Source organism: Micromonospora sp. IBSANI012, from assembly GCF_052814045.1.
The window spans coordinates 6,117,465-6,173,349 of record NZ_CP199933.1; the positions used below are offsets into that span (position 1 = coordinate 6,117,465).

A 55,885-nucleotide genomic window follows, 5' to 3' on the forward strand; every position below is an offset into this window, starting at 1 on the left:
GCGCGGCTCGGTACGCCTGCCGGTGCCGGAGAGTCCCGCCGGGGCGGTCCGGGCGCTGGACGCCGCGCTGGCCGAGCTGCGCCGGGGCGCCACGTCCGGGCTGCCGGTGCTGGTCGCGGTGACCGGGGCGAGCAACGTGACCGGCGAACGCTGGCCGGTGGCCGAGCTGGCCCGGGTGGCCCGCCGGCACGCCGCCCGGATCGTGGTGGACGCCGCCCAGCTCGCCCCGCACGCGCCGGTGGACGTCGCCGCGCTGGACGTGGACTACCTGGCCGTCTCCGGGCACAAGCTGTACGCCCCGTTCGGCGCGGGGATCCTGCTCGGTCGGGCGGACTGGCTGGACGCCGCCCCGCCGTACCTGGCCGGGGGCGGCGCCACCAGCCACGTCGGCGCGGGCACCCACGAGGTGCGCTGGACGACCGGCCCGGCCCGGCACGAGGGCGGTACGCCCAACCTGCTCGGCGCGGTCGCCCTGGCCGCCGTCTGCGCGGCGCTGGCCGGGGCGGACCGGGCGGCGCTGCACGCCCACGAGCAGCGGCTGGTGGACCGCCTACGCGACGGGCTCGCCACGCTGCCGGACGCCGTCGAGCTGCGCACCTTCTCCCCCGACGCGCCCCGGGTGGGCATCGTGTCGTTCGTGCTGGCCGGCCGGGACTCCGCCGAGGTGGCCGCGTACCTGGCCCGGGAGCACGACATCGGGGTGCGCGACGGGCTGTTCTGCGCGCACCCGCTGGCCCGGCGGCTGCTCGCCGAGGCGGCGGCGCGCGCCGGGCGGGACGACCTGCCGCCGACCGCGCTGCGGGCCAGCCTCGGGCTGGGCAGCACCGGGGCGGACGTGGACCGGCTGCTGGCTGCGCTCGCCGCCCTGGGCTGAGCGCGGGTGCGCGGGCGCTGATCCGCCGGCCCTCAGGCGGGTGCCGGTGCGGGCGGGGTTCAGCCGATCGGCGGGGCGGTGGGGGGCTTCGGGGTGCCCTGCCGCTCCGCCGGCTCGCCGGCCGGCTTCTCCTGGTCGCCGAAGGAATTCCGGACCAGCCGGTTCGCCTCCTCCTGGTCGAGGCCGGAGGCGACCAGCAGGTCGCTGGCGGTGGTACGCACCTGGGCGACCACCACGCTGCCGGAGAAGCCGACGCCCGCCGCGTAGGCCCGGCCGGCCTCGCTGACCGCGCGCAACGAACGTTCCCGGGCCTTCTCCGGTTCCTCACCGACGGCGAACTCGTGCCGGAGCAGGCGCACCACCTCGGCGAGATGGGCCACCGCGTCCGGCAGCGGATCCGGCACCGGCTCCTCGTCCTCGATCATCGTGACGGCGCGCCGGATCAGGGTGCCGCTGTTGCGCATGGCCCGGTCGATCGGGTCGGCGGCCTCCGCGTAGTGGGTCAGCTCGCTGCGCCGGTGCCACCGGGCCGGTGAGAGGGTGCTGGTCTCCTTCGCGCCCTCGATCGCCTCGGTGAAGGTGGCCAGTTCCTCCTTGTTCTCGCGGAGCCGTTCCAGAGCCCGCTGGGCACTGCCGCGGTCCCGGTTGCGCAGCGCCTCGGCGGTGACGTCGAGCTGGCCGGCGAGCAGGTCCAGCGCCGGCCGGGCGGCCCTGTTGATCACGCGTAGCGGGTTGAGCGGCAGCAGGATCGCCGTCACCAGCAGCGCGATGCCGCCCCCGATGAACGCGTCGACGAAGCGGGGTATCTCCAGGTCCTGGGTGGAGGGGCTGAGTGTGACGATCAGCACCGCGGTCGCCGCGGCCTGGATGACGATGGCGACGCTGGCGCCGAAGAAGATGGTCAGCAGGATCGCCGAGGTCACCACCAGGCCGAGCTGCCATCCACCGGTACCGAGGAAGTAGATCAGGACGTCGCCGAGGAACACCCCGACCGCGACCCCGATGATCAGCTCCACCGTGCGGCGCAGCCGCTGGCCGACCGAGGCGGCCAGGGTGCCGACCGCCGAGATCGGCGCGAACACCGGCTGCGGGTTGCCCAGGAACTCGTGGGAGACGACCCAGGCCAGCGCGGCGGCGAGCCCCGCCTGGACGGCGAGGACCAGGGCCATCCGGACCCGGTGCAACCGGTCGTGCAGGGTCGCGCGGCTGCGGTGGCGCAGCTCCTCCACCGCGTCCGCGATGCGCACCGAGTCGACGTCGGATTCACCGTCGCGCCGGCCGAGCCGACGCCACAGCGGTAGTCGTCGGTCCCGGGCCACGGCCATGGCCGGGACTACCCGTACCGGCGCGATTCATCCGCGCCCGCTCGGGCAGACTCGGCGGGGTGACGGAGCTGATCGACCGCTGGCGGACGGCCGCGCGGGACGCCGGCGCCCCGGACGGGCCGGCGCTCATCCGGGCCGGGGAGGAGTTGCTGGCCCGGTGGCGGGAGCCGCAGCGGCGCTACCACACCGTGCGGCACCTGACCGCCGTGCTCGACGTGGTCGACGCGTACGCGGAGCTGGCCGACCGGCCGGAGCTGGTCCGGCTGGCCGCCTGGTGCCACGACGCGGTCTACGACCCCCGCGCGGCCGGCGAGGCCAACGAGCGGGACAGCGCCGCGCTGGCCGGCACGCTGCTGACCGCGCTGGGGCTGCCGGCCGCCGCGGTGGCCGAGGTGCGCCGGCTGGTGCTGCTCACCGCCGGGCACGCCACCACCGCCGGCGACCGGGACGGCGCCCTGCTCTGCGACGCCGACCTGGCGATCCTCGCCGCGCCCCGGCAGGAGTACGACGCGTACGCCGCCGCGATCCGCGCGGAGTACGCGCACGTGCCGGAGCCCGACTTCCGGGCCGGCCGGGCCCGCGTGCTGACCGCCCTGCTCGCGCTCCCCGCCCTCTACCGGCTCCCCCCGCTCGCGGCCCGCTGGACCGACCCCGCCCGCGCCAACCTCACCCGCGAACTCGCCACCCTCACCTGACCCCCGGCCCACTCCCCCCGGCACCGAGCCGTCGGGCACCCGCCGGCACGATCCACTCCCCGCCGGGCAGGGGCGATGGGGTCAGCGGGCGGGGCGGGTCAGGTGTTTGGGGCGGCGCAGGCCCGCGTCGCGGAGCAGGCGGACCAGCTCCCGGCTGGGGACCACCCGGGCACCGAGCCAGACCGCCATGGCGAAGCGCTCGGCGGGGATGTCGTAGTGGTCGCGGTCGAAGCCGCGCCGGGGTGCGCCCAGCGCCTCGGCGAAGGCGTGCAACTCCGCAAGGGAGACGTCGCTGATCAGGTGGGACCAGAGCCGTCCTCGTGACGGCCAGGCGGGCCGGTCCAGGTACAGCATGGCGGCCAATCTAGCCGCCCGTTAGCCTCTCCCGCATGGCCGGATCCCCCCTCCTCGACGACCTGCGTGCGGCGCTCGGCGACGACGCCGTCCTCACCGACCCCGATCTGCTCCGGATGCACCAGCGCGACGAGGCGGACCTGTGCCCGGCCGGTACGCCGCTGGTGGTGACCCGCCCGCGCGACACGGGGCAGGTGGCCGCCGTGGTCCGGGCCGCCGCCCGGCACGGCGTACCGGTGGTGCCGCAGGGTGCCCGGACCGGCCTGGCCGGCGCCGCGAACGCGATCGACGGCGCGGTGGTGCTCAGCACGGTGGCGATGGACGCCATCCTGGAGATCGACCCGGTGAGCCGGATCGCCGTGGTGCAGCCCGGCGTGGTCAACGCGCGGCTGGCGGCGGCGGTGGCCGAGCACGGCCTCTACTACCCGCCGGACCCGGGCTCCTGGGAGTCCTCCACCATCGGCGGCAACGTCTCCACCAACGCCGGCGGCATGTGCTGCGTCAAGTACGGGGTGACCACCGAGTACGTCCTCGGCCTGGAGGTGGTGCTCGCCTCCGGCGAGGTGCTGCGCACCGGCCGGCGCACCGCCAAGGGGGTCGCCGGCTACGACCTGACCCGGCTCTTCGTCGGCTCGGAGGGCACCCTCGGGGTGCTCACCGAGATCACCGTGTCGCTGCGCCCGGCGCCCGAGGAGTCGCTGACCATGGTGGCGGTCTTCGGCTCGACCGCCGAGGCGGGCACGGCGGTGGCCCAGATCGCCGCCCGGGGACTCACCCCCAGCCTGCTGGAGCTGCTCGACCGGACGCACCTGCGGGCGATCGAGGCGTACCGGCCGATGGGGTTGCGGACCGACGCGCAGGCGCTGCTGCTGGCCGCTTCGGACACCGGCGCGCGGGCGGCGGACGACCTGGCCCGGCTGGCCGAGGTCTGCGAGGCCGCCGGCGCCGAGGAGGTGTACGCGGCCACCGACGCCGTCGAGGCGGCGGCGCTGCTCCAGGCCCGCCGGCTGGCGCACCCGGCGATGGAGAAGTTCGCCGCGGACGCCTTCCCCGGCGGCAACGGCGGTCTGGTGATCGACGACGTGGCGGTGCCGCGCGGCTCGCTCGCGGCGTTGCTCGACGGGGTGGCCCGGATCGCCGAGAAGTGCGACGTGCCGATCGGCGTCGTCGGGCACGCCGGGGACGGCAACATGCACCCGAACATCGTGGTGGACCGGGCGGACCCGGCCAGCCTGGAGCGGGGCCGGCACGCCTTCGACGAGATCATGCAGCTCGGCCTGGACCTCGGCGGCACCTGCACCGGCGAGCACGGCGTCGGGCTGCTCAAGCGGGACTGGTTGGCCCGGGAGATCGGTCCGGTCGGGGTGCGGGTGCACCAGGCGATCAAGGCGGCGCTCGACCCGGCCGGACTGCTCAACCCGGGCAAGGTGCTCTGAGGCGCGGCCCGGCCGCGGCCCGGGCGCGGGTCAGGCGGCGGGCTCGGCGGGGGTGGCCTGGGTGAGCAGCAGCAGGATCTCGTTGGCCACCGGCGGCCGATCCTCGCCCGGGCAGTCCTGCGAGGTGATCAGGCCGGCCGAGGTGAGCAGGCTGGAGGTCAGCGCGTCGATGCAGCTGACCCGGTAACGGCGGGCCTCGTCGGTCTCCTGACGCAGGCGCGGGTCGGCGAGCAGATCGTGCAGCCGGTTCACCTGCTCGGGGTCGAGGCTGCCCGTCGAGGTCACCCCGTCACCGGCGCAGTCGTCGCACTCCCAGTGGCCGTCTGGCTCGACGTTGAGCGACCGGAGCGGACCGTCCTGACCGAGCTTCTGCACCAGGCTGACCCGGTTGGCCGCTCCGGCGCCGGGGGAGGCCGTCGCCGCCGCGGCCTTGTCCGGTGTGGATTCCGTACCCCGGTCGAACACCGAGCAGGCGGTGAGGGCGATCGTGAGGACGGCACCGGCGCAGACCATGAGCGTGCGTGACCACTGGTTGGGAATCACGCGCCGGAACTTACCCCACCGTAGGTAGCGACCGGTACCGGCCGACCGTACGGGCATCGATGGGTGTAACGGTCGGTCAACGGGACGAGGTGGGCAGCCCGGCGCTGTCCCCGTCGACGCCCCGGTCGGCGGCGAAGCCCCGCACGTCCGGCGCGCCGAGCCGGGCCGCGTCGGCGGTGGCGTCGTCCGGCATCAGCTGAGACTCCCGCTCCGCCTCGACCCGGGCCCGGTAGTGGGTGATCTCGCGCTCGCGGGTGGCCGCGTCCCAGCCGAGCACCGCGCCCATCAGCTCCGCGGTGTGCCCGGCCGACTCCAGGCCACGGTGGGTGGTCTCGAAGGAGATCCGGGTACGCCGGGTCAGCACGTCCTCCAGGTGCAGCGCCCCCTCGGCGCGGGCCGCGTACGTCACCTCGGCGGCCAGGTACTCCGGCGCGCCGGCCAGCGGCGAGGCGAGCAGCGGGTCGGCGTCCACCAGGGCCAGCAGCTCCCGGGTCAGCGTGCCGTACCGCTCCAGCAGGTGCTCGACGACGCCGACCGGCACCCCGTGCCGGCGGGCCAGGTCGGCCCGGTCCCGCCACATGGCCTGGTAGCCGTCGGCGCCGAGCAGCGGCAGGTCGGCGGTCCGCGAGGGGCGACCGCCGCCGAGCCGGCGAACCGCCCGGTCCACCACGTCGGTGGCCATCACCCGGTACGTCGTGTACTTGCCGCCGGCGACCAGGAGCAGCCCCAGCATCGGCTCGAAGACGGCGTGCTCGCGGGAGAGCTTGGAGGTGGAGTCCGCCTCACCGGCGAGCAGCGGACGCAGCCCCGCGTAGACGCCCTCGATGTCCGCCGTGGACAGCGGCCGGTCGAGCACGGTGTTGACCTGGTCGAGCAGGTACTGGATGTCGCGGGCGGAGGCGGACGGGTGGGACCGGTCCAGCCGCCAGTCGGTGTCCGTGGTGCCGATGATCCAGTGCCCGCCCCAGGGGATGACGAAGAGCACGCTGGTGGCCGTGCGCAGGATCAGCCCGGTCTCGCCGGTGATCGCCGAGCGGGGGACGACCAGGTGCACGCCCTTGGAAGCCCGCACCCGGATGCCGGGGCGCAGTCCGACGTCGTTGAGCATCCGCGACATGTCGTCGCTCCACACGCCGGTGGCCCCGATGACGGTGCGCGCGCGTACCTCGAACTCGGCGTCCGGCGAACCGGCCGGCGCCTCCAGGTCGCGGACCCGGACCCCGGTCACCTCGCGGGCCTGCCGGATCAGCCCGACCGCGCGGGCGCTGCTCACCACGGTCGCGCCGAGGCTGGCCGCGGTGCGGGCCAGGGTCACCACCAGCCGGGCGTCGTCGACCTGGCCGTCGTAGTAGCGGATGGCGCCGGCCAGCGAGTCGGCCCGCAGGCTGGGGAAGATCCGGCGGGCGCCCTCGCGGGTCAGGTGCCGGTGCAGCGGCATCCCCCGCCCACCGCCGAAGACCCCGGCGAAGGCGTCGTACGCGGCCACGCCGGCGCCGTAGTAGGAGCGGCGGAACGCCCGGGCCGGCAGGTCCCGCAGGCCACGGCCGGCGGGCAGCGGCACCAGGATCGGCACCGGCCGGACCAGGTGCGGGGCGAGCCGGGTGGCGAGCAGGCCGCGCTCGGTGAGCGCCTCGTGGACCAGGTGGAACTCCAACTGCTCCAGGTAGCGCAGGCCGCCGTGGATCAATTTGCTGGACCGGCTGGAGGTGCCGGCGGCGTAGTCGCGGGCCTCGACCAGGGCCACCTTGAGCCCCCGGGAGGCGGCGTCCAGCGCGGCGCCCGCCCCGGTCACCCCACCACCGATGACCAGCACGTCGTACCGTTCGGACCGGAGGCGGCGCAGGTCCGCGGCGCGGCGCTCCGGGGAGAGCTGGCCGGCGGCGGATCGGGTCACGTTGGGGTCGCGCACGGGTCCACCGTAACCGCCCGGGGCCCCGGGCAGCAGGTCCTGTCCCCCGCCAGGGGCAGGGAGAGGCATTGATCACCCGCCGCAGCGACGGGAATCCCGCGATCCGGGCACGCCGGGACGGCACGGACGTCGGGGGGCGGGTCGGGCGTCGTACTGTTTCCGGATGCGGCCCGAGCCACCTCCCACCGGAAGCGACGGGACCGCCGGGTCCGCCAACCCCTGGGCGGTGGTGGCGGCCGTGCTGGCGGGCGGCTGGACGGTGGCGATAACCGTGCTGCTCCAGGTCGCCGGCTGGTCCGTCGACCAGGTACGGCTCGCCAGCGGGCTGGACCGGTGGCCGTGGCTCTGGCCGGCGGCCTCCCTGGCCGGCGTCCTGCTGGTCGGCCTGCCGGCCCTGCTGCTGGCGCTGCTCCCCCGTTCCCCGGCGCTGCGGGCCACCGGCCGGGCCTGGCTGGCCGGAGCGCTGGCGCTCGGCGCGCTCGGGGCGCTGCGCGCCCTCCCGCCGGTGCACCACGAGCTCTACCTGGCGGCGCTGGTCGCCACCGCCGCCGTGCTGGCCCTGGTCGCCGCCCGGCTGCCGGCCCGACGCCGCACCCTGCACGACGAATTGGGGGGCGAGCCCGAGCCGGCGGCCACACCCGATGCACCGGGGGGCGAGCCCGGGCCTGCGACCACCGCCGACGACGGCGAGCCGAGGCCGGCGATGACCGCCGATGAATCGGACGGCGCGGGTCGCACCGCGCGGCGGGCGAGTACCGCCGGCGCGGCAGGCGGCCGACGGCCCGATCCGGTCACCCTGCTCGCGGTGGCCGCCGGGCTGGCCCTGCTGCTCCCCTGGGCCTGGCTCGGCGCGCTGGGCGGCCTGCTGGAGACCGTGCTCGCCGCGCTGGCCGCGGCGGCGCTCGGCGCGCTGGCCGGGGTGCTGCTCGACGGGCGGTTCTGGTGCCGGCTCGGGGGCGGCGAGCCGCCCCGGCCCGCCCGGCTGGTGTTCCTCGGCGGGCTGGTCGGCGGGGTCACCCTGCTGCTGCTGGCCGCCGGCACCGGGCAGTCCGGGGCCCAACTGCCCGCCCTGCTCGCCGTGCCGCCGGTCGCCTTCACGCTGGCCGCCCTGTACGCGGCCACCCGCCGGGCCGGCGCCCGGTCCGCAGCACCGGTCCGCTGGCTGGTCGGCCTGGCGCTGTTCGGCCCGCTCGCCCTCGCCGACCCGGAGGAGGTCTCGATCCTCCTGGTCACCACCCGCGACGTGCCGTTCTGGGTGGCCGCCGCCGCGGTCGCCGGGCTCGCCGTCGCGGTCCTGCTCGCCGTCGGGTACGGCGTCCTGCTGGCCCGGCCCCGGGCGGTCACGCCCAGCCGGCGGGTGGCCGTGCTGGTCGCCGGCGTGCTGCTGGTCGCGGTCGGGGTGGTGGACGTGGTCCCCGGGCAGCCCGGACTGCACGGCGAGCGGCTGCTGGTGGTGCTGCGCGAGCAGGCCGACCTGTCCGGTATCCCGGCCGGTACGCCGGGCCGGGCCGGTCGGGACGCGCGCGCCGCCGAGGTGTACCGCCGGCTGGTCGCCACCGCCGAGCGGACCCAGGGCGACCTGCGCCGGGAGCTGTCCCGGCTGCGCCTGCGCCCGAGGCCGTACTACCTGGTCAACGCGATCGAGGTCGACGGCGGGCCGGCAGTGCGGGCCTGGCTGTCGGGCCGTCCCGAGGTCTCCCGCGTGCTGGTCAGCCAGCGGGTACGGCCGCTGCCCGCCCCCGCCTCGACGACCTCCGGCGACGCACCGGCGCCGGCCGGTCCGGCCTGGAACATCCGGCTGCTCGGCGCCGACCGGGTCTGGTCGGAGCTGGGGGTGACCGGTTCGGGGGTGGTGGTCGGCAGCTCCGACTCGGGCGTGGACGGCCGCCACCCGGCGCTGGCCGACGGCTTCCGGGGCGGCGACGACTCCTGGTACGACCCGTGGGACCGCACCCGCTCCCCGAACGACGCGGGCGGGCACGGCACCCACACGGTGGGCAGCGCGGTGGGTCGGGACGGCATCGGGGTGGCCCCGGGCGCGCGCTGGGTCGGCTGCGTCAACCTCGATCGCAACCTCGGCAGTCCCGCGCACTACCTGGACTGCCTCCAGTTCATGCTGGCCCCGTTCCCGCCCGGCGGGGACCCGTTCACCGACGGCCGCCCGGCGCGCGCGCCGGACGTGCTGACCAACTCCTGGGGCTGCCCGCCGATCGAGGGCTGCGACCCACGGGCGCTCCGGCCGGCCGCCGACGCGCTGGCCGCCGCCGGCATCCTGGTGGTCGCGGCGGCCGGCAACACCGGCCCGTACTGCGGCTCGATCGCCGACCCACCCGCGCCGTACCCGGACGTGTTGACCGTCGGCGCGGTGGACCGGAACCGTCGGGTGACCCTCTTCTCCAGTCGCGGACCGGCCCCGGGCGGCGCGGCCAAGCCGGACGTGCTCGCCCCGGGCGCGGGCGTGCTCTCCGCGATGCCGGGCGGCGGCTACGCCACCCTGGACGGCACCTCGATGGCGACGCCGCAGGTGGCGGGCGTGGTGGCGCTGATGTGGTCGGCGAACCCGGCGCTCGTCGGCGACCTGGAGCGCACCCGCCGGATCCTGCGGGACACGGCGAAGCCGGCGCAGCCGAGCTACCGCTCCCGCGCACCGCAGGACGCCTGCGGCGGGGACGCGAACATCACCGGCGCGGGCCTCGTCGACGCGTACGCGGCGGTGCGGGCGGCCCGGGCCGGCTGATCGGGCCTTGCGCCCACCCGTGGTGGTTGATCTAGGGTCGGCCACCATGGAGTTCACCCTCGCTGACCTGCCCGCCGACCGGGTCCCTGCCGTCGTCGCGTTCTGCGGACGCGCGCTCGACCTGCCCGAGGACGCCGCCGAGGCGGAGACCGTGGTCACCGCCCTCTGGCCCCGGGCCGCGGCGGACCGGACCGTGCTGGCGCTCGGGGCGTACGCGGGGGACGAACTGGTCGGGGTGCTGATCGGATCGGTCTCGGCGGCGGACCCGCGCCTCGGGCACGTGGACCTGCTGGCCGTCGCGCCGCAGCGGCGGCGTCGGGGGGTCGGCCGGGCGCTGGTGGCCGAGGCGGAACGGCGGCTCGCCGGCCTCGGCGCGGCCGAACTGCTGCTGGCCGGGAACCCGCCGTACTACGCCTGGCCGGGCATCGACGTGCGATACACCCCGGCGGTCTGCCTGGCGCTGGCGCTGGGCTACCGGCAGGACCGTACGGCGTGGAACATGACCGCCGACCTGTCGTACGACGGGTCGCCGGCGCTGCGCACGACGGAGCCGGCGGAGGCGAGGCTGGCCGGCCAGGGCGTGACGGTACGCCGGGCGGAGCCCGCGGACCTGCCGGCGCTGGCCGCATTCGCCCGGTCCACCTTCGGCGGCGCCTGGGACGGCGAGCTGGCCGGCTCGGTCGGCCGCGCCGACGCGGGCTGCCACCTCGCCCAGCGGGACGGCGAGATCCTCGGCTTCGCGGCTTGGGGATCGTCGCGGCCGAGCTGGTTCGGGCCGATGGGCACCGCGCCGGCGGCGGAGGGCTCGGGCATCGGCGGGGTGCTGCTGCGCCGCTGCCTGCGCGACCAGCACGAGGCCGGGATCGGCGCGGCGCAGATCGGCTGGGTGGGCCCGGTGCCGTTCTACTCCGGCAGCGCGGGTGCCCGGATCGAGCGGGTCTTCTTCCTGTACCGCCGCACGCTCTGACGGCTCTGCCGGCCCGCCGGGCGCGGCGCGCGGCTCCGCGAAAGACCGCGACATATCGATAAACGGGCGAATGGGATATAGACCCTGATAATGCCATTCGCCCGCATGGGTGATGGTCGCCCCCTACCGTTTCGGTAGAGGAGGCGACCCATGACCACGGACGACGAACAGACCGACGAGCCGTTGCCCCGCACCTGGGTACCGGTCGGCGACCCGTCCATCGCGGTGCCGTTCGACCGGCGGGACTACGGCGACGCGGAGCAACTCGCCGAGATGACCGGGGTCGACGAGCCGGAGGCCGAGGACCTGGTGGCCGTGGTGGACGAGCCGGTCGCCGTCCGCCCGCCGTACGACCGGGCGCAGAAGCGGCGTAACCAGCGCAGCCTGCCCTGACCGACGGAAAGGGGCGGACCGCTCGCGCGGCCCGCCCCTTTCGGCGTTGGTGGAACTGGACTCAGAAGTCCATCTCCCCGCCACCCGGACCAGCCGGGGCGGCCGGGGTCTTCTCCGGCTTGTCCGCCACGACGGCCTCGGTGGTGAGGAAGAGCGCCGCGATCGACGCGGCGTTCTGCAGCGCCGACCGGGTCACCTTGGCCGGGTCGATGATGCCCGCGGCCAGCAGGTCGACGTACTCGCCGTTGGCGGCGTTCAGGCCGTGACCCGCCTCGATGTTGCGGACGTGCTCGACGACCACGCCACCCTCGAGGCCGGCGTTGACGGCGATCTGCCGCAGCGGGGCGTCCAGCGCGATCTTGACGATCTGCGCGCCGGTCGCCTCGTCGCCGGTCAGGTCCAGCTTGTCGAAGGCGGTCTTGCCGGCCTGCACCAGCGCGACGCCACCACCCGGGACGATGCCCTCCTCGACGGCGGCCTTCGCGTTGCGGACGGCGTCCTCGATGCGGTGCTTGCGCTCCTTGAGCTCGACCTCGGTGGCCGCGCCGACCTTGATCACCGCAACACCGCCGGCCAGCTTGGCCAGGCGCTCCTGCAGCTTCTCCCGGTCGTAGTCGGAGTCGCTCTTCTCGATCTCGGCGCGGATCTGGTTGACCCGACCCTGGATCTGCTCGGCGTCACCGGCACCGTCGACGATGGTGGTCTCGTCCTTGGTCACCACGACCTTGCGGGCGCGGCCCAGCATGTCGAGGCCGACGGCGTCCAGCTTGAGGCCGACCTCCTCGCTGATGACCTGGCCACCGGTGAGGATGGCGATGTCGGCCAGCATGGCCTTGCGACGGTCACCGAAGCCCGGCGCCTTGACGGCGACCGACTTGAAGGTGCCGCGGACCTTGTTGACCACCAGGGTGGCCAGGGCCTCGCCCTCGATGTCCTCGGAGATGATCAGCAGCGGCTTGCCCGACTGCATGACCTTCTCCAGGATCGGGAGCAGGTCCTTCACCGACGAGATCTTGCTGTTGACGATCAGGAGGTACGGGTCGTCGAAGACGGCCTCCATACGCTCCGGGTCGGTCATGAAGTACGCGGAGATGTAGCCCTTGTCGAAGCGCATACCCTCGGTGAGCTCAAGCTCCAGGCCGAAGGTGTTGCTCTCCTCGACGGTGATGACGCCTTCCTTGCCGACCTTGTCCATCGCCTCGGCGATGATCTCGCCGACGGTGCTGTCACCGGCGGAGATGGAGGCGGTGGAGGCGATCTGCTCCTTGGTCTCGACGTCCTTGGCGAGCTTGAGCAGCTCCTCCGAGACGCTGGCCACGGCCGCCTCGATGCCCCGCTTCAGGGCCATCGGGTTGGCGCCGGCGGCCACGTTGCGCAGGCCCTCGCGAACCAGGGCCTGGGCCAGGACGGTCGCCGTCGTCGTGCCGTCACCGGCGACGTCGTCGGTCTTCTTGGCGACCTCCTTGACCAGCTCGGCGCCGATCTTCTCGTAGGGGTCCTCGAGCTCGATCTCCTTGGCGATGCTCACACCATCGTTGGTGATGGTGGGGGCACCCCACTTCTTCTCCAGCACGACGTTGCGGCCCTTGGGGCCGAGCGTCACCTTCACGGCGTCGGCGAGCTGGTTCATGCCCCGCTCGAGGCCGCGGCGCGCCTCTTCGTCGAACGCGATCATCTTGGCCATACGGCGTTGTCCTCCTGGACACTCACGGGCCACCCGAGTGTTTGTGCCCCGGATGGGCCGCCTGGTGTACGCACCTTGGGACGTCGCCACCTGGCGACGACGACGTCCTTCGGCCGGGCCGGATAGCCCGCGACGACCGGCCATGTGCCCCACCGGCGTCTCGAACGCCGCTGCGACCGTGGCCCCACCGCCCCGACCATTGGCACTCAGCGTATGCGAGTGCCAATGACTTGTTTAGCACTCTCCCCTGCCGAGTGCAAGCACGATCGGGCCGGTCAGCCGAGTTCCGCCGCCAGTCGCGCGGCGTTCACCGGCCCCTCGTGGGCCCGCTGCTCGGCGTACGTCACGATCAGCCCGACCAGCTGGACCAGGTAGACCGGGACGACCAGCACCGCGGCCAGCGTGACCACCGCGACGGCGCCCGCCGCGGTGCCCGGCGCCGCGAACGGGTCGGTGCCCAGCGGCGCCGTGCCGACGGCCTCCAGCACCGCGCCGACCACGGTCCCGGCGACGACCGCCGCCACCACCAGCGCGACCCGGGCCGCCACCATGCCGAGCCGGCTGCGGAAGAGGTGGAAGGAACGCCCGATCGGGTTCTGCCGCTCGAAGAGGTAGACCGGACCGGCCAGGGCGAGCGCGAAGGCGAGGTAGACGCCGGGTATCACGCAGAAGCAGAAACCGACCATGACGAGCAGACCGACCAGCAGGGTCCAGCCGAACAGCCCAGGCGCCCGGCGCAGGCCGTAGCGCAGCGCGCCGCCGAGGTCGGCCGGCTCGCCGGCCGCCTGCCGGGTGACCACCCAGGTCCCGGCCGCCCAGCCCACGCTCTGCAGCAGGTAGAGCAGCAGGGCGGCGACCAGCGTCGCGCCCCCGAACGTCAGGAAGTCACCCAGATAGCCCGGGGGCAGCGAGCCGTCGGCCGGCACCTGCGAGGACGGCTCCAGGCCGAGGGAGATGATCGAGACCACCGCGGCGGGGAGCGCCTGGGTGAGCAGCATGATCGGCAGCAGGGTGCGCCATCCCCGGCGCAGCGCGCCGGCACACCGGGTGAACCAGCCGTCGACGCCGGCGTGCGGCGGGTTCACCAGCGGGTCGGCCGGGTCCCAGCCGCCGGCGGCCGGCCAGCCGTACGGGAGGTGGCCGGCGTACGGCGGGTAGCCCGGCGGGAAGCCGGCGTACGGGTCGGCGCCGGGCGGATAGCCGCCGGTGGGCGGGAAGACCCAACCCTGGTACGGGCCGGCGGGCCCGACCGGGCCGCCCGGGGCGGGCGGGTCCACGGGATCGGGTCCGGGTGGACCCGACGGGGACTGGTCGGACATGAGCACTCCTCAGCGACGGCTGGATCGGCCCACGATCTTCCCTGGCGCCCGCTCGCGCCGCTGCCCCGTGGGAGGCCGACCGACGAGCGGGACCGGACGCGACTCAGGCGATGACGCGCACCCGCTCGGCCTGCGGGCCCTTCTGGCCCTGGGCGATGTCGAACTCCACCCGCTGCCCGTCGTCCAGCGCCTTGTAGCCGTCCATCTCGATGGCGGAGAAGTGGACGAAGACGTCCTGGCCGCCGTCGACGGCGATGAAGCCGTAGCCCTTCTCGGCGTTGAACCACTTCACGGTGCCCTGTGCCACGGTGCACTTCCTCACTCTGCGCGGCGTTCCACGACCCCGGGGCCGGCGGACCGGCACCGGAGGACCACCGCTTCGGCGATCGGTGAGGGCCGCTGAATCGGTGACCGAAATCGCACGCTACACGAGGCGTGACGGCGGCGCACGACCACAAATCGGGCATATTCCGGTGCTCCACCGACCGCCCGCCCATTGGCGGTGATCGCTGCGGTATGCATGCGGACATGACACCTGCCCCGGCCCGGCCGGAAGCCCGGAGAGCCACGGTCCGCCGGGTACGCCCCGAGGACGCCGCCCGGATGCGGGCGCTGCGGCTGGAGATGCTCGCGGACGCGCCGCTGGCGTTCCTGGAGACCGTCGCCCAGGCCGCCGCCCGCCCGCACGCCGACTACGCGGCCCGGATCGCGTCGGTCTCCCGGGGTGACCACACCGCGCAGTTCGTCGCCGACCCCGGTGGCCGGCTGGTCGGCCACGCCGGCGGCATCGCCTCCCCCGACGAGCCGGGCCTGACCGTCGTCTACGCCGTCTACGTGACCCCCACCTGGCGGGGCAGCGGCCTGCTCGCCGACCTGATCGACGGGGTTGCCGCCTGGTCCCGCGCGGCCGGCCGCCCGGAACTGCTGCTCGAGGTGGTGGTCGGCAACGACCGCGCCTACCGCGCCTACCAGCGGCTGGGCTTCACCGACACCGGCGTACGCGTGCCGCACCCCACCGTCCCCGCCATGCGCGAACTCCAGATGCGCCGCCCCGCCTGACCCCCACCGAAGACATCACGCAGGACAGCACCCCGACGAGCCACACCCCGCTGGAGGCAGTGCCCCGCCCGCCCCGCCCCAGGGACAGGGAACATCACGCAGGGCAGCACCCCGATGAGCCACCCCCCCGGTCCCGGCACCGACGCCCGAAGCGCACCCCGCACGGGTTTCCGGGGGAGCCCGCCCGCGGAAGGATCAAGCCTGACCGCCTGGAGCGGGCGGGCTCCCCCGGAAACCCCGACCTGGACCAAAGGCGAAAACCTAGACGTGCCGCCGGCTCTGCACGATCCGGAACCGGTTCGCCACGTACGCCCCGTCGGTCAACGCGGCGTTCGCGGCCGGGTTGGCGCCGCTGCCGTGGAAGTCCGAGAACGCGGCCGACTGGTTCACGAAGACCCCGCCGGTCAGGTTGCAGGACAGGTGCACGCCGACGTCGACCGCGGCGGCCTCGGTCGCGTCCAGCACGGCCTCGTCGGTGGAGTAGACGGCGGCGGTCAGGGCGCCCTTCTCCCCCACCGTCGCGCGCATGATCTCCAGGCTGTGCGCGGTGGAGTCGGTGGCGATGACGAAGGAGATCGGCCCGAACCACTCGCGGCCGTAGGTCGCCGTGTCGTCGGCGGCCAGCTTCACGATGGTCGGCGTCCGCACCACCGCGCCGGGCAGCGCCGGGTGCTCGACGGTACGCGACTCCAGCACCGGCTCGCCGACCTTGGTCACCTCGTCGAGCCGCTCCAGCACCCCGTCGTTAACGATGGCGCCGGTCAGCTCGACCCCGCGCGCCGGGTCGGCGGTGAGCTTGCCGACCGTGCCGGCGATGCCGGCGGCCACCTCGTCGAAGCTCTTGTGCCCCTGGTCGGTCTCGATGCCGCCGGCCGGGATGAGGATGTTCTGCGAGGTGGTGCACATCTGGCCGCTGTACAGGGTCAGCGTGAAGCCGAGGTTGCGGCACATCCCGGCGAAGTCGTCGGTGGAGTCGACCACCACCGTGTTCAGGCCGGCCTTCTCGGTGTAGACGGCCGCCTGCCGGGCGTTCGCCTCCAGCCAGTCGCCGTACTCGGTGGAGCCGGTGAAGTCGACGATCTTCACGGCGGGGTGCAGCGCCAGGGTGGAGGCGAGCTTCTCGCCCGGCCCCTCGGAGGCGAGCAGCACCAGGTTGGGGTCAAAGCCGGCCTCGGCCAGCACCTCGCGGGCGTACCGGACGGTGATGGCCAGCGGCAGCACCGCGCGCGGGTGCGGCTTGACGACCACCGGGTTGCCGGTGACCAGCGAGGCGAAGAGCCCCGGGTACGAGTTCCAGGTGGGGAAGGTGTTGCAGCCGATCACCAGCGCCACGCCCCGGGGCACCACGTGGAACGTCTTGGTCATCCGCAGCGGGTCGCCCTTGCCGGCCGCCTTCTCCCAGCCGGCCGTCCCCGGGTGCCGGGTCATCTCGGCGTACCCGTAGGCGAGCGCCTCCAGCGCGCGGTCCAGCGCGTGCGCGCCGCCGGCCTGGAAGGCCATCACGAACGCCTGGCCGCTGGTGAACTGCACCGCGTTGGCGAGCTCGAAGATGTGCTTGTGCAGCCGGTCGAGGATCTCCAGGCAGACGCCCACCCGGGCCTGCGGGCCGGCGTCGCGCCAGGCCGGCAGGGCGGCCGAGGCGGCGGCGACCAGCTCGTCGGCGCCGGCGTGCGGGTAGCGCACGTTCAGCTCCAGCCCGAACGGGCTGGTCTCGGTGGCGACCCGGTCGCCCGAGCCGGGCTGGTCGAGGGGGAAGTCGCCGTTCAGGTACGCCTCGAAGGCGGCCTTGCCGTCGGCGGCGGCGGTCTCGCCGTACACCCGGGGGCTGGGTGACTCGGGATAGGCGGACCAGTATCCCCGCTCCGTGATGGCGGTCAGCGCCCGGTTCAGGGTGTCGGCGTGCCTGTCGTACAGGGGGTGCGGGGTCTCCGTCATGCCCGCCATCATGCAACAGGTTGGTCCCAGATCAGTAGAGCAGTGTCACAAGTCAGATCGTCACCCGCCGCTCGGTCCGGCCGCCCGGCGGCCGGTACCCGTCCGGCGCGGGATTGACCCGGCGGGTGCCGGGTAACCGCGCGGCCGGCGGGCGGAGGGGGCGACGGCGGGTGCGGACGACCGAGATCCGGGTGCACGGGGTCGCCGACACGGGCCCGGAGACGGTGCTGGACCGGCCGGTGATGACCCGGGTGGCGGGCGACCGCGACGCCGCCTTTTACCGGGTCCGCCCCGGCTTCGGGGACCCGGCCGGCCCGAGCGGCGCGACGCTGGAGGCGTACCGGTGGAGCGGCCTGACCGGCGGCACCGCGATCCGGACGTTCTCGCTGGTCCTGCTCCTGCCGTTCGTCCTGGGCAACATCGCGGTCTGGATGCTGCCGCCGCGCCGCGGGGCGGAGGCGGTCGGCAAGGCGCTGTGCCGGCTGCTGGCCGCCACCCTCACCGCGATGTACGTGCTCGCCGCGGTCGGCCTGGCGCTGGACCTGCTGGCATGGCAGTGCGCGGCGTACCCCCGGTGCATGGAGGGCCGTCGGGAGGTCTCCTGGCTGGCGGGTCTGCCGCCGGGCCAACGGTTGGCCGTGCTGTCCGTGCTGCCGATCGCCGCGGTGGCCCTGGTGCGCCGGCTCGGCGCGCGCACCTGGCAGCTGCCGGAGAACACCGTCGCCATCCGGCAGGCCGCGGGGGCCGAGCGGCTCGACTCGCCCGCCTTCTGGGACAACCGGGCGCTGCTGCGGCGGCTGGGCTCGCTGCACGTGGCGGTCGCCCTGGGCACCCTCGACCTGGCCCTGCTCACCGTCCTCGCCCCGCACGACCGGCAGTCGGCTGGATACGCCCTGCTGGCGGCCGCCGTCGCCCTGCTCGTCACGGCCCTGGCGCTGCTCTGCGTGCCGGGAGTCGGCCGGTCGATCACGACGAACGGGCGGCCGTGGCCGACCGGGGTCGCCGGATGGTGCGCGGTGGCGCTGACCGCGCTCACCGTGGGGTACGCCGCCCTGCCCCGCGGGCCGTGGACCGCCGAGGGTGGGCTGCCTGGCTACGACGTCCTGGTCGCCGGGCTCTTCGCCGGTCAGATGGCGCTGCTGCTGGTGCTGGCCGGGTTGATCCTGATCCGCCGCCGGCACGGCACCCCGGCCCTGCTGGGTGGGCTGGGCGCGCCGGTGCTGGTGTTGGTCGCGATCGGGGTGGCGGTCGCCTTCTCGTCCGGGCCGAGCTACGCGCTGGCCGAGTACCTGGACCGGGGCTCCAGTCCGACCCCGGCCCGGCCGCTGCCGCCCGGCGCGCCGCCGCTGTCCCCGCCGGTCGCGTACCGCTGGGCTCTGCTGGGCTTCTCGGTGGCGCTGGTGCTCGCGGTGGTGGTGCTGGTGGTCGGCAGCCGCTACGGGCGCGACCGGCGGCGGCGGATGGCGGAGGAGGTCGTGCGCCGCGACTACCCGGAGGCGGCCCGGGTGCCGCCGGAACGGGTCCGCGCCGTCCGGGACCGGGTCGCCCGGGCCGGGGCCGCCGACCGCTTCGGTCCGCTGCTGCCGGCGGCTTACGCGGTGCTGGCGGTGCTGACCCTCGGCGCGGCCGGGCTGTCGATCCTGCACCAGGGGCCGGGCATGGTGGCGCTGCGGCTCGGCGGGTTGTCCCTGGCCCGGCCGGTGGACTTCGTGACCGACCTGGGCGGCCTGCTGATCACCCTGTTCGCGCTGGCGCTCGCCGCGGCCGGGTTGTTCGCCTACCGGTCCAGCGCGATCCGGCTGGTCGGTGTGCTCTGGGAACTGGCCACGTTCTGGCCCCGCGCGGCCCACCCGTTCTCCGCGCCCTGCTACGCCGAGCGGGCCGTCCCGGACCTGACCCGCCGGATCGCCCACCTGACCGCGGGCGGGGACGGGGTGGTGCTCTCGGGGCAGAGCCACGGCAGCGTGCTGGCCGTGGCCACCGTCCTGAAACTCCCCGCCGCCAGCCGGTCGCGGGTGGCGCTGCTGACCTACGGCTCCCCGCTGGGCCGGCTCTACAGCCGGGCGTTCCCCGCCCACCTCGGACCGGACGTGCTGGGCGAGGTGGGCGAGCGGCTGGACTGGCGCTGGGTCAACCTGTGGCGCCTGACCGATCCGATCGGCGGCTGGGTCTTCACCCCCGGTCCTGTCCGGCCCGAGGACCCCGCGACCCGGGTGGACCGGCGGGTGCGCGACCCGGTGGGCCTGTCCATCCCGCCCGGGGACACCGTCCCGCCGCCGATCGGCGGGCACCGGTTCACCCCCGACGACGACCTGCACCGGGCCGTCAGGGACCTGGTGGAGCGGCTGGGCCGGTGATCCCGGCGGTCAGAGCGTCAGTTGCCACTCCGTCGAGGCGTCGACCGGCCGGAAGCCGAGCTGCTCGTTGATCCGGATCATGTGCTCGTTCTCCGCCGCGTTGAAGGTGTCGATCGCGCGCAGCGCCGGCTCGTACGCCAGGGCGTGCCCCAGATTCTCGATCTTGGCGAGCAGGCCGAGCCGGTGACCGCGGTGGGCCGGGTCCACGATGGTGATCTGCTGCCACGCGTGCCAGTCCGCGCTGGCGCCGAGGCTGAGCATGCTCCAGGCGACCAACCGGCCGGAGCCCTCGTCGACCGCCGCGACGTGGTAGCGGCGGCTGCCCCGGAGGTCGAGCGCCCGCTCGGTGCCCCGGATCCGGTCCGCGTCGACCCGCTCCTGCTCCCACTCCAGGTCGCCCAGGGGCGCGTCGGTCATCAGCCGGCCCTCCAGGTAGGCGACGTCGTCGACGTACTCCTCGGGGGTGGTCTGCTGCCAGCGGACCGTGCGGTAACCGGCGGCCGCGCTCCGGGCGCCGGCCAGCAGGGTGTCCAACCCGGTCCGGTCGAGCGTGGTGGTGTCCAGCCGGCGGCGTACCGCCGCCAGCGCGGGGCGGGCGCCGACCGCCGCGGCGAAGGCCTCCCCGGCGGGGTCGCGCGCCGGGCCGCCGGGCAGGGCCGAGACGACCTCCCCCACCACCCGCTTGCGCCCCGCGTCGCGCAGCAGCCGCACCCCGTGCTCGTGCAGCGCCCGGCCGACGCCCCGCCGCCGGTACGCCGGATGCACCACCAGCTCGGCGACGGCGTTGTCGGTGTTGTCCAGTTGCGGCAGCTCGAGGCGGAGCCAGCCGGCCGGCACCCCGTCGAGCCGGGCCAGCGCCCAGTGCACGACGAGGCCCGGCATCGGGTGCCGGACCAGCGCCTCGAAGCGCCGCCGGCAGTACGGCGGAAGGTCCGGCCCGTCCGCGTCGGTGACCGCCGCCCCGACCCGGTACGCCTCGTCGACGGCGGTCTGGTCGCCCGGCTCCAGCGCCGTGATGGAGATGCCCATGCCGGTGAGCCTGCGGCCCGGAAAGCGAACGGGCCAGCGAATTTCTTCGCTGGCCCGCTCGGACGTTGGTCGGGAGGGACGTCCACACAACGCCTCCGGCGTTGGGTCGTAAGAACTCAAAGTCTCCGGCGGATCGCCCTCCCGCACGGAGCATCTTGCGCCCGTCCGGTTCCTGCCGTCAAGTCCTTGTCGGCGGGTTTTCCACACTCACAGCGAAAAGCCAGTTACCCGGCGGATCGATCCGATCCCCCGTCCGGGCGATCCGCCCATCCCCCGCCCGGCCGACCCCCGCCCCGCTCCGGCTGCGCCGGTGCCGCCCGCCGCCCCCGTTTGCGGCGTTTCGCGGTGTCCCGGCGGCGGGAGGCCGCGACACGCCGCAAACGGGGGTCGCTCAAGCGGGTCGATCAAGCGGACCGACGGGCGGGGGCGTCAGGCGAGGAGGCCGGCGTCGCGGGCGGCGCGCAGCGAGGGCTTGATCCGGTGGGTCGGGCCGACCTGGCCGGCGACCGCGTCGATGGTCTTCAGGCCCTCGCCGGTGTTGAACACGACGGTCTCCGCGGTCGGGTCGAGCCGGCCGGACTCGACCAGCTTGCGCAGCACCGCCACGGTCACCCCGCCGGCCGTCTCGGCGAACACCCCGGTGGTCCGGGCGAGCAGCCGGATGCCGGCCCGGATCTCCTCGTCGTCCACGTACTCCATCCAGCCGCCGGTGCGGCGCACCGCCTCCAGCGCGTAGAGGCCGGCGGCCGGGTCGCCGATGTTGAGCGACTTGGCGATGCCGGTCGGCTTGACCGGGACGATGGTGTCGCTCTCGCCGTGCAGCGCGACCGCGATCGGGTTGCAGCCGGCGGACTGGGCGCCGAAGACCTTCCAGCCACCGGCCGGCGCCTCGACCAGGCCGATCTCGACCAGCTCGGAGAACGCCTTGTCGATCTTGGTGAGCAGCTCGCCGCTGGCCATCGGGATGACCACCTGGGCCGGGATCCGCCAGCCGAGCTGCTCGGCCACCTCGTAGCCGAGGGTCTTGGAACCCTCCGCGTAGTACGGGCGGACGTTGACGTTGACGAACGCGGTGTCCTCGAACTCGTCGGTCTCCACCAGCTCGCCGCAGAGCCGGTTCACGTCGTCGTACGACCCGTCGATGGCGACCAGCTCGCCGCCGTAGACGGCGGTGGTGACCACCTTGCCCTGCTCCAGGTCGCCGGGGATGAAGACCACCGAGGGCACACCGGCCCGGGCCGCGTGGGCGGCCACCGAGTTGGCCAGGTTGCCGGTGGAGGCGCAGGCGAACCGGGTGAAGCCGAGCGCCCGGGCGGCGGTCAGCGCCACCGAGACCACCCGGTCCTTGAACGAGTGGGTCGGGTTGGCGCTGTCGTCCTTGACCCAGAGCGGCGCGGTGATGCCCAGCTCGGCGGCCAGGTGCGGGGCGGCGACCAGCGGGGTCAGCCCCGGGTCGAGCGTCACCCGGGTGGCCGGGTCCTGGCCGGCGGGGAGCAGGGCGGCGTACCGCCAGATGTTCTGCGGGCCGGCCTCGATCCGCTCCCGGGTGACGGCGGCCAGGGCGGCGGTGTCGTAGTCGACCTCCAGCGGCCCGAAACACTCGTAGCAGGCGTGCTGGGCGGCGAGCGGGTAGCGCGCGGAACAGGCACGGCAGACCAGGGCGCGGGCCGGGCTGGCGGTGGTGTCGATGCCGGGGGCGGCGGGAAGCGTCGACGTCATGTCGAGAGTCCTCTCATCTTTCCCCGCATCGCACCCTGCGGCGGGGACGGAATTGGCACCTGCCCGCGTCCGCTCGTCATCGAGCGTGCGGGTGGTTGCCGGGGCGTCGTCGGGCCGTATCCCTCAGCCCCTCTGGATGAGGTATGCAGTTGTGCCACCGAGTCTAGGAGCTCCGCGACCCGAACCCGACCCGGGTTCCCACGCTGTGAGCCACCCACCCGAGAACCGCGCCCCGCCGCCTTGGACGCGGAGGCCGTGATTGGCGGGGGGTCAGTACGGTGCGGGCGATCCCGTCGAGAGAGGAACCCTCCGCCCATGCGCCGGACCCTGCCGAGCTTCGCGGCCGTCACGCTGGTCTGCCTGCTCACCGCGTGCGGAGGTGATACCGGGACGACCGACACCGCGTCCACCACCGTCACCCCGTCCGCGGACGCGTCCACCGCCGCGGCTCCGGCCGCCATCGCGCCCAGCGCCACGCCGATCACGGCGGCACCGGTCGCGCCCGCTGCGGCGGAGACCCTGACGGCGAAGCCGAAGCCGCCCGCCGCCCCCGCACTGACCTGCAAGCAGCTCGCCGGTGCGCACGTCGGCAGCGCCAAGGTGCCCTACAACGGCTACCCGGACTACCTGCCGCTGACCGAGGGCCGGTGGTCCGGCGAGGACGGCGCGACCGTGCTGTTGCAGAAGCCGTGCGGCGTCGGCGACCTCGACGGGGACGGGGCGGCCGACGCGGTCGGCGTGGTCGCGCTGAACGGCGGGGGCAGCGGCACCTTCTTCACGGTGCTCGTCTGGCGCAACAGCGGCGGCAAGCCGGCCTTCCGGGCGCTGGCCGATCTCGGTGACCGCACCCCGGTCCTGTCGGTCAAGGTGGCCGGGCAGCGGGCCACCGTCGTCTGGCTGACCCGCAGCGACGGCAAGAGCATGGCCGAGCTGAACATCAGGCGCACGTCGACGTACAAGCTCTCGGGCACGACGCTGGCCGAGGTGGGCCACACCGACGCGCCGTACACGCCCTGACCGGGTCGCCGCCGGAGCCGTACGGATCGGCTCCGGCGGCGGGTGGGCGGTGGGTCAGGCGGGTACGGAGTTCCGGCCCGCCGGCGCCGGGGTGGCCACGCCGGCGCGGCGTCGACCGATCAGGCGGTCGAGCGCCCAGCTGCCCGGCCCGAGGATGACCACCAGGGCGAACGCCCAGCAGAACAGGGCGGCGAGCTCGCCGCCGTTGCGTATCGGCAACAGCCCGTCCGGCTGATGCACGACGAAGTAGGCGTACGCCATCGAGCCGGAGGCGAGCAGCGCGGCGGGCCGGGTGAGGAGCCCGACCAGTACCAGCGCGCCGCAGACCGCCTGGATCAGCGCCGCCCACCAACCCGGCCACTGCCCCACGGGCAGGGACTCGCCTGTGCCGCGGGCGCCACCGAGCACGCCGAAGAGCGAGGACAGGCCGTGGCAGAGGAACAGCAGGCCGATGACCATACGGAAGAGGGACAGGGCGGGTCCGTTGAGCCGGTCGAGATTCATCTCGCTACCTCCGGGTGAGTGGAACGGTGCACCCAGAATCAGGCAGGAAATATCGGACGTTATGAACGTTCTGTTAAGGAACGCGTCGTCCGTGGGAGTTAACGCTCAGTTCGCCCCGAAGTCAGCTCGTGACGTCCTTTCGGGTGAACCGCCAGAAGGCCAGCCCCCAGAACAGCGTCGCGTAGCTCACCGCCGAGATCGCACCCCGCACCACGTCGTCGGCCTGCACCGGAGTGGAGAGCAGGCCGAGCCAGGCGGTGCTGTAGTGCGTCGGCAGGAAGTCGCGCAGCCCGCCGAGGGCGGTGATCTGGTCCAGGATGCTGGAGAGGATCCAGAGCAGCACCGCACCGCCGACCGCGCCGAGCGCGGCGTCCGTGGTCACCGACAGCAGGAAGGCCAACCCGGCCACCACCAGCAGGACGACCGCCAGGTAGCCGAGCACCGCCAGCAGCCGCAGCAGCCCGTCGGTCGGCGCCAGTTCCGCGGCGACCTGGCTGCGCAGCGGCTCCCAGCCGTACCGCAGCGTGCCGGCGAGCAGGGCGGTGCCGGCCAGCAGCAGCAGGGCCAGCGCCGAGTACGCGAGCGCGACCAGCAGCTTCACCGCGAGCAACCGGGACCGGGGCACCGGCACCGCCAGCAGGTAGCGCAGGCTGCCCCAGCTCGCCTCGCTGGCCACGGTGTCCCCGCAGAACAGGGCCACCACCACGACCAGCAGGAACGACGCCGAGACGAAGATCGAGAAGAGGGTGAAGTTGAGCCCGCCCGAGGTGGCCAGGTCGACCAGGCTGCCGAACTCGTTGCGCCCGTTGTCGTCGTCGCCGCCGGAGTCGAACTGGAAGGCGATCAGGATGATCAGCGGCAGCAGCACCATGAACCCCAGCGCCAGCTGGGTCCGCCGCCGCGACGCCTGCCGGCGGAACTCGGCCGCGAACGGCAGGGTCGCCGACGGCCGGTAGCCGGCGGCCGCCCCGCCCGGGCCGACCCGGCCGGCGTCGGCCGGACCCGCCGTGTCGATGGATGAGCCCGCCATCACCGGTCCCCGCTTCCCCGAGAGTTCTCGCCCACCAGGGCGAGGAACGCGTCCTCCAGGCGGCGCCGCGGCACCACCCGGTCCACCCCGATCCCGGCCCGGACCAGCTCCGCCACCACCTCGCTGCGCGCGGTGCCATTGGTGTCGACCACCAGGCCGCCGTCACCGTCGGGCAGCACCCGGACCCCCTCCAGGCGGTCCAGCACGACCCGCGCGGCGGCCGGGTCGGTCACGTCGAAGAGCACGCTCGGCGAATCGCCGACGATCTCCTCGACCGGCCCGGAGGCGACGATCCGGCCCTTGTTGACCACCACCGCGTGGGTGCAGGTCTGCTCCACCTCGGCGAGCAGGTGGCTGGAGACCAGCACCGCCCGGCCGTCGGTGGCGTACCGCTGGAGCACCCGGCGCATCTCGGCGATCTGCGGCGGGTCGAGCCCGTCGGTCGGCTCGTCCAGCACCAGCAGCTGCGGCAGGCCGAGCATCGCCTGCGCGATGGCCAGCCGCTGCTTCATGCCGTGGCTGTAGTTCCTGATCCGCCGGTGCACCGAGTCGCCCAGGCCGGCGATCTCCAGCGCCTCGTCGAAGTGCGCGTCGGCCGCCGGCCGCCCGGTGGCCCGCCAGTACGCCCTCAGGTTCTCCAGCCCGGACAGGTGCGGCAGGAAGCCGGGCCCCTCGACCAGCGCGCCGATCCGGGACAGCACCGGCGAGCCCGGCACCAGCCGGTGCCCGAAGACGTAGATCTCCCCGGCGGTGGGCTGGGTCAGCCCCATCAGCACCCGCAGGGTGGTGGTCTTGCCCGCGCCGTTCGGCCCGAGCAGGCCGACCACCTGGCCGGGGTGCACCTCGAAGTCCACGTTGGAGACGGCGACGAAGCCATCGGCGTACTCCTTGCGGAGCTGCCGGACGGCGAGCGGGACGCCCGCGTACTCGGGGTGGATCGACTTGTCCTGGCGGCGGTGCCGGCGGCGGGCGACGGCGACGACCACGGCGAGCCCGACCGCGATGGCGGCGAGCAGCCCCACCAGCACCCAGCGCCAGACGGTGGCGGTGGTGGGGATCGGTTCGGCGTCGACCGTCGGCAGGCTGACCGGGGCGTCGCCCGCCGCCACCGTGTAGACGGTCGGCTCGGCGGGCGTGGTGTACGCCTGGTCGGAGGTGGCGACCACGACCCGCAGCCGGTGCCCGGCCTCGATCCGGCGGACGATCGCCGGCAGCGTGACGGTGACCGGCCGCGCGCCGTCGAGGCTCTTGGGCAGGCCGGTCAGCCGCACCGGGGCGACCAGTCCGTCGGGGAGCGTCGCGGCGCCGTTCGGGTCGACGTCGTAGAGCTTGACGAAGAGCACCGCCGCACCGGTCGGCGAGGCCGCCCGGAGCGTGAAGGTGGGTGACCCGGCGACGTCCACCGCGTCGGCCAGCGGGGCCGACTCGAACCGGGCGTGCTGGCCGGGAACGTCGCCGGCCACCCCGCCGAGCAGCGAGCCGAGCGCGCCGGCGAAGGGCACCGAGGAGATCGCCGCCGGGTTGCCGTTCGGCGGGTTGGCGATCGGCTGGGCCGGGCCGGTGACGGCGATCTCGCGCCGGGCGTCCCCGGCGACGCCCGGGTAGTCGGCGGTGCGGTAACCGGTGGCCACCAGCCCCCGGTCGAGGGCGTCGAAGCCGGCGATCCGGGAGAAGGTGAAGCCGTCGCCGGGAGCCGCCCCCTCGCCCTTGACGTAGTGGTCGAGCCACTGCGCGGTCAGGAACTTCACCCGGTCGGAGTCGCTGGTCGGCCCGGTGCCGCCGTCGTGGCCGCCGGTGAACCAGGCCACCCGCACCGGGGTGCCGGCGGCGGCGATGCCGCGCGCGTTGGCGTCCGCCTCGATCAGCGGGAAGAGGGTGTCCGCCTCGCCCTGCACCAGCAGGGTCGGCGCCTTGATCCGGTCGAGGACGCCGGCCGGGGAGGAGCGGCGCAGCAGGTCCACCGCCGCCTGGTCGGCCCGCCCGGTGGTGGCGATCCGCAGGTACGCGGCGCAGACGTCGGCGGCGAACCGGCCGCAGGACGGGTCGGCGGCCGGTGCGGGGCCGGACCGCGGACCGGTGCCCGGTCCCGCACCCGGCGCCGGGCTCGCCGGTCCGGCGGAGGCGGGAGCGCCCTCCGGCTGGGCGGCCGAGGTGCCGGAGAGCCCGGCCGGCCCCGAGCCCGCGTTGCCGCCGCCGCCGAAGAAGATCCCGGCCCAGCCCTTCTTGAACACGCCGTCGGTCGCCGGCCGGCCGGTGCTCTCCGGGAGGAAGGCCCGGGAGAGGTCGTTCCAGGTGATCATCGGGACGATCGCGTCGACCCGCTGGTCCTGGGCGGCCAGCAGCAGGGCCAGGCCGCCGCCGTACGAGCCGCCGACCACGCCCACCCGGGGGTCGCCGGCGGCGTCGGTGCGGATCTCCGGTCGCTCCGCGAGCCGGTCCAGCAGCCGCTGGGCGTCCCGGATCTCGTAGTCGGGGTGGTCCAGGTGGATCTCGCCGCCGCTGCGGCCGAAGCCACGCGCGGTCCAGGTCAGCACGGCGTAGCCGCGGGTGACCAGGTCCTCCGCGTCGGACCGGACCGAGTCCTTCGTACCGCCGAAGCCGTGCGCCAGCAGCACCGCCGGCACCCTCCGGTCGGCCGAGGCGTCGTCGGGCAGCCAGAGCGTGGTGTCCAGTTCGACCGGCTGGTCGCCGGCCGGTCCGGATCGGACGGTGACCAGGGCGGACTCGGTACGGAAGCCGGGCCGGTCCGGTCGGGCCGCCCAGACGGCGGCGGCGACCAGCAGCACGACGACCACCGACGCGACCGCGACCCGGCGACGGCTGGCCAGGACGCGCCGCAGCCACGCGGCCGACAGCGGTGATCTCATGCGGCTCACGGTACGGCCCGGTTCCTGAGCGTTGACTGGGATCCTCCGTACGTCCGTCCGGTTCGTCCGATCGACGAGCGGGGTCCATCGACCGCGCGCCGTCCAGACCATTACCGGCGGGACGACTTCGGATCACGTGAATTCCGATCTTCAATCCGAAATCGACTCGGATCAGACCATGACGGCTTCCCCCGCGGCACTTTCCGTGGCGATTGGTGAACGGCATGTGACATCGCTCGTAGTGACGCAAAAATGACTGAACAACCACGGCATGAGCCAGGGCCGGGTCGGTTAGTTTTCCGGTCCGGTGCACGGGACTCCATCGGCGACCCCCGACACCCGGATCGATCCCCCGCCGTCGCCGGAGGAGACAGACCCATGACCGTCCCCGCGCAGCGGGTCCGTCGACGGCCCTCCGGCCGCGTGCTGCCGCTGCTGCTCGTCGTGGCGATGCTGGCGCCGGTGGCCTTCCTCTTCGCGCAGCACCACCGGCTCACCGGCGACGACCGGGACCTGGCGGTCCGGGAACGGCTCGGCGTCGAGTACCTGCGCGCGCTCGGCCCGGTGACCGAGGCGCTGGTGGACGCCCAGTCCGCCGCGGTGGCCGGCCGTCCCGCCGCCCGCGAGGCGCTGGACCGGGCCGTTCGGGACGCCGCCGGGGTCGACGTGCGCATCGGCGACGAGCTGCGCAGCCACGAGCGGTGGGCCGGCCTGCGCGCCAAGCTGGAGGCGCTGCCGGAGCGGCCGCTCACCGACCCGGAGGCCGCCTTCGTCGCGTACGGGGAGGTCACCGACCTGCTGCTGGCGCTGCACCGCAAGGTGCGGGAGAGCTCCGGTCTGGTCCGCGACCCCCGGCAGGACTCCTTCTTCCTCCAGGACAGCATCGGCCTGGACCTGCCGACCGCGATGGTCGCCGCCGGCCGGCTCGCCGACCTGAGCGCGCTCGGCGCCGCCCGGCCGGCCGCCGAACGCCCCCGCACCCAGGGCGAACTGGCCGAACTGCGGGTCGGCGCGCTCGCCTCCGCCACCGACCTGGTCGCCGACCTGCGCGAGGCGGTGGACAGCTCGGAGAGCACCGACCTCGGCGCCAACGTGCTCACCCCGCTGGACACCTACCAGCGTGCCGTCGAGGCGCTCGCCGCCTTCTCCGGGCCGAGCGCCGGGTCGAAGACCGGGCTCGCCGACCCCGGCCAGGTCGCCGCCGCCCGGCTCAACGCACAGTCTGCCGCCCGGCAGCTCCAGCCGGTCATCCTCGACCAGCTCGACGCGCTGCTGAGGGAGCGGATCGACTCGTACGACCGGGACCGCCGGCTGGCCGCCGGGGCCGCCGCCACGGCGGTGCTGCTCGTGCTGGTCCTCGCCGGCGTGCTGATCGCCGCGTACCGGCGGGCGCGGCGGCACGCCGCCGAGGCCCGGCGCGCGGGCGACAGCGACACCGGCACCGTGCCCGAGCCGCAGCGCTGGGCGCCAGTGGAGCGGGGCATCCGCCCGGAGGACCACCGGCTGCTCCAGCCGGCCGGCTCGGGCCGCGACGGCGGATCCGAACGCTGGGGGCCCTTCGATGCTGCTCGGTAGGCTCCGGATCCGGGGAAAGCTCGCCCTGCTGGTCTTCATCCCGCTGCTCAGCACGGTCGGGCTGGCCGTACCGGTGGTGCTCGACCGGGTCGCCGCCGCCCAGCGGGCCGGCGAGACCGCCGACACCGTACGGCTCGCCAGCCGGATCGGCAGCCTGGTCCAGGACCTCCAGCAGGAACGCGTCATGTCGGTGGGGCTGCTGCTCGGCCGGGTGCAGCGCAGCGAGCTGATCCAGAAGGCGGCCACGGTGGACGACCGGGTCGCCGACCTGCGTGCCGAGTACGCCGACCGGCTCTCCGCCGAGACCACGGCCGCCCTGGACGGGGTGCACGAACTCGCCGAGCTGCGCACCCTGGTGCTCACCCGGGCCGCCACCCCGACCCAGGTCATGGAGGCGTACGGGCCGATCAACATGGCCCTGATCGATTCGTTGAAGCTGCCGTCGAAGGTGGACACCACCATCCCCGCCGGGCGGCAGGTGCTGGCGCTGGACGCGCTGCTGCGGGCCGACGAGGGGCTGGGTGCCTGCGCCACCCTGATCGTGCTGGTCAAGGCGACCAGCAACCCCCGGGTGTCCGCCTCCTACATCGCCTGCATGGCCGCGCTCCAGGTGGACAACCTGCGGTTCCGCAGCCTGATCACCCCGGAGCAGTACCAGCTCGCGCTGCTGGACGACGCGGCGGTGGCCGCCCGGACCAGCCCGACCTTCCTCGTCGACAGCGTCCAGGACCCGATCGCGGCGATCCGGGACGTCCCGCTGGACGCGCTCTTCCCGTCGGTCCGCTCGATGATCACCCTCGGCCAGTTCGTGGAGAAGAAGGTCGTCGCCGACGTCATCGCCCAGACCACCGCCGACAAGCGCTGGGCGCTCACCACGGCCTGGCTGGTGGCCGGGGCGGCCGGCCTGGTCCTGCTGACCGTGGTGCTGCTCAGCGTCGCGGTGGCCCGTACGGTCGCCCGGCCGCTGACCCGACTCACCCGCTCCGCCGACCGGGTGGCCCGGGTCGCCGAGGCCGAGCTGGTGCGGGTCGCCGACGACGAGTCCGACATCGGCCCCCCGGTACGCCTCGACCCGGTCGACGTCCGGGCCCGGGACGAGATCGGCGACCTGGCCCGCGCCTTCGAGCGGGTGCAGAGCACCGCCGCCCGGCTGGTCGAGCGCCAGGTGGCCGGCCGGCGCAACGTGGCGCAGATGTTCGGCCACGTGGGACGGCGTACCCAGAACCTGGTCGGCCGGCAGATCGCGCTGATCGACCGGCTGGAGCGGCAGGAGACCGACCCGGGCCGGCTGGCGCACCTGTACCGGCTGGACCACATCTCCAGCCGGCTGCGCCGCAACGCGGGCAGCCTGGTGGTGCTCTCCGGCGCGACCGGCAGCGACGGGCACGTCGCCCCGGTGCCGCTGGCCGACGTGGTACGGCTGGCGCTGGGCGAGATCGAGGACTACACCCGGGTCGACGTGCAGATGCCGGCCGAGGTCTCCGCCGCGCCCGCTGTCGCCGGCGACCTGGTGCTGGCGCTGGCCGAGCTGATGGAGAACGCCGCCGTCTTTTCCCCGCCGCACACCCGGGTGGTGGTGTCCGGCGAGCTGACCGAGATCGGCGCCCGGATCTGCGTGGTGGACCGGGGCATCGGCATGACCGAGGACCGGCTGGCCGAGGAGAACGCCCGGCTGACCCGCCGGGAGCGGCTGGACCTGGCCCCCACCGAGGTGCTCGGCCTCTTCGTGGTGGGCCGGCTGGCCCGCCGGCACGGCTGGACGGTGCGCCTCGCCCCCACCGCCGGTGGCGGGGTCACCGCCCGGCTGGACGTCCCGCACCCGCTGCTGGTGGTACGGCCGGCCGACCCGGCCGGCGCGACCGTGGCGCGGGCCGCCGTACCGACTCGGGACCGGCGGTCGCCGGTCGCCGCGATCGACCCGGCCCGGCCCGGCCGCGCGCTCACCGCGGCGCCGGCCGACAGCCCGACCGCCACCTTCGATCCCGCCCTGCTGAGCCGGGCCACCCGCAGCATGGCGGCCGGCGAACCCTGGGACGCGTTCGGCGCCGGGGCGGCACCGACCGGGGGCACCGCGTTCCTGGAGATCCGGCAGCCCGACCCGGACGCCGCGGAGGCCCCGGCCACCCCCGGCTGGCTGCCGCGACGGCGCCGGCCAGATGAGGTCGCCGGCCAGCCCGCGCCGACCGGTCCGGACGTGCCGGTCGCCGGCCGGCCGCCGGCCCCCGCGCCGCGGTCGGTGGAGCTGTCGCTCGCGCCGTCGCTCTTCGCGCCGTCGGCCGACCCACCGTGGGCGGAGGCGCCGCCCGCCCCGGCGGCGCCCGCGCCGTCGCTCTTCGCGCCGGCCCGCCCGCCGTCCTGGCCACCGCCCGGTGGGTCCGGGACGCCGACGGTCCGGCAGCGGGTGCCGGGGGCGACCCTGCCACCAGCCGAGCCGGCGGTCGGCCCGGTGGACGCCACCGGCGCGGACCCGGACGCCGCCCGGACGCTGGTCGAACAGTTCCAGTCCGGAGTACGCCAGGCCGAGCAGTCCGGCTGGGCCGACCTCGGCGCCACCCCGGGCCGGCCACGGCTGAGCCGACGGGTGCCCGGGGCCAACCTGGCGCTCACCCCGCCGCAGCAGGCCCCGGTGAGCCAGCCGCCGCAGGACCCGACCGAGGTCCGGGAGCTGATCACGGAGTTCGAGGCGGGCGTCGCCCGTGCTCTGCGTGAAGTCAACACCGACCACCGCCACGACGAAGAGGGATCATCACGGTGACCAGCCCCTTCCTGCACGACAACGTCGACCACCCGACCCACGCCGGGCCCGACCTCAGCCCGGAGGCGCGCACCTTCAACTGGCTGCTGGACTCGTTCACGTCGAGCACGGCCGGGGTCCTGGAAGCGATCGCCGTTTCCTCGGACGGGCTGCTGATGGCCATGTCGGCCATCAAGGACCGGTCCAACGCCGAGCGGCTCGCCGCCGTCGTCTCCGGCATGACGAGCCTGGCCGGCGGCGCGGCGAGCTGGTACGCCCTCGGCGGCCTGAACCGGGTGATCGTGGACATGGCCGACGGCTACCTGCTGATCAGCGCGATCAGCAGCGGCTCGGTGCTCGGCGTCGTCGCCGACCGGTCGGCCAACCTGGGCACCGTGGCGTACGAGATGACCCTCTTCGCCGGGCGGGCCGGCGGCGCCCTCAGCCCGACACTCATCGCCGAGCTGAAGAACGCCGTTCAGCAATGACCCCGCAGGCCGCCGGCGAGGAACCGGAACCGGACCCGATGGTCCGGATCCGTCCCTACCTGCGGACGCCGGCGCCGACCGGCGGGGGCGTACCGGCGACGAGGCCGGCGCCCGGGCCCGATCAGCAGGCCGAGCGGCCGACCGGCCCGCGCCCGTTCGTGCTCACCGCCGGGCGGGTCACCGGCACCGACCCGGCGATCGGTCTGGACACCCAGGTGACCGCGCGACCGGGGGGCGGCCCGTGGACGGCCACGCCGGCGGCCCGGCTCGCCCCGGAATTGCAGGCGATCATCGCGCTCTGCGGTGAACCGATCTCGGTCGCCGAGATCTCCGCCCGGATGCGGCTGCACTTCGGCGTGACCTGCGTCCTGGTCGGCGACCTGCGGACCGCCGGTCACCTCGACGTGCACGTCGGGGACGTCGACGATGCCCTCGACCCCGACATCATCCTGCGAGTGATTGATGGACTCCGTGCGATCTCCTGAATGGCCGGTCGCCCCGCTGGGCGGGGTCTCCTCGAACAGCGCCGCCACCCGCTACGGCAGCCCGGCGGGCGGTGGGCAGGCCGTACCGCCCGCGCCGCCCGCGGCCCCGCCGCCGCCGTACCGCCCGCCGGCCGCCGCGGGCGGGGCGACCCGGACCACGCCGGGTGGCCGGCCGCCGATCCCGGTGAAGATCCTGATCGCCGGGGGCTTCGGCGTCGGCAAGACCACCACGGTCGGCGCCATCTCCGAGATCGCCCCGCTGACCACCGAGGCGTCGATGACCAGCGCGGGCGTCGGCGTGGACGATCCGGGCGTACGGAGCGCGAAGACCACCACCACGGTGGCGATGGACTTCGGCTGCGTCACCATCGACCGCAGCCTCAAGCTCTACCTGTTCGGCACGCCCGGGCAGGCCCGGTTCGGGTTCATGTGGGAGGACCTGGCCCGGGGCGCGCTCGGCGCGCTGGTGGTGGTGGACAGCGCCCGGCTGGACGACTGCTACCCGGCCATCGACTTCTTCGAGCGGGCCGGGCTGCCGTTCGTCGTCGGGGTGAACGCCTTCGACGGACGGCTGGCGCACGACCTGGGGGCGATCCGGTGGGCGCTGGCGATCGGCGACCACGTGCCGCTGGTGCGGTTCGACGCCCGGGACCGGCTCTCGGTGCGGGACGCGCTGCTGGTCGTCCTGGACCGCGCGCTGGACCGGGCCACCCGGGAGAGGGGGACGTGAACCGTTCGCCGGTACAACCCGTTCATCAGGAGAAGGGGGACGTGATGAGAGGTGGTCTGGACGAGACGCTGGCCCGACTGGCCCGCCGGGAGGAGGCGCTGCGGCGCCGGGCGGGCGAGCCGGGCGAGGAGGCCGGGGAGTCGACCGTCGCCTTCGAGGCGACCGGCCAACCCGGGCGGTCGGACGGCCCGGGGTGGGACGGGGCCGGCCGGTCGGCGGTGGCGCGGGCCGGGGTGGGACGGTCGGCCGCCGACGGGCGCGACCCGGTGGAGGAGGTCGCCGAGGCGGTCCGCCGGGTGGTGGCCGAGCACCCCGGGTTGTCGGTCGTCGTGCGGGTGGAGCACGAGGGCCGGACGTACCCGCTGCGGGTCGACTGGGCGGACACGGCGGTGACGGTCGCCGCGGAGAACACGACCACGCCCCCGCCACCCTGGTCGAGGCCGGTCAACACCGGGCCGGTGTGGTCGGCGGGCCGGGACGGGACGGGCGCCGACCCGGCGGCCCGGCTGGCCGAGATGATCCGCCGGGACCCGTCGCTGCTCGCCGACGACCGGTGACCGTGACGGCCGGGCGGGCCGTGTCGGGGGCCGCTACTGTCGGGCGATGGCCGAACCGGACCTGACCCTCACGGCGAGCCTGCGGCCTGCCGCGCTGGACGCCCGACGGGGCATCGTGCGGCTGCACCCGGAGTTGCTGACCGCGCTGGCGCTGCGCCCCGGCGACCCGGTGCGGCTGGTCGGCCGGCGGGTGACCGCCGGCATCGTGGCGCCCGCCGAGCCGACCGCGAGCGCCGCCCTGCTCTACGCCGACGATCTGGTACTGGGCAACCTCGGGCTGCGCGACGGTGGCCGGGTGACGATCGGGCCGGCGCCGGTGGTCCCCGCCCGCCGGGTGACGCTGAGCGGCCCGGTGGCGGTGGTGGCCGCGGTGTCGCCGGAGATGCTGCGGCTCGCGCTGCTGGGCAAGATGGTCACCCCCGGCGACGACGTCTCCCTGCTGCCGCAGGACGTGCTCCCGGACGCGTCGGTGCGCAGCCTGGTCGAGGCCGCGCGGCGCAGCCTCGCCAACACCGTCGGGTACGCCTGGACCAGCACCCTGCTCACCGTCGTGGACGCCGAGCCGGACGCGGGCGCGCTGGTCACCATGGACACCGTGGTCGGCTGGGAGCACGGCCCGGCCACCCACGGCTCGCCGGGACCGGCCCGCCCCACCACCACCCGCCTCGCGCCCGGCTCGGCGCCGGGCGGCCACCCCATCACAAGCGCGGGCCGGAACGGCATCGTCCAGGACCCGACCGGGACGCTCCGGTACCGGAGCGGCGCCGGGCTGGACGGCGCCGGGCTGGACGGCCCCAGCCTCGACGGCGCCGGGCTGGACGGCACCGGGACGGTCGCGGCGGACGAGGCGCCGCACGTGGACGAGCTGCCCGGGCTGCGTACCCAGGCCGAGGAGCTGACCGAGCTGCTCGACCTCGGCTTCCACCACCGCGAGGTGCTGGGCCGGCTCGGCACCACCGTCTCGCTCGGCGTGCTGCTCAGCGGCCCGGCCGGCTCGGGCAAGTCGGCGCTGGTCCGGGCGGTCGCCGCCGCCGTCGGCGCACGGGTGCGCCCGCTCTGGGCGCCCGAGCTGGCCGCGCTGAGCAACGACGCGGCGGCCCGCCGGCTCCGCGAGGCCGCCACCGAGGTACGCGCCGACGGACCGGCCGTCCTCCTGGTCACCGACGTGGAGGCGCTGGCCCCGGCCGAGGAGCCCGGTCCACTGGCCACCGTGTTCCGCCAGGCGATCGCCGAGACCGTCCGCGCCGGGGCGGCGGTGGTCTGCACCACCTCCCGCCCCGAGGCGGTCGACCCGGCGCTGCGCGCCCCGGACCTGCTCTCCCTGCGGATCACCGTGCCGCTGCCCGATCCCGCGCTGCGCCGCGAGCAGCTCACCGTGCTGACCCGGCAGGTGCCACTGGCCGAGGACGTCCGACTGGACGAGGTCGCCGGTCGTACCCCAGGGTTCGTCGCCGCCGACCTGGCCGCGCTGGTCCGCGAGGCCGGCGTGCGCGCGGCCCTGCGGCAGAAGGCCGTCGAGCGGCCGACGGTGGCGATGGCCGATTTCACGGCGGCGCTGGAGGTGGTCCGGCCGACCACGATGGCCGCGTCCACCCTGGAGCTGGCCTCGGTCACCCTGGACGACGTCGGCGACCTGGTCGAGGTGAAGCAGACCCTCACCGAGTCGGTGCTCTGGCCGTTGACCTATCCGGACACCTTCGCCCGGCTGGGCGTACAGCCGCCCCGGGGCGTGCTGCTCTACGGGCCGCCCGGATGCGGCAAGACCTACCTGGTGACCGCGCTGGCCGGGTCGGGCCGGGCGAACGTGCTGTCGGTGAAGGGCGCGGAGCTGCTCTCCAAGTGGGTCGGCGAGAGCGAACGGGCCGTCCGGGAGCTGTTCCGCCGGGCCCGCGAGGCCGCGCCCACGCTGGTCTTCCTCGACGAGGTGGACGCGCTGGCCCCGGTGCGCGGCCAGGCCAGCGACGGGGGTACGACCGACCGGGTGGTCGCCGCGCTGCTCACCGAGCTGGACGGGGTGGAGGCGCTGCGCAACGTGGTGGTGGTCGCCGCGACCAACCGGCCGGACCTGGTCGACCCCGCACTGCTGCGCCCCGGCCGGCTGGAACGGCTGGTCTACGTGCCGCCACCGGACGGTCCCGCCCGGGCGGAGATCCTGCGCGCCGCTTCCCGGACCGTGCCGCTCGCGCCGGACGTCGACCTCGCCGCGCTCGGCGGGGAGCTGGACGGCTTCTCGGCGGCGGACTGCGCCGCGCTGGTCCGGGAGGCCGCGCTGGCCGCGATGCGCGAGTCGCTGGCCGCGTCCACGGTCACCGCCGCGCACGTCGCCACCGCCCGGCGGCGGGTACGCCCCTCACTCGACCCGGCGCAGGTGGCCTGGCTGGCCGCGTACGCGGACAAGCAGGCGGCACGCTGACGGCCGCGCCGGTCATACCGCTGGCGCTGGCCGCGCCCGACGAGCAGTGGCCGCGCGAATCCCTTCTCGGCTGAGCGCACGGCTCGGCTGCGGACCACACTGCTCACGAGCGTGATACCTCAGAGGTATCAAGATGACTCTGAGGTATCACGCTCACAGTGGTGTCCGCCGTCGGGCGCTGCCACGGCGGGTCCTGGTGACCGCCGCGCCCCTCAGTCGGTGGGCAGCAGCGGGCCCAGCGGGCCGAGGTCGAGGTTGAGGTCCTCGGGGGCGAGGCCGAAGTACTCGCGCAGCTCGGTCATCTGCGCCTCCAGCGCCATCAGCGTGGCGCCCACCCGTTCGATCTGCTCCTCGGTGAGGTCGCCGAGGTCCACCCGGCGCAGCGCCTGCCGTTCCATCAGCTGCCGCAGCAGCTCGATCACGGTGAGCACGAGGCTGGCCAGCCCCCGCTCGACGGACTCCCCGTCGACGGCGAGCCGCCGGTCCAGCGGCGTTACCCGGGGTGCCTGCCAGGCGGCCGTCTCGCCGAGGGCCGCGGCCAGGTCGGCGGCCTCGTCCCGGCGCGGCCCCGGCCCGGTCACCCGACCTCCCCGGGCAGCACCACGACACCGGACGACCCGATCGGATCGGGCAGCTCGGGCGGGGTGAGCGCGCCGACCGACGCGACCAGTGCGCGCAGCGAGATGCGAACCAGGTCGATGTCGGCGATGGCCAGGGTGATGTCGCCGGAGATCACCACACCGGTGGCGAGCACCCGGTCGAGCAGGTCGACCAGCGCCACCGGGCGGTAGGCCAACGGGTCGTCGGCACTGCTCGGGGCGAGCGAGGTGGTCACCACGCCGACTCCCGGACGGTGTGCGCGGGCTCCTCCGGACCGTCCGCCACGAAGGAGTACGGCGGCCACGGGCCGGTCAGCTCCAGCCGGATCTCCGGGTGCCGGTCGGCGAGTTCCCGGACCAGCGCGGCGAAGCCCTCCACCCCGGCGGTCTCCACCAGGTACGCGCCGTTGAGCACCATGGCGGTCGGCGCGCCGGAGAGCCGCCGGTCCTGGGGGGCGTGCCGGCGCGCGGCGGCGGCGTACCCGGCGAGGGCGGCGTGCACCGCCGCGGCGGCCTCCCCGGCGATCCGCTGCCCCTCGTCGCGGGCGGTCAGCTCGGCCCGACGCCGCCGCAGGTACGCCGCGCCCGCCCCGCCCCCGCCGTCGCTCGCCTCGCAGCGGGGCAGGGCGCCCGGCACCACGTACCCCTTGACGCCCCACTCGCCACGGCCGGTCAGCCGGTCCAACGCTGCGGTCAGCTCGGCCTGCCGCTCGGCGAGCATGGCGGCGACCCGGGTGTCGTCGTGGTGCACGGTGGCCAGCCGGGCCGGCACCACCGCACCGGCCCGGCTGAGCGCGTCCACCACCGCGTGGTGCGCCCGCGCCGCGCGCTCCAGCCAGGCCAGGTCCTCCAGGTTGCGGCGCAGCGCCTCCTCGCCGTACTCGGTCAGCGGCGCGGCGCTGACCACCGCCGCCAGGCCGGCGGCCCGGACGGCCCGCACCGGCCCACCGTCCATGCCGGGGACCGCGGCCAGGGCGGCCGGGTCCGGGTCGCGGACCACACCGTGCAGCCAGGCGCCGACGGTGACCATCGGATCAAGTGCCGTGTTCATTCCACCCCTCCCGTGCGGCCGCCCGCCCGGCCACCCGGGGCCGGCGTTCCGCCTCCACCTGCTCCGGGTCGCGCGGCCCCGGCTCGACCGGCGGGCGGGCCCTCGAGCTGAGCCACGGATCGTGCTCCCACCAGTCGATGCCGATCTGCCGCGCAGTGTCCACCGAGGCGATGACCAGCCGCAGCTTCAACGTCAGCAGCTCGATGTCGAGCAGGCTGACCCGGATGTCGCCGGCGATCACGATGCCCCGGTCGAGCACCCGTTCCAGGATGTCGCCGAGGTTCGCCGGCTCGTGCCCGGCGCCCATCACCTGGCCGGTGTTCTGCACCACCGATGGTGGCCGCGGTCTGGTCATCTCAACCCCCGTCGCCCTTCCCCCGCTGGTAGCGGCGTGTCCGCCGGTAGCCCAGCAGGGCACCCGCCATGTCGAGTTCGACCTCGTAGAGGCCGAGCAGGTCGGTGGAGGCCGGAATGCGGTGGTCCTCCACCACCTCCACCCCGACCAGCCAGCCGTCGTCGGTGGGCTGGAGCGAGGTGATGCCGAGCGGATCCTTGCCGGTCAGGCCGACGATCTGGCGCAGCCCTTCGCGGGCCGCCTCGGCGGCCGAGACCGGCTCGTAGTCCTCGTCGTCGTACCGGTCATCGGGCCGGTTCGCTGGCTCCTGCCGGCGCTCGCGGTCGCCGTCTCCCCGGACGCGTCCTGGGGCCATCCCGCTCACCTCCCTCGCCGTCGTTCGGGGTCGTCCCGTCGGTCCACCCGCCGCGCCTGGCCCGCCGCCCGGCGCCGCGCGGCGGGCCGCCGGGACGGGCGGGCCGGCGCGGCGCCGGAAGCGGTGCCCGCCCCGGCACCGCCGGCGCCGGTCAGCCGGTCCAGGACCCGCTGCTGCCCCCGGTCCCGTTCCTCCGGGGTGATGTCGCCGGCTTCCGCCGCCCGGTCCAGTTCCTCCAGCTCGCGCCGGATGTTGGCCGGGTCGTACTGCCGCGCCTCCGCCTCCCGGGCGATCACCCTGACCACGGAGGTGAGCCCCCGCACCGGGGCGTACGGCAGGGTCAGCAGCGTCCAGAGGATGTCCACCGGTCACTCCACCAGCTGGTGCGCGCTGACGAAGTCGTACGGGGCGAGCGGCCCGAGCAGCCGCATCCGGATCAGGTCCCGACGCTGCTCGGCGAACTCCTCCAGCACCCGGACGAACTCCTCCTCGTCGTCGGCGTCGACCAGGAAGGCGACGTTCATCGCGTCCAGCTCGCTGCTCGGCGGGCGCGGCGCGTGCGCCACCGCGTACGGGGTGAGCGTGTCGATCAGCGCCCGATTCTCCGCCTCCCGGCGCAGCTCCACCCCCTGGCTGATCATCTCGCCGAGCCGGATCCGCTGTTCCCGACTCGCCGCCTCCGGCCGGCCGCGCACCTGGTCGGCGAGCGCGGCGGCGGACCTGTTCTCGGCGAGGAAGTCGCTGATCATTTCCTCCTCGTCGAAGCGACCGTGCACGGTGTACTGCAGCCGGTCCTCGAACTCGTCGAGGGCGGCGGCGAACCGGTCGTGGTGGGCCTCCAGCAGATCCTCGACCGCGTCCGGCCCGGTCACCACCGTGCCGAACCGGACCGGCAGGACCGGCGCGACGGTCGCCGTCCCGTCCAGCAGCGTCTGGTACGCGGTCAGGTCGGCCGGGCGGCCCATCGGCTCCTCCAACCCGACCTCGCTGACCAGCGCGGCCAGTTCGCCGTGCCGGACCGCGGTCACCTCGCCCGGCGGGTTGCCGACCCCTTCCGCGTCCGGGGTCGGCTCCACGTCGGACGGCACGATGCCGTAGATGAACAGCCCGGTCTCGCCGGCCGGCTGAGCCCGCTCGTCGCTCATCTCACCGCTCCTCGTCCCGGCGTCGGCGTGGCCGCTCCCGCTCCCGGTCCCGGCCGCGGTCGCTCAGCGATTCCGCCACCGCGCCGCTGATCTCCTGGGCCGCCTTGCCCAGGCCGGAGATGGCCTTGCCCTTGGTCGCCGCCCCGGCGGCGTCCCCCACCAGGTCGGGCAGCCCCTTCGTGCCCTTGGGGGTGATGCTCAGCCGGTCGACCGCCTCGGCGAACCGCAGGTACGTGTCGACGCTGGCGATCACGATCCGGGCGTTGATCTCCAACAGCTGGATCCCGACCACGGCGACCGACACCTGGGCGTCGATCACCACGCCCTTGTCCAGCACCGTCTCCACGACGTCGGCGAGGGTGCCCCCGGCGCCACCGCCTCCGCCGCGTTCCAGGGCGCCCTGGCCTCCGCTAGTCGTCGCGATGCTCACTGGTCACGCTCCTCACGCCGGCGGCGGACCACCGGCCGTCGTGGTGCCTCCGGGGCCCGACGGGCGGCCGGGCGGGGGCGCTGCGGCTCCTCGCGCGGCTCCCGTTCCGGGCGCTCCGGGCGCTCGGGGCGCGGCTGGGGGCGGCGGGCCCGCTCCGGCTGGCGCCGGCGCGGCGGAGGCTGCTCCTCCTCGGACTCCTCCTCGTACCCCTCTTCGTAGTCCTCGCCCTCCTCGTACGCCTCGTACTCCTCCTCCTCGGGGGGACGACGGCGCTCCGGCGGTCGACGGCGGCCGCGCTCGGCGGGCCGGCGCTCCTCGCGCTCCTCCTCCGGCTGCTCCTCGGCCTCCTCGGCCTCTTCGGCCCGGCCCCGCTGCTCCTGCTCCTCGCGGGCTTCCTGCTCCTCGCGGGCTTCCTGCTCCTCGCGCAGCGCGGTCTCGTGGTCCTTGACCACCTGAGAGTCCTCGATCTCGCCCCGCCAGCCCTCGACGGAGTCCGGGTCGAGCACCGTGTTGGTCATCACGTGCCGGACGAAGTGCTTCAGCTCCAGCCGCACCCGTCGGCCCTGGGCGCGCCAGAGATTGCCGGTGTGCTCGAAGAGCCCCTGCGGGTGGTACTCCAGGACCACCAGGATGCGGGTCAGGTCGGGGGTCAGCTCGTGGAAGCTGACGGTGCCGTCCACCGAACCCTTCTCACCCTTGGACCGCCAGTGGATGAGCCGGTCCGGGATCTGCCGGACCGTGGTCGACTCCCAGCTCCGGTGCGACCAGAAGACCTGCGCCTTCCAGGTCATCTTCTCGTCGGAGTCTTTCTCGGCCTGTTCGACCTTCTTCATGAAGCTCGGGAAGTCGCCGAACTGGGTCCACTGGTTGTACGCGACCCGGACCGGCACGCCGACCTCGATCGTCTCGACGATGTTGGTGACCTTGAGCTTCTTGCCGCCGCCCTTGCCACCCTTGCCGCCGCCACCACCGAACGCCGACATCAACTTCTCCTTACCGCCGGCCAGGCCGGCATGGAACATGGCCTTCATCGGGGAGTGGCCCTCGGCGAGCTTCTGCGCCCCGGTGGCAGCCGCGATCAGGCCAGGTCCGCCGCCGGACTTCGCGTACTCGCTGAGGCGTCCGGTGGCGCCGGTGAGCCGCTCGGTGACCACCGAGACCGCCCGCTCGCCGATCGCGGACGCCAGGTCCCTGAGGTCGGCGCCGAGCTGGTCCTTCGCCCGGGCAGCCAAGCCGCCGCCGGGGTTGAGGTTCTCCGTCATGCTGACCGCCCCCGCTTCGCCGCCGGGCGCCCGCCCCGGTCGTCGCCGTCCGGCTCAGGCTGCTCGTCCAGCTCCTGCTCCTCGTCCGGCGCGGACCGCTCGGCCTCGTCGCCGTCCCCGCCGGATCTGCGACGCAGGGCGTCGGCCCTGCCGCGCAGCTTGTCGCTGATGGCGTCGATGCCGCTGCCGGCGGCGGCGGTCGCGGCGGCCTTGCCGGCCGAGGCGAGCGGGCTGCCCAGCTTGCCGAGGCCCGCCAGGTGGGGGGTCGAGGTCAACAGGTCAGTGCCGCGCTTGAGCAGCTGGGGGTCACGGCTGGCCCGCCCGGCGGCGACAGCCGCAGCCAGGGTGAGGGCGGTACGCAGTTTCTTCCGCCGGCCGAGGACGTATCCGAGGCCGACCGCGAGGCCGACCCGCATTCCGCTCTTCATCGGTTCTCCTTCACTCCCCGGTGGTCGGGACGACCCGATTCCACCGAGGGCCGGAAACCAGCACCGGGGAAATGCGCACGGCGGTCCTGCGTCGGGACGTCCCGTTGTTACGGACCCGGCCGGCAGTACCCGCCCGCCCCTACGCAAAACATTTTCGGGAATTCCCGCTCCCATTACGGGGAGGAGCGGGAAGGAGTCGTCCAGGCGGCAACCAAGGCCGCAAAGCGGACACTCAGAACGCGTCGACCAGGAAGGACGCGAGATGGATCAAACCGCGCGAAGAATTGTCAGAATGTCGGCGGAGTGGCGTCGAGGCAGATATCGGCGTGGACCTTGTCACCATTTTCGAGCAGTTTCGCGCCGCATTTCTTCAGCACCTGGACGGCCCCGATGTTGTCCCGGGTGGTGTCCGCGACCACGGCGTGCATGCCGGCCGCGGCGGCCTCGTTGAGCAACTCGCGGAGGGCGCCGACGCCGAGGCCCTGGCCGCGCGCCGAACGCCCGAGCCACATCCCGGTCTCCACCACGCCCGGCTCCTCGCAGCGGCTCATCCGCACCATGCCGACCACCTCGCCACCGGCGACGATCGCGTACATGCGGGTGCGGGTGGGACCGTCGAGCCCGGCGAAGCTGGCCCGGTGGAACTCCCGGAACGCCTCCCGACGGGCCAGCGACCAGCCGACGGGCGCCTCGACCGGGGGCATCACGTCACCCGGCTCCGCCTCGGCCACCGCTACGGAGAGCAACGGCTCCAGGTTCCGCTCGTCCAGTGGCTCCAGTCGTACCGCACCCGTCACAGTGCCGCAGTCTGCCGGTACCGCCGCCGGTCGTCCAGCCCTTCGGGCCGCGAATGGCCCTCCGGTCGGAGGTACCGGCCGGTCGTCCCATCGGGGTGTTCCGCGTCACGCTCCGCTGTCGGCAGCCCGTCGGGCGCGGGCCGGGCCCGGGCCGGGGCGGGCCGGGGGCGGGCCGGGGGCGGGCCCGGGCCGGGTCAGGCTGAGTACGGGAACTCGCAGAGCACCGCCGAGGCGTCGTCGGCGCGCTTGTGCCGGCGTAGTCGCTCGGGGTGGTCGCGCTCCGCGGCGCGCACCTGGTCGATGAGCGCGCCGGGCCCCTGCGTGGTCACCAGGTCGAGCAGTCCGGCCCAGTCGAACAGGCCGAACTGCTCCACGGCACTGGAGGCGCCGTCGGAGAGCAGCACCGCCCGGCGGACCGCGTCCGGCCCGCGCAGCGGCAGGGTTCCGGTGACCGCGTGGTACGCGGCGTCCGGATCCGTCGCGGCCACCCAGTAACCGTGGGTGCGGTTCATCCGCTCCCGCTGCACCTGCACCGCCTGCCGGAACCGGGTTTCCGCGTCGACCTCCCCGGCCGGCAGTCCCGCCACGATCCGGCGCAGGTCGGCCAGCGCGTCGTCCAGCCGGTCGTCGGAGATCACCTCGACCCGGCCGCCGAGGTCGAAGACCAGCGGGCTGTCGCAGAGCACCAGGTAGTCGACCTCTTCGCCGCCCTCCCGGAGCAGGCAGACCGTCGACGACGGGGTGCCCGGATGGTCCAGGTCGCAGGCGTCCCCGTGGTCGGCGCGGACCGCCAGCAGCGCCGCGGCGAGGCTGCTCACCAGGGTCGCCGCCGGGCGGGCGGCGACGGCCAGCCCGATCCGGGCGGCCAGGTGGCGGACGAACCACGCGGGCCCGTGCACGCACCCGGTGTCAAAGCCCTCCGGCACGGTCGCCCCGTCGAGGACGCCCACCAGCGGACCGAACCGGAACACCGTGTCCTCGTTCTCCAGGCGGCCGGGCGCCGCCACCGAGGCGGACCGTACCCGCATCGCGTACGCCTCGCCGACGGTCCGCACCGTGTGCCCCGCCGGGTGCCGCGCCTCCGGTCCCACCATCAGCCCGCTCCCCTCGCCGTCGTCCCGAGAGCCCGGCTACCCGGCCCGGCCCACGCCATGCCCGTCCCCGGCGCCGCCGGGAATCGGACGAAGCCGCCGGCATGCGCCGGTCACCGACGGTAGCGTCAGCGCCCGGCGCGACGTGGCCCCGGGGCAAACAGCTCACCCGGTGGGCACCGACCTTCCCGGCCACCGGCGACGGCCCGCGCACGGACGGGAAGTGATCAGCGCCGGCGGTTGCGGGCCCGCGAGGAGCGCAGCCGGCGCAGCCGCCCGACCAGCACCGGCTCGGCGGCGAGCGCGGCGGGCCGGTCCAGCAGGGCGTTGAGCAGTTGGTAGTAGCGGGTGGCGGAGAGGCCGAAGGTGTCCCGGATGGCCTGTTCCTTGGCCCCGGCGTGCTTCCACCACTGCTGTTCGAAGGCGAGAATCCGCTGCTCCCGCTCGGTGAGGGTGTCCGCCGTGCCCGGTCCGCGCTGCGCGGGCACCGATTCGGCCGACGCCCCCTCGACCTCCGGCGCGTCGTCCGCCATGGCGGCGAGGACGGCCGTGGCGTCGACGGGCTCCGGGGCGTCCTCGACCGGCGGCGCGCTGCGCGGCGGGGGGACGACGGCCGCGGGCCGCTGGTCGGTGACGGCCTGCCCGGACGGCTCCGGCCGGTCGCTGGCGGCCGCGGACGCGTCGGCGGGCATGGTCGCTCCTCACACAGCGCGGACGGCCGGCAACTCCGACGCCGACCGGGGGGACCCCAGCGTAACCAGGGCCGCTGTCCGACGCACCCGACGCGCGCCGGGCCCCGCGCGGTGGCGCGGGACCCGGCCGGCGGTCAGGAGATGTCGCGCCGCCGCATCGTCCAGAGGGCCGCGCCGAGCAGCAGGACCAACCCGCCGATCAGCAGGGTGGACGAGTGCTGCCAGGTGATGTCGAGGGTCTCCGGCTTGCACTCCCCCGAGAACGAGACGTTGTTGCAGGAGTCCCAGTCCTCCAGGGTCACCTTCTTCTGCATCCAGGCCAGCGCGTAGGTGGGCAGCAGCCACGCCTCCACGAACGTCACGTTCGCCATGCTGAGCAGGATGCCGACGCCGAACTGGCCCACCACGGCGAGCGCGATCGCGCCACCGAGCGCCATCGCGGTGTGCCGGCCCAGCGAGGCCAGCGCGAAGCCGATCGTCGCGGCGGTCAGCACCAGCAGCAACCCGCGCAGCCCGGTGAGCGCGAAGGACTGCCACGCCCCGGACGTCGTCTTCGCGGTGGTGCCGCGGAAGGTGCCGACCAGCCAGAACCCGACGGTCCAGACCACCGCCGAGGTCAGGACCAGGGTGAGCAGGCCGGTCAGCAGCGCCGCCAGCTTGGTCAGCAGTACGGTGAGCCGCTTCGGCCGCCAGAGCAGCAGGTTCATCATTCCGCCGGTGCTCCACTCGGCCCCGACGAAGGAGGCGCCGACGACGAACCCGACCAGCGCCAGGATCGCGGTGAAGGGCACCAGCGTGTCGTCGAAGGCCTTGCGGAAGTCGAAGGTGGACGGCAGGAACCACTGCGCCTCGAACGCGTCGCGCGGCGGCGGGCTGATCATCTCGCAGTCCGGCGGGAACCGGCCCTCGGTGTTGGGCGTGCCGGCCGTCTGGGCCCGCACGCAGGCCGCCTTCTCCTGCTCGGCCCAGCGGACCTGCTCCTGGTACTGCTGCTCGGCCTGGCGCTCGGCGCGGGCCCGCTCGGCGGGGCCGATCTTGTGGTTGGTCAGGAAGACGCCGGCGAGGACCGCCAGCAGCACCAGCACCCCGGCCAGGGTCATCCAGCGGGTGAAGCGCCGCTTGGTCAGCCGGCGCAGCTCCGTACGGTAGAGACTCATGCTCCCCAACCTCCTCCGGCGGCGCCGGCCTGCTCCGACCCACCGACCTTCGTGGACTGGTCGACCTGGCGGTGCTGACCGGGTACCGGCGCGGTCGCGGTCAGCTCCAGGAAGACGCTCTCCAGGTCCACCGCGACCGGGGCCAGTTCGCTGACGTACAGGTGCTGCTCGGCGAGGAGCCGGCTGACCGAGGCGGGCTTGTCCACGCCGGCCAGCATCAGGTGGTCGGGGTGCCGGGTCACCGACACGCCGGAGCGGTCCAGCAGGTCGGCGGCGGCGGCGAGGTCCTCGGCCGCCTCCAGCCGGACCCGGACCCCGCCGTGCGAGTGCGCGGCGAGCACCTGGTCGACCGGGCCGAAGGCGACCCGCCGGCCCAGCGAGATGATGGTGACCGAGTCGCAGATGAGCTGGATCTCGCCGAGGATGTGGCTGGAGAGCACCACGGTCATCCCGGATTCGGCGAGGGTGCGCATCAGGGTCCGCATCTCCCGGATGCCGCCGGGGTCGAGGCCGTTGGCCGGCTCGTCGAGGATCAGCAGCTTCGGGTTCTTGAGCAGGGCCGAGGCGACCGCGAGCCGCTGCTTCATGCCGAGCGAGTACGTCCTGACCCGCTCACCGGCCCGGTCGCGCAGGCCGACCAGCTCCAGCACCTCGTCGACCCGGCTGACCGGCACCTCGCCGGCGCCGGCGAGCAGCGACAGGGTGTCGCGCGCGGTGAAGTGCGGGAAGAACTGCGGGCTCTCGACGATCGCACCGACCTGACCGGCCACGGTCGGCAGCGCCGCGGGCACCTCGTGCCCGAGGATGGTCATCCGGCCGCCGTCGGGCCGGATGAGGCCGAGCAAGGTCCGCAGGGTGGTGGTCTTGCCCGACCCGTTGGGGCCGAGGAAGCCGTGCACCTGGCCCGCCTCGACCCGCATGTCGAAGCCGTCCAGCGCGTTGCGGGTGCCCCGCCGGCGGCTCTTGTACGTCTTACGTAGACCTTCGATCTCCAGGACAGCCGACAAGCTGCGCCTCCCCCGATGGTGGCTTATGACAGCGGTCACCATACTCGGTATGCCTGCGAGGGCAATACCCGGTATGCATCGGGGGCGTCGAGCCGCTACCGACGGTGTATCAACGAGGGACTCAGGCGCAGATGACGTTGACCCCGGCGGCGCGGAACGCCTCCACCACCTCGGTCGCCGCGCCGGAGTCGGTCACCAGCGTCTCCACCCGGTCCACCGGGCAGATCCGGGCGAAGGCGTGCCCGCCCAGCTTGGACGAGTCAGCGATGATCACGACGCGCTTGGCCCGGGCCACCATCAGGTTGTTCATCGCCGCCTCGCCCTCGTGGTGGGCGGCGGCGCCGAGCTGCGGGTCGACGGCGTCCACGCCGAGCAGGGCGACGTCCAGGGTGACCTCGCGCAGCAGCGCCCCGCCCAGCGGGCCGACCAGCTCGAACGACTTCGGGCGCACCACCCCGCCGGCGACCACGACCTTCATCCGGGAGCGGACCAGCAGCTCGTTGGCGATGTTCAGGGCGTTGGTCACCACGGTCAGCTGGGCACCCTCGGCGCTGGTGTTCAGGTCGGGGCGGACGGCCAGGGCGCGGGCGACCTCGGTGCTGGTGGTGCCGCCGTTGAGGCCGACCACGGTGCCCGGGGTGACCAGAGCGGCGGCGGCCGCGCCGATCCGCTGCTTCTCGGCGGAGTGCTTCGCGGTCTTGTAGCGCAGCGGCAGGTCGTACGAGACGCCGTTGGCGACCGCGCCGCCCCGGGTCCGGGTGATCATCTGCTGCTGGGCGAGCTGATCGAAGTCACGGCGGATGGTGGCCTGCGAGACGTCCAGCCGCTCGGCCGCCTCCTCGACGCTGACCCGACCACTGTCGGTCAGCATCTCGAGCAGAGCGTTCCATCTGGCGTACCGGTCCACCGCGGGGGCCTCCGTTGACTCTGCACGAACGGTGATTGATTGCGTGCACAGTAGTGCGCGAAACTACGAGGGCGCAAAACCACCACCTGCGCGATCTGGGAGCTGGTTGCCACGGCCACCCGGGTTCGCGCAGAATAACGCGCGAAAGACGGCCGTAATGAGCCGTATTGCGCACCGCCGCCCTGTGCGAGGAGTTCTCATGGCGTACGTCGACGCGGAGATCGCGAGCCAGCCCGACTGCTGGCGGGAGGCGGCACAGCTCGCCGGCACCGTCGCCGCCGACCTCCCGCGCCCCGGCGAGCGGGTCGCCGTCGTCGGGTGCGGCACCTCCTGGTTCATGGCGGCGGCGTACGCCGGGCTGCGCGAGCGCGCCGGCCACGGCGAGACCGACGCCTTCCAGGCCAGCGAGTTCCCCACCGGCCGCCGCTACGACCGGCTGATCGCGATCACCCGCTCCGGCACCACCACCGAGGTGCTCGACCTGCTCGCCGCGCTGCGCGGGCAGACCCCCACCACGGTCCTCGTCGGCGACCCCGCCTCGCCCGCCACCGGGCTGGCCGACGCGGCGGTGACCATGCCCTTCGCCGACGAGCGGTCGGTGGTGCAGACCCGCTTCGCGACCACCGCCCTGGCGCTGCTCCGCGGCCACCTCGGCGACAACGTCGAGGCGCTCGCCGCCGACGCCGAGGTGACCGTCCGGGCCCCGCTGCCGATCGACCCGGCCCGCATCGAGCAGGCCACCTTCCTCGGCCGGGGCTGGACGGTCGGGCTGGCCCAGGAGGCCGCGCTGAAGTGCCGGGAGGCGGCCACCTTCTGGGCCGAGGCGTACCCGGCGATGGACTACCGGCACGGCCCGATCTCGATCGCCGCACCGGGCCGGCTGGTCTGGGCGTTCGGCGAGCTGCCCGAAGGGCTGCCCGAGGACGTGGCGGCCACCGGCGCGGCGTTCGTGCACAGCCGCCACCACGGCTGCCGCACCGTGCTGGGCAGCTGGGCGGCGGGGCGTACCCCGGTCGACCCGATGGCCGACCTGATCCTGGCCCAGCGCTTCGCGGTCGCCCTGGCCACCAGCCGCGGCCTCGACCCGGACGCGCCCCGGCACCTGAGCCGCTCCGTGGTCCTCGCGTGACCGACGCCCCCGACGGTGCCCCGGTCGTCGTCGCACTGGACGTCGGCGGCACCGGGATGAAGTGCGCGCTGGTCCGCCCGGACGGCGCCGTGGTGCACGCCGAACGGCACCCCACCGGTGCCGAGCGCGGCCCCGCCGCCGTGGTCGACACCATCCTGGACGTGGCGGAAGGGCTGGCCGGCAAGGCCCGCGCCGACGGCCTCACCCCGGTCGCCTGCGGCATCGGGGTGCCGGGGCTGGTGGACGAGGTCGCCGGGGTGGCGGTCTGGTCGTCCAACGTCGGCTTCCGGGACGTACCCCTGCGGGAGCTGGCCGCCACGCGGCTCGGACTGCCCACGGCGCTCGGCCACGACGTGCGCGTCGGTGGTCTCGCCGAGAGCCGGCTCGGCGCCGGCCGGGGCGTCGGCCACGTCCTCTTCGTCGCGGTCGGCACCGGCATCGCGGCCGCCCACGTCGTCGCCGGTTCGGCCGCCGCCGGGGCGCACGGCGCCGCCGGCGAGCTGGGCCACATCCAGGTACGCCCCGACGGCCCGCGCTGCGGCTGCGGGCGGCCCGGCTGCCTGGAGGCGGTCGCCTCGGCCTCGGCCGTCGGCCGCCGGTACACCGAGCTGGCCGGCACCCCGCTGACCGCCGCCGAGGTGGCCGACCGGGCGGCGGCCGGTGAGGAGCTGGCCGGGCAGGTCTGGCGGGAGGCCGTCGAGGCGCTCGCCGACGGGCTCGCCACCGCCCAGGCGCTCTACGACGTGGAGACCATGGTGATCGGCGGCGGGCTGGCCCGGGCCGGCGCGCGGCTGTTCGACCCGCTGCGGACGGCGCTGCGGGAACGGATGACCTTCCACCGGGAGCCGCGCCTGGTCGCGGCGGCCCTCGGCGACGAGGCCGGCTGCCTCGGCGCCGCCCTGCTCGCCCTCGACAGACTGGAGTAGTGATGGCACTGCGGGTGAACGGCAAGGTGGTGACCCCGAACGGTGTGATCCGGCAGGGGTGTGTGGAGATCAGCGGCGACCGGATCACCGCGGTCGCCGAGTACCCGGCGAAGCGCGACGGGCACTGGATCGTGCCCGGGTTCGTGGACATGCACACCCACGGCGGCGGCGGGCACACCTTCACCACCGGCGACGCCGACGCCGCCCGCGCGGCGGCCGCCTTCCACCTGCGGCACGGCACCACCACCCTGCTGGCCAGCCTGGTCAGCTCCCCGTTCGAGCTGATGCGGGACGCGACCGCCGCGTTCGCCCCGCTGGTGGGCGAGGGGGTGCTGGCCGGCGTCCACTTCGAGGGGCCGTACCTGTCGACGACGCGGTGCGGCGCGCAGAACCCGGAGTACCTGCGCGACCCCTCCACCGACGAGCTGGCCGAGCTGATCGAGCTGGGCGCGGGCGCCGTGCGGATGGTGACGCTGGCCCCGGAGCGGGCCGGCGCGCTGGACGCGATCAAGCTGCTCACCTCGCACGCCGTGGTAGCCGCGGTGGGCCACACCGACGCCACGTACGACGAGACCCGGGCCGCCGTGGCGGCGGGCGCGAGCGTCGCCACCCACCTGTTCAACGGCATGCGGCCGCTGCACCACCGCGAGCCGGGCCCGATCGTCGCCCTGCTGGACGCCCCGAACGTGGTCTGCGAGCTGGTCGCCGACGGCGTGCACCTGCACGACGGGATCCTCACCTTCACCACCGCGACCGCCGGCCCGGAGCGGGCCGCGCTGATCACCGACGCGATGGCCGCGGCCGGGATGCCCGACGGCGAGTACGAGCTGGGCGGCCAGGCGGTCACCGTGGCCGACGGGGTGGCCCGGCTCGCCCGCGACGGCGCGATCGCCGGCAGCACCCTGACCATGGACGCCGCGCTGCGGCACGCCGTGGACGCCGGCATCCCGATCGCCGACGCCGTCCGCATGGTGGCCACCACGCCGGCCCGCGCGATCGGCCTCGGCGACCGGCTCGGCGCGCTCCAGGTCGGACTCCGCGCCGACCTCGTCGTGCTCGACGACGAGCTGAACGTGGTCCGGGTGATGCGCGAGGGCTCCTGGCTGGACTGACCCGCTGCGCTGTTCCGGCCCCGGGGTTGACGGCTGATCCCGGGGCCGGAGCCGCCTGATGGTCGGCGGTCAGCCGGACGTGGTCATTTCGACGCCCAGCACCGCCTGCTCGTCCGGGCGGTGCACCAGCACGTCGGCCAGGTACGACTGCACCGCCGGGCCCATGCCCACGTCCCGGCCGGCCTGCTCGGAGAGCAGCCACTTGTGCTCGATGATCTGCGCGAAGAGCTCCTGCGGCTCGAGCTTGCGGCGCAGGTGCGCCGGCACCGCCCGGACCACCGGCTCGAAGACCTCGGTCAGCCAGCGGTGCGCCGCCTGCTGCTCGTCGGTCAGGTCGCTCTCCATCCGGTAGGCGTCCAGGTCGTTGAGCAGCCGCCGGGCCTGGTTCTCCTCGGCGTCCAGGCCGGTCAGCCGCAGCAGTCGCCGGGTGTGGTAGCCGGCGTCGACCACCTTCGGACGGACCAGGTACCGACCGTTGTCGACGGTGGACATGGCCACCTCGGCCACGTCGAAGCCCAACTCGTTGAGGCGGCGGATCCGCCCCTCGATGTCGTGCCGGGCCTCCCGCTCGACCTGCTGCTCGTAGGTGATCTCGTGCCAGAGCCGCTCGTAGCGCTGCACGACCTCGTCGCAGACCACCTCCGGGTCGATCGACTCGTGCAGCAGCCCGGCGGCCTGGAGGTCGAGCGCCTCGCCGAAGATGTTCACCCGGGCGATCTCCAGGTCCTCGCCGCGCTGGCCGTTGGAGAGGGAGCTGTGCAGGGCACCGGTTTCGGCGTCGACCAGGTAGGCGGCGAACGCCCCGGCGTCCCGGCGGAACAGCGTGTTCGACAGCGAGCAGTCGCCCCAGAAGAAGCCGGTCAGGTGCATCCGGACGATCAGGGCGGCGAGCGCGTCGAGCAGCCGGCTCATCGTCTCCGGGCGCAGAGTGTGCGAGAAGAGCGCCCGGTAGGGCAGCGAGAACTGCAGGTGCCGGGTGATCAGCACCGACTCGAGGGGTTCCCCGTCCTCGGTCTGCCGGTCGGCGACGATCGCCACCGCCTCGACCGCCGGGAAGTCGATCCGCTCCAAGGCCCGGAGCAGGTCGTACTCCCGTTCGGCGATCCGCTCGCGAGTCTCCTTGAACGCGTACACGTAGTCACCGAGCCGGACGAACCGGACGATGTGCCGGGAGATGCCCTGGGGCAGCGCCACCAGGTGCTTGGCAGGCCACTGCTCCAGCGGCGTCGACCAGGGGAGGTCGAGCAGCGCCGGGTCGACGAGGGCCGAGGTGATCCGCACGGGGACAAGTGTGAAGGGTGCCCCCCGCCCAATGCTTCCCTTCGTGGCTCGGCACACAGCCGCCACGGCCCGCGCCGGCCGGTCGCCGCCTGCGGCCGGTAGCGTGATCGCGTGCGGGAGACCACGACGGTACGCGGCGCGTCCCGACCACCGCGGGTACGACCCGCCGGCTGGTGGTGGGACGCCCTGTTGCTGGCCGGGCTGGTCGGGCTGACCGTGGCGCTCGCCACCGACCACTTCTTCGGCGTCGACCGGGCGGCGGCCGACTGGTCCGGGGACCACCGGCCGGCGGCGGCGTACTGGGTGGCCCGGGTGTTCAACTTCCTCGGCCAGGGCACCCCGTTGACGCTCCTCGCCGCCGGGCTGGGCGTGCTGCTGGCGGTCCGGCTGCGTTCGGTCCGCCCGGTGCTGCCCCCGGTGGCCGCCTTCGCGCTGACCTACCTGACGATCGGGCCACTGAAGGTGTGGACCGCCCGCCCCGCCCCCAGCGCGAGCGTCAAGGAGCCCTTCCTGCCGCCCGAGCAGACCCTGCCGCTGTTCCAGCACGACCTGCCGGTCAGCTACGCGCAGTCCTACCCGTCGGGCCACGTCGCCAACGCGATCGTCTGGTACGGGGTGCTGGCGCTGCTGATCGCGCCGCTGCTGCGCAGCTTCGGCCGGCGGCTGCCGACCTGGCTGGTCACGGTCATCCGGGTGGTGCCGCCGCTGGTGGTGCTGACCACCACCACCTACCTGGGCTGGCACTGGCTGACCGACTCGGTGGCCGGGCTGCTGCTCGGGCTGCTGCTGGACCGGCTGCTGCACCGGGTGCCCTGGGACGGCCTGCCTCTCCCCGGTCGGTTGCGCGCCTGGGACCGTCCGTTCACCTCGGTCACCTAGCCTGCTGCCGGTGGAGCGACTGAGGCGCCGGCTGGGCGTACCCGACGCGGTGGTGATCGGGTTGGGGTCGATGCTCGGCGCGGGCGTCTTCGTGGTCTTCGCCCCGGCCGCCGCCGCGGCCGGCGGTGGCGGGCTGCTGGTCGCACTGGCGCTGGCCGGCTTCATCGCCTTCTGCAACGCGACCAGCTCGGCCCGGCTGGCCGCGCGCTACCCCGAGTCCGGTGGTACGTACGTCTACGGGCGGGAGCGGCTGAACCCGTTCGCCGGCTTCCTGGCCGGCTGGGGGTTCGTGGTCGGCAAGACGGCGAGCTGCGCGGCGATGGCGCTGACCATCGGGGCGTACCTCTGGCCCGGGCAGGCCCGGCTCGTCGCCGTCGCCGCCGTGCTCGCGGTGACCGCGGTGAACCTGCGCGGCATCGGCAAGACCGCCGCCGCGACGAAGGTCCTGGTGGTCGTGGTGCTGGCGGTGCTGGCCCTGGTCGCGGTGGCCGGGGTGGCGGCCGGCGACGTCCGGCTCGACCGGCTCACCGAAGCCGGCGGCTCGGTCCGGGGCGTGCTCACCGCGGCCGGGCTGCTCTTCTTCGCCTTCGCCGGGTACGCCCGGATCGCCACCCTCGGCGAGGAGGTACGTGACCCGGAGCGGACCATCCCCCGGGCGGTGCCGCTGGCCCTCGGCGTGGTGCTGGCGGTCTACCTGGTCCTCGCCGTGGTCGCGGTCGGCGTGCTCGGGGCCGACCGGCTGGCCGCCTCCACCGCGCCCCTGGTCGACGTGGTGACCGCCGCCGGGCTGCCCGACCTGGCCTGGCTGGTCCGGGCCGGGGCGACCGTCGCGGTGACCGGGGTGCTGCTCTCCCTGCTCGCCGGCGTCGGCCGGACCCTGCTGGCGATGGCCCGCCGCCACGACCTGCCCGGCGCGCTGGCCGCGGTGCACCCCGTCCACCGGGTGCCGCACCGGGCGGAGCTGGCGGTGGCCGCCGTGGTGATCCTGGTGGTCGCGCTCGGCGACGTACGCGGCGCGATCGGCTTCTCCAGCTGCACCGTGCTGGTCTACTACGCGATCACCAACGCGTCGGCGTTGACGCTCGGCCGGGACCCGGCCCGGAAGCTGCCGGTACGGGCGCTGGCCGTCGCCGGGCTGGCCGGCTGCCTGCTGCTCGCGGTCAACCTGCCGCCGGCCAGCGTGCTCGCCGGCTTCGGCGTGCTCGCCCTCGGCGCCGCCTGGTACGCCCTCCGCCCCCGAACCTGACCCACGTCCGTCCCGGCGCGTCGCCCGGGGCCAGGCCGACGCGGTTTGCGGCGTGTCGCGGTGTCCTTGCCGCCGGAGGCCGCGACACGCCGCAAACGGAGTCGATCAACCCACCGGCCCGGGGCCGACCGGCCTGCGGGGTCAGTCCTCCGGCTCGCGCGGGGTGGGGGTGCCGGTCGGGCCCGGGGGCAGCGGCGGCGTCGTCTCGCGCAGCAGCGCGCTCAGCCCGGCCCGCCGGGCGACCACGGTCAGCCGGTCTCCCGAGTTGATCACCATCCGTCGGTCGGCGGACCAGTCCGTCCGCTGCCCGGGCCGGGTGTGCGCGAGCAGGCGCACCTCGCCGGGGCGGGCCACGGCGGCCAGCGGCCGGCCGTCCAGCGGCGCGCCGGCCACCACCGGCACCTCCACCACCAGCAGCGCGTGCCGGTCGACCGGGATGGTGGCGATCACCGCCCGGTCCAGCAGCGCCGCCGCGAACGCGGGCGCGGCAAGGTACGACACGCTGCGCGAGATGCCGATCCCGAACGCCTGCTGGATCCGCTCGGCGAAGTCGCCGTCGAAGAGCCGCAGCACCACCCGCAGCTCGGCGTTGAGCCCCCGGGCGTTGAGCGCGGCGCGCAGGTTGACCCCGTCGTCGGTGGAGACGACCACCAGCGCCTGGCAGGTCTCCACCGAGGCGGAGCGCAGGGTCTCCTCCCGGGCGGCGTCCCCGACGATCAGCGGTACGCCCAGCCGACGGGCCAGCGCCGCGCCGCGCGCCTCGGCGGTCCGGTCGATCGCCACCACCTCGACGCCGAAGTCGCGCAGCTGGGCCATCACCCGGGTGCCGATGTTGCCCAGCCCCACCACCACGACGTGCCCGGTGCGCTCCGGCTGGATCCGGCCGGCGTGCAGGGCGAGCCGGGCGTTGACGATGCCGTCGACCACCACGGCGGTGATCAGCGGGATCAGCGCCAGCCCGGCGAGGTTGAGCACCACCTGCATGATCTGCGCGGCGGCCGGCTTGTTCACGTCCGGGTCCTGGCCGCTGAGCGTGGTGACCAGGGTCAGGTAGAGCGCCTCAGTCCAGCTCACGTCCACCGCGCGGGAGTTGAGCCAGCCGAGCACCGCGATCACCCCGAGCAGCACCATCACCGCGATGCCGATCTTGCGGGTGGCGAAGCTGCGGACCGCCCGGAGCAGCACCGCGAGCGGCTGCCGGCGGCGGCGGGCCCGGACCAGCCGGCGGGCGGCCAGCTCGGTGCCGGCCGGCTGGCCGGTCGCCTCGGCGAGCACCACGTCGGCCGCCGGCTCGTCGGCCG

General features: G+C 74.8%; 52 protein-coding genes and 1 riboswitch (2 of these 53 only partly in view). Of the genes, 21 read left to right on the plus strand and 31 right to left on the minus strand.

Going from position 1 to position 55,885, the window contains the following annotated elements:
- Positions 1-874, plus strand: the 3' portion of a protein-coding gene (locus ACTWM8_RS28350) for an aminotransferase class V-fold PLP-dependent enzyme (RefSeq protein WP_446211602.1). It extends 395 nt beyond the left edge of the window; 874 of the gene's 1,269 nt are visible here — the last part of the coding sequence; the start codon falls outside the window, past its left edge; its stop codon occupies positions 872-874.
- Between the two features lie 59 nt (positions 875-933).
- Here the strand turns inward: ACTWM8_RS28350 and ACTWM8_RS28355 are convergent, their stop codons facing one another.
- Positions 934-2,193, minus strand: a complete 1,260-nt coding sequence (locus tag ACTWM8_RS28355; protein ID WP_446214705.1) for an FUSC family protein — start codon at positions 2,191-2,193, stop codon at positions 934-936.
- A gap of 65 nt (positions 2,194-2,258) precedes the next feature.
- Here ACTWM8_RS28355 and ACTWM8_RS28360 point away from each other — a divergent pair, with 65 nt between their 5' ends.
- Positions 2,259-2,894, plus strand: a complete 636-nt coding sequence (locus tag ACTWM8_RS28360; RefSeq protein ID WP_446211603.1) for an HD domain-containing protein — start codon at positions 2,259-2,261, stop codon at positions 2,892-2,894.
- 81 nt (positions 2,895-2,975) lie between these two features.
- On the opposite strand, the gene ACTWM8_RS28365 is transcribed toward ACTWM8_RS28360, so the two are convergent.
- A complete protein-coding gene (locus ACTWM8_RS28365; protein WP_154941551.1) occupies positions 2,976-3,248 on the minus strand; it encodes a DUF4031 domain-containing protein in 273 nt (90 codons plus the stop codon).
- Positions 3,249-3,283: 35 nt separating this feature from the next.
- Between ACTWM8_RS28365 and ACTWM8_RS28370 the strand changes: the two genes are divergently transcribed.
- The gene (locus tag ACTWM8_RS28370; RefSeq protein ID WP_446211604.1) at positions 3,284-4,684 is read left to right on the plus strand and encodes an FAD-binding oxidoreductase; all 1,401 of its coding nucleotides are present in this window, start codon (positions 3,284-3,286) and stop codon (positions 4,682-4,684) included.
- A 30-nt stretch (positions 4,685-4,714) separates the two neighbouring features.
- Here ACTWM8_RS28370 and ACTWM8_RS28375 read toward each other — a convergent pair whose 3' ends face one another.
- A complete protein-coding gene (locus ACTWM8_RS28375; protein WP_446211605.1) occupies positions 4,715-5,227 on the minus strand; it encodes a hypothetical protein in 513 nt (170 codons plus the stop codon).
- A 76-nt stretch (positions 5,228-5,303) separates the two neighbouring features.
- A complete protein-coding gene (locus ACTWM8_RS28380) occupies positions 5,304-7,136 on the minus strand; it encodes a glycerol-3-phosphate dehydrogenase/oxidase (RefSeq protein WP_446211606.1) in 1,833 nt (610 codons plus the stop codon).
- Between the two features lie 163 nt (positions 7,137-7,299).
- Here ACTWM8_RS28380 and ACTWM8_RS28385 point away from each other — a divergent pair, with 163 nt between their 5' ends.
- From ACTWM8_RS28385 to ACTWM8_RS28395, 3 genes are all read left to right on the plus strand, one after another.
- Entirely contained in the window at positions 7,300-9,873 is a 2,574-nt protein-coding gene (locus ACTWM8_RS28385; RefSeq protein ID WP_446211607.1) for a S8 family serine peptidase, read from the plus strand.
- A gap of 46 nt (positions 9,874-9,919) precedes the next feature.
- Positions 9,920-10,840, plus strand: coding sequence for a GNAT family N-acetyltransferase (locus tag ACTWM8_RS28390; RefSeq protein ID WP_446211608.1), 921 nt, complete (start codon positions 9,920-9,922; stop codon positions 10,838-10,840).
- Positions 10,841-10,990: 150 nt separating this feature from the next.
- Positions 10,991-11,233: a hypothetical protein gene (locus ACTWM8_RS28395; protein ID WP_446211609.1), complete on the plus strand. Its 243-nt coding sequence runs from the start codon at positions 10,991-10,993 to the stop codon at positions 11,231-11,233.
- A 61-nt stretch (positions 11,234-11,294) separates the two neighbouring features.
- On the opposite strand, the gene groL is transcribed toward ACTWM8_RS28395, so the two are convergent.
- From groL to ACTWM8_RS28410, 3 genes are all read right to left on the minus strand, one after another.
- Positions 11,295-12,917 carry a chaperonin GroEL gene (gene groL, locus ACTWM8_RS28400; protein ID WP_446211610.1) on the minus strand — a complete coding sequence of 541 codons (1,623 nt, stop codon included), beginning with the start codon at positions 12,915-12,917 and terminating at the stop codon, positions 11,295-11,297.
- 275 nt (positions 12,918-13,192) lie between these two features.
- A complete protein-coding gene (locus tag ACTWM8_RS28405) occupies positions 13,193-14,236 on the minus strand; it encodes a hypothetical protein (RefSeq protein WP_446211611.1) in 1,044 nt (347 codons plus the stop codon).
- A gap of 103 nt (positions 14,237-14,339) precedes the next feature.
- Positions 14,340-14,543, minus strand: coding sequence for a cold-shock protein (locus ACTWM8_RS28410; RefSeq protein ID WP_088960044.1), 204 nt, complete (start codon positions 14,541-14,543; stop codon positions 14,340-14,342).
- Positions 14,544-14,764: 221 nt separating this feature from the next.
- Between ACTWM8_RS28410 and ACTWM8_RS28415 the strand changes: the two genes are divergently transcribed.
- Entirely contained in the window at positions 14,765-15,295 is a 531-nt protein-coding gene (locus tag ACTWM8_RS28415; protein ID WP_446211612.1) for an N-acetyltransferase family protein, read from the plus strand.
- Positions 15,296-15,556: 261 nt separating this feature from the next.
- Here ACTWM8_RS28415 and paaN read toward each other — a convergent pair whose 3' ends face one another.
- Positions 15,557-17,230: a phenylacetic acid degradation protein PaaN gene (gene paaN, locus ACTWM8_RS28420; protein ID WP_446211613.1), complete on the minus strand. Its 1,674-nt coding sequence runs from the start codon at positions 17,228-17,230 to the stop codon at positions 15,557-15,559.
- Between the two features lie 170 nt (positions 17,231-17,400).
- Between paaN and ACTWM8_RS28425 the strand changes: the two genes are divergently transcribed.
- The gene (locus ACTWM8_RS28425; protein ID WP_446211614.1) at positions 17,401-19,587 is read left to right on the plus strand and encodes a hypothetical protein; all 2,187 of its coding nucleotides are present in this window, start codon (positions 17,401-17,403) and stop codon (positions 19,585-19,587) included.
- Between the two features lie 9 nt (positions 19,588-19,596).
- On the opposite strand, the gene ACTWM8_RS28430 is transcribed toward ACTWM8_RS28425, so the two are convergent.
- Entirely contained in the window at positions 19,597-20,616 is a 1,020-nt protein-coding gene (locus ACTWM8_RS28430; RefSeq protein ID WP_446211615.1) for an N-acetyltransferase family protein, read from the minus strand.
- A 429-nt stretch (positions 20,617-21,045) separates the two neighbouring features.
- On the minus strand, positions 21,046-22,335 hold the full coding sequence (thrC, locus tag ACTWM8_RS28435) for a threonine synthase (protein ID WP_446211616.1): 1,290 nt from the start codon (positions 22,333-22,335) through the stop codon (positions 21,046-21,048).
- Between the two features lie 10 nt (positions 22,336-22,345).
- Positions 22,346-22,478: riboswitch (SAM riboswitch) on the minus strand.
- A 172-nt stretch (positions 22,479-22,650) separates the two neighbouring features.
- Between thrC and ACTWM8_RS28440 the strand changes: the two genes are divergently transcribed.
- Positions 22,651-23,352, plus strand: coding sequence for a hypothetical protein (locus tag ACTWM8_RS28440; RefSeq protein WP_446211617.1), 702 nt, complete (start codon positions 22,651-22,653; stop codon positions 23,350-23,352).
- A gap of 54 nt (positions 23,353-23,406) precedes the next feature.
- On the opposite strand, the gene ACTWM8_RS28445 is transcribed toward ACTWM8_RS28440, so the two are convergent.
- The 3 genes from ACTWM8_RS28445 to ACTWM8_RS28455 all read right to left on the minus strand — a co-directional run bounded on the left by ACTWM8_RS28445 (position 23,407) and on the right by ACTWM8_RS28455 (position 27,753).
- Positions 23,407-23,856, minus strand: coding sequence for a DoxX family protein (locus ACTWM8_RS28445; protein ID WP_446211618.1), 450 nt, complete (start codon positions 23,854-23,856; stop codon positions 23,407-23,409).
- Between the two features lie 121 nt (positions 23,857-23,977).
- Positions 23,978-24,886, minus strand: coding sequence for an ABC transporter permease (locus ACTWM8_RS28450; RefSeq protein WP_446211619.1), 909 nt, complete (start codon positions 24,884-24,886; stop codon positions 23,978-23,980).
- Positions 24,886-27,753, minus strand: a complete 2,868-nt coding sequence (locus tag ACTWM8_RS28455) for an alpha/beta fold hydrolase (protein ID WP_446211620.1) — start codon at positions 27,751-27,753, stop codon at positions 24,886-24,888. The genes ACTWM8_RS28450 and ACTWM8_RS28455 overlap by 1 nt, the downstream gene beginning before the upstream one ends.
- Positions 27,754-28,131: 378 nt before the next feature.
- Between ACTWM8_RS28455 and ACTWM8_RS28460 the strand changes: the two genes are divergently transcribed.
- The 7 genes from ACTWM8_RS28460 to ACTWM8_RS28490 are packed head-to-tail and all read left to right on the plus strand — an operon-like array spanning position 28,132 to position 36,735.
- Entirely contained in the window at positions 28,132-29,328 is a 1,197-nt protein-coding gene (locus ACTWM8_RS28460; protein WP_446211621.1) for a hypothetical protein, read from the plus strand.
- A complete protein-coding gene (locus tag ACTWM8_RS28465) occupies positions 29,315-32,083 on the plus strand; it encodes a nitrate- and nitrite sensing domain-containing protein (protein WP_446211622.1) in 2,769 nt (922 codons plus the stop codon). Before ACTWM8_RS28460 ends, ACTWM8_RS28465 begins: the two co-directional genes overlap by 14 nt.
- Positions 32,080-32,550: a roadblock/LC7 domain-containing protein gene (locus tag ACTWM8_RS28470; RefSeq protein ID WP_154941519.1), complete on the plus strand. Its 471-nt coding sequence runs from the start codon at positions 32,080-32,082 to the stop codon at positions 32,548-32,550. The genes ACTWM8_RS28465 and ACTWM8_RS28470 overlap by 4 nt, the downstream gene beginning before the upstream one ends.
- Positions 32,547-33,035 (plus strand): DUF742 domain-containing protein, encoded by a 489-nt coding sequence (locus ACTWM8_RS28475; protein ID WP_446211623.1) that lies wholly within the window; start codon positions 32,547-32,549, stop codon positions 33,033-33,035. Before ACTWM8_RS28470 ends, ACTWM8_RS28475 begins: the two co-directional genes overlap by 4 nt.
- The gene (locus tag ACTWM8_RS28480; RefSeq protein WP_446211624.1) at positions 33,013-33,765 is read left to right on the plus strand and encodes a GTP-binding protein; all 753 of its coding nucleotides are present in this window, start codon (positions 33,013-33,015) and stop codon (positions 33,763-33,765) included. The genes ACTWM8_RS28475 and ACTWM8_RS28480 overlap by 23 nt, the downstream gene beginning before the upstream one ends.
- Before the next feature lie 44 nt (positions 33,766-33,809).
- Entirely contained in the window at positions 33,810-34,322 is a 513-nt protein-coding gene (locus tag ACTWM8_RS28485) for a hypothetical protein (protein WP_446211625.1), read from the plus strand.
- 46 nt (positions 34,323-34,368) lie between these two features.
- On the plus strand, positions 34,369-36,735 hold the full coding sequence (locus tag ACTWM8_RS28490; RefSeq protein WP_446211626.1) for an AAA family ATPase: 2,367 nt from the start codon (positions 34,369-34,371) through the stop codon (positions 36,733-36,735).
- A 212-nt stretch (positions 36,736-36,947) separates the two neighbouring features.
- Here the strand turns inward: ACTWM8_RS28490 and ACTWM8_RS28495 are convergent, their stop codons facing one another.
- The 16 genes from ACTWM8_RS28495 to ACTWM8_RS28570 form a co-directional block, all read right to left on the minus strand.
- Positions 36,948-37,316 (minus strand): gas vesicle protein K, encoded by a 369-nt coding sequence (locus ACTWM8_RS28495; RefSeq protein ID WP_446211627.1) that lies wholly within the window; start codon positions 37,314-37,316, stop codon positions 36,948-36,950.
- Positions 37,313-37,573: a gas vesicle protein gene (locus ACTWM8_RS28500; protein ID WP_446211628.1), complete on the minus strand. Its 261-nt coding sequence runs from the start codon at positions 37,571-37,573 to the stop codon at positions 37,313-37,315. The genes ACTWM8_RS28495 and ACTWM8_RS28500 overlap by 4 nt, the downstream gene beginning before the upstream one ends.
- A complete protein-coding gene (locus tag ACTWM8_RS28505) occupies positions 37,567-38,385 on the minus strand; it encodes a GvpL/GvpF family gas vesicle protein (RefSeq protein WP_446211629.1) in 819 nt (272 codons plus the stop codon). The genes ACTWM8_RS28500 and ACTWM8_RS28505 overlap by 7 nt, the downstream gene beginning before the upstream one ends.
- The gene (locus ACTWM8_RS28510; protein ID WP_446211630.1) at positions 38,369-38,740 is read right to left on the minus strand and encodes a gas vesicle protein; all 372 of its coding nucleotides are present in this window, start codon (positions 38,738-38,740) and stop codon (positions 38,369-38,371) included. The genes ACTWM8_RS28505 and ACTWM8_RS28510 overlap by 17 nt, the downstream gene beginning before the upstream one ends.
- A gap of 1 nt (position 38,741) precedes the next feature.
- The gene (locus tag ACTWM8_RS28515) at positions 38,742-39,095 is read right to left on the minus strand and encodes a gas vesicle protein GvpO (protein WP_446211631.1); all 354 of its coding nucleotides are present in this window, start codon (positions 39,093-39,095) and stop codon (positions 38,742-38,744) included.
- A 5-nt stretch (positions 39,096-39,100) separates the two neighbouring features.
- A complete protein-coding gene (locus ACTWM8_RS28520; protein WP_446211632.1) occupies positions 39,101-39,460 on the minus strand; it encodes a gas vesicle protein GvpG in 360 nt (119 codons plus the stop codon).
- Positions 39,461-39,463: 3 nt separating this feature from the next.
- A complete protein-coding gene (locus ACTWM8_RS28525; RefSeq protein ID WP_446211633.1) occupies positions 39,464-40,240 on the minus strand; it encodes a GvpL/GvpF family gas vesicle protein in 777 nt (258 codons plus the stop codon).
- A gap of 1 nt (position 40,241) precedes the next feature.
- Positions 40,242-40,670 carry a gas vesicle protein GvpJ gene (gene gvpJ / locus ACTWM8_RS28530; protein ID WP_446211634.1) on the minus strand — a complete coding sequence of 143 codons (429 nt, stop codon included), beginning with the start codon at positions 40,668-40,670 and terminating at the stop codon, positions 40,242-40,244.
- Entirely contained in the window at positions 40,667-41,932 is a 1,266-nt protein-coding gene (locus tag ACTWM8_RS28535) for an SRPBCC family protein (protein ID WP_446211635.1), read from the minus strand. Before ACTWM8_RS28535 ends, gvpJ begins: the two co-directional genes overlap by 4 nt.
- Positions 41,929-42,360, minus strand: a complete 432-nt coding sequence (locus ACTWM8_RS28540; protein ID WP_446211636.1) for a hypothetical protein — start codon at positions 42,358-42,360, stop codon at positions 41,929-41,931. Before ACTWM8_RS28540 ends, ACTWM8_RS28535 begins: the two co-directional genes overlap by 4 nt.
- A gap of 287 nt (positions 42,361-42,647) precedes the next feature.
- On the minus strand, positions 42,648-43,157 hold the full coding sequence (locus ACTWM8_RS28545; RefSeq protein ID WP_446211637.1) for a GNAT family N-acetyltransferase: 510 nt from the start codon (positions 43,155-43,157) through the stop codon (positions 42,648-42,650).
- A gap of 194 nt (positions 43,158-43,351) precedes the next feature.
- On the minus strand, positions 43,352-44,251 hold the full coding sequence (locus ACTWM8_RS28550) for a hypothetical protein (protein ID WP_446211638.1): 900 nt from the start codon (positions 44,249-44,251) through the stop codon (positions 43,352-43,354).
- Positions 44,252-44,475: 224 nt separating this feature from the next.
- Entirely contained in the window at positions 44,476-44,940 is a 465-nt protein-coding gene (locus ACTWM8_RS28555; protein WP_446211639.1) for a DUF3263 domain-containing protein, read from the minus strand.
- 134 nt (positions 44,941-45,074) lie between these two features.
- Positions 45,075-46,097, minus strand: a complete 1,023-nt coding sequence (locus ACTWM8_RS28560) for an ABC transporter permease subunit (RefSeq protein WP_446211640.1) — start codon at positions 46,095-46,097, stop codon at positions 45,075-45,077.
- On the minus strand, positions 46,094-47,017 hold the full coding sequence (locus ACTWM8_RS28565; protein WP_446214706.1) for an ATP-binding cassette domain-containing protein: 924 nt from the start codon (positions 47,015-47,017) through the stop codon (positions 46,094-46,096). The genes ACTWM8_RS28560 and ACTWM8_RS28565 overlap by 4 nt, the downstream gene beginning before the upstream one ends.
- 208 nt (positions 47,018-47,225) lie before the next feature.
- Entirely contained in the window at positions 47,226-48,011 is a 786-nt protein-coding gene (locus tag ACTWM8_RS28570) for a DeoR/GlpR family DNA-binding transcription regulator (protein WP_179802095.1), read from the minus strand.
- 199 nt (positions 48,012-48,210) lie between these two features.
- Here ACTWM8_RS28570 and ACTWM8_RS28575 point away from each other — a divergent pair, with 199 nt between their 5' ends.
- From ACTWM8_RS28575 to nagA, 3 genes are read left to right on the plus strand one after another with little or no spacing between them, the layout of a single operon-like run.
- Positions 48,211-49,140, plus strand: coding sequence for an SIS domain-containing protein (locus tag ACTWM8_RS28575; RefSeq protein WP_446211641.1), 930 nt, complete (start codon positions 48,211-48,213; stop codon positions 49,138-49,140).
- Positions 49,141-49,196: 56 nt separating this feature from the next.
- Positions 49,197-50,066: an ROK family protein gene (locus tag ACTWM8_RS28580; RefSeq protein ID WP_446214707.1), complete on the plus strand. Its 870-nt coding sequence runs from the start codon at positions 49,197-49,199 to the stop codon at positions 50,064-50,066.
- 2 nt (positions 50,067-50,068) lie between these two features.
- Positions 50,069-51,178, plus strand: coding sequence for an N-acetylglucosamine-6-phosphate deacetylase (gene nagA, locus ACTWM8_RS28585; protein ID WP_446211642.1), 1,110 nt, complete (start codon positions 50,069-50,071; stop codon positions 51,176-51,178).
- A gap of 69 nt (positions 51,179-51,247) precedes the next feature.
- On the opposite strand, the gene ACTWM8_RS28590 is transcribed toward nagA, so the two are convergent.
- Positions 51,248-52,459, minus strand: a complete 1,212-nt coding sequence (locus tag ACTWM8_RS28590) for a DUF4032 domain-containing protein (RefSeq protein ID WP_446211643.1) — start codon at positions 52,457-52,459, stop codon at positions 51,248-51,250.
- Positions 52,460-52,570: 111 nt separating this feature from the next.
- On the opposite strand from ACTWM8_RS28590, the gene ACTWM8_RS28595 reads away from it, so the two are divergent.
- Together ACTWM8_RS28595 and ACTWM8_RS28600 are read left to right on the plus strand one after the other, a co-directional pair.
- Positions 52,571-53,338, plus strand: a complete 768-nt coding sequence (locus tag ACTWM8_RS28595) for a phosphatase PAP2 family protein (protein ID WP_446211644.1) — start codon at positions 52,571-52,573, stop codon at positions 53,336-53,338.
- A 10-nt stretch (positions 53,339-53,348) separates the two neighbouring features.
- Positions 53,349-54,584: an APC family permease gene (locus ACTWM8_RS28600; RefSeq protein WP_446211645.1), complete on the plus strand. Its 1,236-nt coding sequence runs from the start codon at positions 53,349-53,351 to the stop codon at positions 54,582-54,584.
- Positions 54,585-54,725: 141 nt separating this feature from the next.
- Here the strand turns inward: ACTWM8_RS28600 and ACTWM8_RS28605 are convergent, their stop codons facing one another.
- Positions 54,726-55,885: the 3' portion of an NAD-binding protein gene (locus tag ACTWM8_RS28605; RefSeq protein ID WP_446211646.1), read on the minus strand. The gene runs 625 nt beyond the window's last position; 1,160 of the gene's 1,785 nt are visible here — the last part of the coding sequence; its start codon lies beyond the right edge, outside the window; its stop codon occupies positions 54,726-54,728.

What these genes read in the sequence shown, in the direction of transcription:
- ACTWM8_RS28365 (WP_154941551.1), bottom strand. Translation starts at nt 3,248, where the DNA reads ATGCTGTACCTGGACCGGCCCGCCTGGCCGTCACGAGGACGGCTCTGG.
- ACTWM8_RS28395 (WP_446211609.1), top strand. Translation starts at nt 10,991, where the DNA reads ATGACCACGGACGACGAACAGACCGACGAGCCGTTGCCCCGCACCTGG.
- ACTWM8_RS28465 (WP_446211622.1), top strand. Translation starts at nt 29,315, where the DNA reads ATGCTGCTCGGTAGGCTCCGGATCCGGGGAAAGCTCGCCCTGCTGGTC.
- ACTWM8_RS28575 (WP_446211641.1), top strand. Translation starts at nt 48,211, where the DNA reads ATGGCGTACGTCGACGCGGAGATCGCGAGCCAGCCCGACTGCTGGCGG.
- ACTWM8_RS28450 (WP_446211619.1), bottom strand. Translation starts at nt 24,886, where the DNA reads ATGGCGGGCTCATCCATCGACACGGCGGGTCCGGCCGACGCCGGCCGG.
- ACTWM8_RS28475 (WP_446211623.1), top strand. Translation starts at nt 32,547, where the DNA reads ATGACCCCGCAGGCCGCCGGCGAGGAACCGGAACCGGACCCGATGGTC.
- ACTWM8_RS28455 (WP_446211620.1), bottom strand. Translation starts at nt 27,753, where the DNA reads ATGAGATCACCGCTGTCGGCCGCGTGGCTGCGGCGCGTCCTGGCCAGC.
- ACTWM8_RS28480 (WP_446211624.1), top strand. Translation starts at nt 33,013, where the DNA reads ATGGACTCCGTGCGATCTCCTGAATGGCCGGTCGCCCCGCTGGGCGGG.
- ACTWM8_RS28385 (WP_446211607.1), top strand. Translation starts at nt 7,300, where the DNA reads ATGCGGCCCGAGCCACCTCCCACCGGAAGCGACGGGACCGCCGGGTCC.
- ACTWM8_RS28445 (WP_446211618.1), bottom strand. Translation starts at nt 23,856, where the DNA reads ATGAATCTCGACCGGCTCAACGGACCCGCCCTGTCCCTCTTCCGTATG.
- thrC (WP_446211616.1), bottom strand. Translation starts at nt 22,335, where the DNA reads ATGACGTCGACGCTTCCCGCCGCCCCCGGCATCGACACCACCGCCAGC.
- ACTWM8_RS28580 (WP_446214707.1), top strand. Translation starts at nt 49,197, where the DNA reads ATGAAGTGCGCGCTGGTCCGCCCGGACGGCGCCGTGGTGCACGCCGAA.
- ACTWM8_RS28370 (WP_446211604.1), top strand. Translation starts at nt 3,284, where the DNA reads ATGGCCGGATCCCCCCTCCTCGACGACCTGCGTGCGGCGCTCGGCGAC.
- groL (WP_446211610.1), bottom strand. Translation starts at nt 12,917, where the DNA reads ATGGCCAAGATGATCGCGTTCGACGAAGAGGCGCGCCGCGGCCTCGAG.
- ACTWM8_RS28405 (WP_446211611.1), bottom strand. Translation starts at nt 14,236, where the DNA reads ATGTCCGACCAGTCCCCGTCGGGTCCACCCGGACCCGATCCCGTGGAC.
- ACTWM8_RS28490 (WP_446211626.1), top strand. Translation starts at nt 34,369, where the DNA reads ATGGCCGAACCGGACCTGACCCTCACGGCGAGCCTGCGGCCTGCCGCG.
- ACTWM8_RS28415 (WP_446211612.1), top strand. Translation starts at nt 14,765, where the DNA reads ATGACACCTGCCCCGGCCCGGCCGGAAGCCCGGAGAGCCACGGTCCGC.
- ACTWM8_RS28485 (WP_446211625.1), top strand. Translation starts at nt 33,810, where the DNA reads ATGAGAGGTGGTCTGGACGAGACGCTGGCCCGACTGGCCCGCCGGGAG.
- ACTWM8_RS28505 (WP_446211629.1), bottom strand. Translation starts at nt 38,385, where the DNA reads ATGAACACGGCACTTGATCCGATGGTCACCGTCGGCGCCTGGCTGCAC.
- ACTWM8_RS28510 (WP_446211630.1), bottom strand. Translation starts at nt 38,740, where the DNA reads ATGACCAGACCGCGGCCACCATCGGTGGTGCAGAACACCGGCCAGGTG.
- ACTWM8_RS28550 (WP_446211638.1), bottom strand. Translation starts at nt 44,251, where the DNA reads ATGGTGGGACCGGAGGCGCGGCACCCGGCGGGGCACACGGTGCGGACC.
- ACTWM8_RS28525 (WP_446211633.1), bottom strand. Translation starts at nt 40,240, where the DNA reads ATGAGCGACGAGCGGGCTCAGCCGGCCGGCGAGACCGGGCTGTTCATC.
- ACTWM8_RS28540 (WP_446211636.1), bottom strand. Translation starts at nt 42,360, where the DNA reads ATGAAGAGCGGAATGCGGGTCGGCCTCGCGGTCGGCCTCGGATACGTC.
- ACTWM8_RS28430 (WP_446211615.1), bottom strand. Translation starts at nt 20,616, where the DNA reads ATGGGCATCTCCATCACGGCGCTGGAGCCGGGCGACCAGACCGCCGTC.
- ACTWM8_RS28555 (WP_446211639.1), bottom strand. Translation starts at nt 44,940, where the DNA reads ATGCCCGCCGACGCGTCCGCGGCCGCCAGCGACCGGCCGGAGCCGTCC.
- paaN (WP_446211613.1), bottom strand. Translation starts at nt 17,230, where the DNA reads ATGACGGAGACCCCGCACCCCCTGTACGACAGGCACGCCGACACCCTG.
- ACTWM8_RS28390 (WP_446211608.1), top strand. Translation starts at nt 9,920, where the DNA reads ATGGAGTTCACCCTCGCTGACCTGCCCGCCGACCGGGTCCCTGCCGTC.
- ACTWM8_RS28565 (WP_446214706.1), bottom strand. Translation starts at nt 47,017, where the DNA reads ATGCGGGTCGAGGCGGGCCAGGTGCACGGCTTCCTCGGCCCCAACGGG.
- ACTWM8_RS28460 (WP_446211621.1), top strand. Translation starts at nt 28,132, where the DNA reads ATGACCGTCCCCGCGCAGCGGGTCCGTCGACGGCCCTCCGGCCGCGTG.
- ACTWM8_RS28440 (WP_446211617.1), top strand. Translation starts at nt 22,651, where the DNA reads ATGCGCCGGACCCTGCCGAGCTTCGCGGCCGTCACGCTGGTCTGCCTG.
- ACTWM8_RS28560 (WP_446211640.1), bottom strand. Translation starts at nt 46,097, where the DNA reads ATGAGTCTCTACCGTACGGAGCTGCGCCGGCTGACCAAGCGGCGCTTC.
- nagA (WP_446211642.1), top strand. Translation starts at nt 50,069, where the DNA reads ATGGCACTGCGGGTGAACGGCAAGGTGGTGACCCCGAACGGTGTGATC.
- ACTWM8_RS28535 (WP_446211635.1), bottom strand. Translation starts at nt 41,932, where the DNA reads ATGACGGAGAACCTCAACCCCGGCGGCGGCTTGGCTGCCCGGGCGAAG.
- ACTWM8_RS28515 (WP_446211631.1), bottom strand. Translation starts at nt 39,095, where the DNA reads ATGGCCCCAGGACGCGTCCGGGGAGACGGCGACCGCGAGCGCCGGCAG.